The sequence below is a fragment of the Sphingomonas hankookensis genome (assembly GCF_028551275.1).
Classification (GTDB): domain Bacteria; phylum Pseudomonadota; class Alphaproteobacteria; order Sphingomonadales; family Sphingomonadaceae; genus Sphingomonas; species Sphingomonas hankookensis_A.
The window spans coordinates 1,870,730-1,924,593 of record NZ_CP117025.1; the positions used below are offsets into that span (position 1 = coordinate 1,870,730).

The following is a 53,864-nucleotide window of genomic DNA, read 5'->3' on the forward strand; positions in this document are numbered from 1 at the left end:
CACTGGGCGTCATGCTGGCGGAGGTCGGGGTGACGGTCGATGCGACGCCGCTGCTCGACGTGGCGCAGTCCGATATGACCGGCGCGATCGGCGACCGCAGCTTCGGTGCGGACCCGATGCAGGTCGCAGCACTTGGCCGCGCGACGCTCGACGGACTGGCCGCGGCCGGAGTGGTCGGCATCGTCAAGCACATGCCGGGCCATGGCCGCGCGACGGTCGACAGCCACCTCGAGCTGCCGCGCGTCTCCGCACCCGCCGATGCGCTCGAACAGGATATCTCGCCGTTTGCGACGCTGTCTTCCGCGCCGATGGCGATGACCGCGCATGTCGTGTTCGAGGCATGGGACGCGGCGCTGCCCGCCACCCTGTCGCCAACGGTCATCCGCGATATCATCCGCGGGCGGATCGGCTTCGACGGGCTGTTGATGACCGACGACATCGACATGAAGGCGTTGAGCGGTGCGCCCGCCGACAAGGCGGCGGACGCCATCGCCGCGGGTTGCGATGTCGTGCTCGACTGCTGGGCGCGCATGGAGGAGATGGCAGCGATCGCGGATCGGCTGGACGATATCGCACCGGTGTCCCGCGCGCGCCTCGACCGTGCGATGGCGGGGATCGGCACTGCCAGCCCGGTTCCGCTCGCCGAACTGGTCGACACGCGCGACCGCCTGCTGGCGCTTGCCTAAGGCGCTTATCGGTTCTTAACCAGGCGGTATTATCCTGCCCGCGCCTGCCGCCTGGGAACCGGAAGATGCTGCCGACCGAGCCTCTGCCCCTGCATCATAGCTGGCCGATCTTCGAACGGGGACTGCGCCTGTCCGAAGGGCTGCTCGACATCGGCTACAGCCCCGGTCTGGCCGGCGACGGCCCATTCTCCTGCGATCTGACGACGAACCGACTGACCTGGTCCGAAGCGACCTTCCTCCTGTTCGGGCTGCCGATCGGCGTACCCCCGAAGCGCGAATGTGTCCTGCCGATGTATCGGCCCGAATCGCGCGCGGCCGTCGAACGGCTGCGCAGCCATGCCATTCGCCACCACCGCGGCTTCACCATCGATGCGGCGGTCGACGCGCCCGGTCAGCCGTTCCGCTGGCTCCGTATCGTTGCCGCCCCCGACATCGAGAACGGCCGAGCCGTCCGGCTGCGCGGCGTGCATCAGGACGTCACGCACGAATATCGGTGACGGATCGCGCGGCGAGCCGGTAGGATCGCGCCATGGACGCCGATGCGCCGGTACTGACGATCGAACTGGACGGGTGGGAAGGGCCGCTCGACCTGCTGCTGGCGCTCGCCCGGACGCAGAAGGTCGATCTGCGCCGGATATCGATCCTTGCGCTGGTCGAGCAATATCTGCGCTGGATCGATCGGGTCACTGCCCTGCGGCTCGAACTGGCGGCCGACTGGCTCGTGATGGCGGCGTGGCTTGCCTATCTGAAATCCGCGTTGCTGCTGCCGCGCGAACCGGAAATGGATCCCGACCCGGAGGAATTGGCGCTGCGCCTGCAACTGCGGCTCGAACGACTCGATGCGATGCGGGAGGCCGGCGCGCGATTGATGGCGCGCGACCGCATCGGCCGCGACGTGTTCCTGCGTGGCGATCCCGAAGGGCTGAACGTCGTGCGCAAGGCGCGGTGGGACGCCGGCCTGTACGATCTGATCGAAGCCTATGGCCGGATCAGCGCCCGGACCCGCCCGGTGCTGCATGTCGTCGCGACGCGACCGGTGATGACGCTGGAGGTTGCGATCGAACGGGTCGAGGCGATGCTCGGCACGCGGATCGACTGGACCTCGATCGCCGCCTTCCTGCCGATCGATGCCGAGGAGCGCTATCGGCGTTCGGCGCTCGCATCGACCTTTTTGGCGACGCTCGAACTTGCGCGGCAGGGGCGGGTGGCGATCCGGCAGGATGCGCCGTTCGGGCCGATCGATATCCGGCGCATCGCATGACCGATCCGTTCGTCCGTGCGGTAGAGGCGGTGCTGTTCGCCAGCGAAGCACCGATGACGGTCGCGATGATCGCCGCCTATGTCGGGGACGGGGATGTCCGTGCCGCGCTCACCACGATCGAGGCGGATCATGCCGGGCGCGGCTTCGGCCTGGTCCGGCGGGGAGAGCATTGGCATTTCGAAACTGCGCCCGACCTAGCCCATTTCCTGCGCCGCGACCGCGACGAGTCGCGCCGCCTGTCGCGCGCCGCGATCGAGACACTGGCGATCATCGCCTATCATGAGCCGGCGACCCGTGCGGACATCGAATCGATCCGCGGCGTGCAGATTTCCAAGGGCACGATCGATGTGTTGCTGGCGGCGGGTTGGGTCCGACCGGCGGGCAGGCGCGAGGTGCCGGGCCGTCCGCTGGCGTACGCAACGACGCAGGCGTTTCTCGACCATTTCGGGCTGAACAGTCGCCGCGACCTGCCGGGGATCGACGATTTGCGCGCGGCGAGTCTGCTCGAACCAATCGACGATGCCTTTGCAAGCGTGCTGGAAAGCGGCGGCGATAGCGACTAAGTGGACGGCAACGATCCGTTTCGCTTGGAGTGTAGACGATGGGTGGTCTTAGCATTTGGCACTGGCTTATCGTCGGCGTCGCGATCCTGCTGCTGTTCGGCAAGGGTCGGTTTTCCGACATGATGGGCGACGTGGCCAAGGGGCTGAAGAGCTTCAAGAAGGGCATGGCCGAGGATGACGATGTGCCGCCGCCCGCGCGTCCGCGCGAACGGCTGGAACAGCGTCCGCTCGATACTGGCTATGATCGTGATCCGGCGCCGCGAGACCCGCTGCACCGCGACCCCGTTCGCGACGACCGCCCACACGGCGACCGCTGACTTCCATTCCCCGGCGGGCCGTGGCGCCCGCCCGACCTTGAGCGCCGATGTTCGATATCGCTCCCACCGAATTGATGGTCGTCGCGCTGGTCGCGCTGGTCGTCATCGGTCCCAAGGATTTGCCGAAGGCCATGCGTATCGTCGGCCTGTGGGTCGGCAAGGCGCGTGGCGTCGCGCGCCAGTTCCGCTCAGGTTTCGACACGATGGTGCGCGAAGCCGAACTGGCGGAAATGGAAAAGAAATGGGCGGAGGAAAACGCCCGGATCATGCGCGAGCATCCCGCCGATCCGCCGGCGGCCGTGCACCCGATCGACGCGCCTTCGCCGCCGCCGCCGGTCCATGATCCCGCTCCGGCATCGCCCGAGGACGATCCGGCTCCGGTGATGGTCGAACGGCCCGAACTGCGTGAAGCACCCGGCGACCATCCGCCCGCCGCTGATGGCAAGGCCCCGTCATGAACGATATCGACGACAGCCAGGCACCCTTGCTCGATCACCTGATCGAATTGCGCCGTCGCCTGCTTTATTCGGTGGTCGCGGTAGCCGCGTGCTTTGCGCTCTGCTTCTATTTTTCGCACCAGATCCTGACGTTCCTGCTCAAGCCCTTGCTGGCGGCGGGGCAGAAGCGCGTGATCTTCACCCAGATTTTCGAGGCGTTCTTCGTCCAGATCAAGGTGGCGTTCTTCGCCGCGATGATGCTGTCCTTTCCGGTGATCGCGAACCAGCTCTGGCAGTTCGTGGCACCGGGCCTGTACCGCAACGAAAAGAAGGCGCTGTTCCCGTTCCTGCTGGCGACGCCGGTGCTGTTCATCGCCGGTGCTGCGCTGGCCTATTACGTCACCATCCCGGTCGCGCTGCATTTCCTGCTCGGATATCAGGGCAATCTGGGCGGCGTCGAGCAGGAGGCGATGCCCTCGATCGAGAATTACCTCTCGTTCGTGATGCAGTTTCTGTTCGCGTTCGGCCTTGCCTTCCTGTTGCCGGTGCTGTTGATGCTGCTGGAGTTGGCCGGCATCGTTACGCGCAAGCAGCTGGTCGGGGCGCGGCGGTACGCGATCGTCGCCGCCTTCGCGATCGCTGCGGTCGCGACGCCGCCGGACATCGGGTCACAGTTCCTGCTCGCTGTACCGCTGATCCTGCTCTACGAACTGGCGCTGATCGCGATCTGGTTCACCGAGAAGCGTCGGGCGAAGCGCGATCCCGCTACGGACGAAGTCAGCGAGGTCGACGACCAGACCATCTGACGCCGGCGTGGCTCTCTGGCGTCCGACACGAAAAAGGGCGGCTCGGACATGGTCCGGGCCGCCCTTGTCGTTCCGGCGTCTCTAGCGCCGGATGCGACTTACTTGCTGTCCTTGGCGGCGCCCGCGACGGCGTTGCCGGCCGACGACACGTCCCTACCGACACCTTCGACGGTGTTGCAGGCGCTGACGGCCAGGGCGCCGGCCACTACGGCAAGGCTCAGAATCTTACGCATATCGATCTCCCGGTTTCGCGAGACTCGCTCGCTCCGGCGAAAGAATGTTTGGCGAAAATATTCGTTCCGGCATGGAAATGGGATGGCCAGCAAAAAGCGACCCGCCGGTTTTGAGGCCGACGGGTCGCTTAGGTGAAACCAGTATATGGACCCGGTGGCACTACCGGGGGGGGGGGGGAGGGTTTGCGCCTACCGGGTCCTTTTAGCGGATAGCGAGAGCGGGGGGCATAAGATCGCTATCCGAGGGTGATAACGGCAGGCCTTATCCTTGGTTCCGGTATTCCGCGTTTTTTTTTGGAAAGCGGCGTCAGCTGGGGAACGCGCCGCACTTCTTGGTCTGCCAGATGCCCTTGCGCCAGCATTTCGGGTTTTCGAACTGGTACAGGCGCACCGGGCGCATATACGGAATCTGCCGCGTGAACTGCTGTTCGCCGTAGGGAACCAGCGAATTGCGCAGCTTGCGCATCCGCAGCTGGGCGAATTCGCCCAGATAGCCGCGCGGCACGAACAGCGCTTCCTGCCCGATCTCGTTCGCGGCCTGGCAGAAGCCGAGCTGCGCCGACACGGTCGAGAAGCTGGAATACACCCGCGTACCGAACTGGTCGAGCGCGGTCTGGCCGGCCTTCAGCGAACCGGTGGTCCGATCGAAATACTTGTCCAGCGCGGCATAGCTGTCCTTCAGCTCGTCGGCATGGTCGAACAGCATCGCGTTGTAGTTGTTCAGCGTCTGCATCGTCGGTTCGAACTGGCATTGCAGCGCCGCGACGTTCAGCGCCGAGCGCATGTTCCACAGCACCGCCGCGCGCAGCTCGGCCGGGGTCGCGCCGGGCAGCACCTGCGTCGTGACGCCCGGTTCCTCCCCGGTGACGCGCGGGCCCTCCAGATCATAGGGCTTGAAAAAAAATTGGGCCGACGCGGGGGATGCCGCGACGGTCAGGGCGGCGGCAGCGGCCAGGACCAGGGTACGCACTACGCTCATCTCTTCCTTTCACGGCGCGGGCTTGGCGCCAGGGCAAGCAGCGATGGTTAAGGCGTTTTTCGTGGCGACCCAAGCCCCAACTTGCATCGGATCGCCACGTTTCGCCGCACAGGGGCGTAACGATCCGGCCGGCCGGGGACGGATAACGAAAAGGGCCGCCCGGTCGCCCGGACGGCCCCTCGCCAGAATAGCCGAAATCGGCTGATTACATGGCGTTGGTCATGCCGGCTTCGTTCGACATCATGGTGTCGTTCGACATCATCATGCTGTCGTTCGACATCATCATGGTGTCGTTGCCCATGGCGCCGTCAACGGCGGTCATGTTGTCCGACATCGTGCCGTCCATCATGTCGGTCGAGTTCAGGTCGGTGATGGTCGCGTTGTCGGCGGTGGTTTCGGTGTTGCCGCCGCAAGCCGACAGCGCCAGCGCCGCGCCGGCGATGATCGAACCGGTCAGGATCTTCGAGAATGCACGCATGGTAAGCTCCCTAAGCTATGGATAGGCGGCGTTTCTTTTGCCGTTAATACCCAATCCGTGCTGGACATTAGTCGAAGGGGTGCTTGCCCTCAAGCCTCTTTCGCAGGGGGGTACAGCCCGTCCAGAAAAGCCGGCAACCCGGCGGCGAGCGCTGCATCGAACATTCCCGGGTCGACCGTCTTTCCAAGCGCCGCTGCGCTGGTCACGGGAAATTCGGCGATCCCACACGGGACGATGCCCCCGAAATGTGACAAATCTGGGGCCAGATTGACCGAAAATCCGTGCAGCGTCGCCCAGCGGCGCACCCGTACGCCGATCGCGCCGATCTTCGCTTCGGTGCCGCCATCGGACGTCCAGATGCCGATGCGATCGGGCACGGCATAGGCATGGATGTCGAAGGTCGCCAGCGCACCGATCACCCACGACTCCACCGCATGGACGAAGCGGCGCACGTCGCGTCCGCGCCGCGTCAGGTCGAGCATCAGGTAACCGATCCGCTGGCCAGGACCGTGATAGGTGTAGCGCCCGCCGCGCCCCGCGGCATGAACGGGAAAGCGCGGGTCGAGCAACTCGGCGGGGTCGGCGCTGGTGCCGGCGGTGTAGAGCGGCGGATGTTCAAGCAGCCAGATCATTTCGGCCGCCATGCCATCGGCGATCGCGGTCGCGCGGGTCTCCATGGTCGCCAGCGCCACGGGGTAGTCGATCTGTCCGGTTTCGGGGCGCCATTCGATCTGCTGCGCGGTCGCGACGGGCGGGACGTGGGGGTCAGGGGCCATTTTCATTCAGGATCAGGATGGGTAGAGCTTCCATCGGATAAAAGGGGAGCAAGTGCAACGATGGCAAAGATCGGGACGATCTGGGACCGCGCCGTGGATTTCGTGCGCGACCATGCCGGCGAACTGATGCCGGTGCTGCTGGTCACGCAATTCGCGGTGCCGGCGCTCAGCGGCAGCCTGAACGGCGTCCGCGCCGATGCGACTGGCGGCATGGCGGCGCTACTGGGAGTTTTGTCGCTGGTGACCGCCGTCGTGTCGCTATGGGGCGCGCTCTATCTGGTCGCGTTCTCGGCGCAGCCCAACGGACAGGAACAGCATCGCGTCGCGCTGTCGCTGGCCCGCACGCGCTTCCTGCCGATGATCGGGGTCAGCATCGTGCTGATGGCGATCCTGGCGGTGCTGGCGATCCCCGGAGTCGTCCTGGCCGTTGCGAGCGGATTCGACTTCACATCGGTGATGAACGGCGTGCCGCCCCAGCCCTCGGAAATCGGCAAGCTCGGCTTCGCGCTGCTGTATTTCTTTGTGCTCGCGTTGTTCCTGCTGTGGGTGTCGGCCCGGTTGCTGCCGATCAACGCCGTGGTCGCGCATGAGCGGCGGGGCGTCGGCGCGATCGGCCGCGCCTTCGCCGTGACGCGCGGCATGACGTTCAAGCTGATCGGCGTGCTGATCCTCTACGGCATCGTCGCCGGCGTCGCGGTGTCGGCGGCGCAGTTCGTGGTCGGCGGCCTGATCGGGCTGTTCACCGCCAACGACGGTGGCCTGTCGCCGGCCATCATCGCCGGGGCGTTTGCCGTGGCAGCGGTCAGCGCGGCGCTGGCGCTGTACCAGAGCGCGTTCGTCGGCAAGCTGTACCGCGAAGTCGTCGGCCAGCAGGACGACGCGGCCGTCTTCGCATGAGGTTGAACGTCGCGGCCGCCTGTCACGACGCGGTACAGATCTGGAAGCGGGACCGCGACGTGATCGCCGCGGTCGGGGGCGTGTTCTTCTTCCTGCCTAATCTGGCGTTGGCGCTGTTCATGCGCGAGTCGAGCGTTACGGTACCGGTCGAGCCGAAGGACGATCAGGCACTGATGGCGTCGATGCAGTCCTTCCTGGTCGACAATGCCCCGTTACTGGCGTTTCAGATGGTTGCGGAACTGGTCGGCGTCGCCGTGCTGCTCGCGCTGCTGCTCGATCCGGCGCGGCCCACCGTCGGCGACGCGCTGCGGATCGTCGCGCGGCGGTTGCCGGTACTGATCGCCGCGACGATGCTACTCAACATCGCGTTGGTGTGCGGCGTGGCGCTGTTCATCGTGCCCGGGCTCTATGTCATCGGTCGCGCGGCGATGGTGATGCCGGTGCTGCTGGCCGAGCCGGAGCGGCGGTTCGGCGATGCGGTCGGGCGGGCGCTCGATCTGACGCGCGGTCGGGTCCTGCAACTGCTGTCGCTCTGGGCGCTGATCCACCTTGGCGCCTATTTCATCCAGTCGGCGCTGCAGAGCATCGCCCGCGCGGCGTCGGCGGGCGGGACCAATCCGTTTACCGCCGGCATCATCGCGATCGCGATCTCGGCAATGTCGATGGCGGCGGCTATCGCCTATACGCTGGTCCGCGCGACGATCTACCGCCGGCTAGCCAGCAAGGGGTAATGCGCGCCGCAATCGTCGGGCAACGCCCCGGCGATTCGCGGGTCGGCGAAGGTTTCGATGGTGCGCTGGTACGGCACGAAGCCCGACCGGCGATAGAAGCCAAGCGCGCCGGGATGGTCGAGCGTGCAGGTATGCACCCATACCCGCCGCACGTCCTTCGCCCACGCCATCGCCAGCGCATGCGCCATCAGCCAGCGGCCATGGCCCTTGCCGGCCAGTTCGGGGATCAGGCCGACATAGGACAGCTCGCATTCGCCCGCCGTGCGAAAGTCGAGTTCGAGCATCCCGATCTCGATCCCCGCGCGGTCGACCACGGCCCAGATGCGGACGGCATCGTCGTGGATGATCGCGGTCAGCCGGTCGTCGTCCATCACCAGCCGCGAAAACCACAGCCACGGCCCGCCGACCCGCCGGAACAGCGCGCGATACCGATCGACGCCCGGCCTTTCCCAGCGCACCAGCCGCAGCGGAGAGGGCGGCAGCGGGGCGGGGCGCGGCCGCTCCAGCATCTCCAGCGAGGTGACGATGGTCGCGACCTCGCCCGGCTTGACCGGTATCAACCCCATGGCGTCAGCTCCAGGTCGCGAGCGGCGGCAGGCTCATCAGGATCGCATCGATATTGCCGCCAGTCTTCAGGCCGAACAGCGTGCCGCGATCATAGACCAGGTTGAACTCGGCATAGCGGCCGCGCCATTCGAGCTGTCGCGCCCGGTCGGCATCGTCATAGGGCATCGCCCTGCGCCGCCGCACCAGCTGCGGATAGATCGACAGGAACGCCTCTCCAACATCCCGGGTGAAGGCGAAATCACCGTCCCAATCATTGCCCAGATGGTCGTAGAAAATGCCACCGACGCCGCGATGGACGCCGCGATGCGGGATGTAGAAATAGTCGTCGGCCCATTGTTTGAATTTGGGGTAATGCGCCGGATCGTGCGCGTCGCACGCCGCCTGCATCGCGGCATGGAAATCCGCGGTGTCCTCCGCATAGGGGATGGGCGGGTTGAGATCGGCTCCGCCGCCGAACCAGCGCTTCGTCGTCACGAGGAAGCGGGTGTTCATGTGCACCGCGGGGACATGCGGATTGGTCATGTGCGCGACGAGGCTGATGCCGGTCGCGAAGAAGCGCGGGTCGTCCGCCGCGCCGTGGATCGACTTGGCGAATTCGCCCTCGAAGGTGCCGCCGACGGTCGAGACGTTCACACCGACCTTTTCGAAGACCTTTCCCTTCATCACGCCCCGCACGCCGCCGCCGCCCGGCGCACCCGACGGATCGACCCGGTCCCATGGGGTATAGGCGAAGGCGGCGTCCGATCCCGCCTCGCGTTCGATCGCTTCGAACGCGGAGCAGATGCGGTCGCGCAGCGATTCGAACCAGGTACGGGCGGATTGTTGCTGGAGATCGAGCGGTTGCATGGCACGCGACTTAGGCCGGAACGCACGCGCTCGCAAAGCCTCTCGTTATGAGCACAGGAAACCGGTGTCAAAAACGGGGTCGACGTCAGCAGGGTTCGCCGGTAGAAGAGGCGCCAATCAGAGCGAGGAATGCCGGTTCGGCCGCCAAAGGCCGCTGATACCGGTTACCATCAGGAGAGAGTGATGTTCGACCGTACCTATTATGCCACCCACCCGGACATGATGGAATGCGTGTCGAACGAGGAGCTGCGCGACCGCTACCTGATCGACGGGCTGTTCCGCGAGGGCGAGTGCGTGCTGAACTACACCCATGCCGACCGGTTCGTGATCGGCGGTGTGGCGGTCGGCGATGCGCCGGTGAAGCTGCCAGCGCAGACCGAGCCGAAATCGGCGGAGGGCCATCCGTTCCTCGAACGCCGTGAGATGGCGGTGGTCAATGTCGGTTCGGCCGAGGGCAGCGTGACCGTCGACGGTGAGGTGTTCATCCTTGGCAACAAGGACTGCGTCTACGTCACCATGGGTGCGGTCGACGTCGAGTTTGCAGGCAAGGGTGCGCGCTTCTACATCGCGTCGTGCCCCGCGCATAAGGGCTTCACCACCCGCAAGCTGGGCATCGCCGATGCCAACGCGCTCGATCGCGGCAGCCTCGAGGAATCGAACGAGCGGACGATCTACCAGCTGGTCATTCCCGGCGTGTGCGATTCGGCGCAGCTGGTGATGGGCCTGACCGTGCTGAAGCCCGGCAGCGTGTGGAACACCATGCCGCCGCACATCCACGAACGCCGCAGCGAGATTTATTTCTACTTCGAACTGCCCACCGACAATGACAAGGTGTTCCATTACATGGGCGAGGGCGAAGCAATGCGCCACATCGTCATGGGGAACGAAGAGGCCGTCATCAGCCCGCCCTGGTCGGTGCATATGGGGTCGGGCACCCGCGCCTATGCCTTCATCTGGGCGATGGCTGGGGAGAACCAGGACTATACCGACATGAAGGTGCTCGACATCTGCCAGTTGGCGTGAGTTGACCCCTGGGGATCCCCGCCTGCGCGGGTATACGCGATGCGAATGAACGGGCGCCGCGCGATAGCCTGCATCCCGCCCGAGCGGGAAACCAAGGAGTTGCCATGAATCCCTTCGATCTTTCGGGCCGGGTCGCGGCCGTCACCGGGGCCAATACCGGTATCGGTCAGGCGATCGCCGTCGCCCTGGCCACCGCCGGTGCCGATGTCGCCCTGATTGGCCGCACGCCCGCCACCGACACAGCCGAACAGGTCCGCGCGCTCGGCCGCCGGGCGGAAATCGTCTCCGCCGACCTGTCGACCATCGCGCCGGTCGATCGGGTCGTGGCGGAGACGCTGGAAAGGCTCGGGCGGCTCGACATCCTGGTCAACAATGCCGGGATCATCCGCCGCGCCGATGCGGTCGACTTTACCGAGGAGGACTGGGACGCCGTGGTCGACACCAACCTCAAATCGGTGTTCTTCCTGTGTCAGGCCGCCGGGCGCCACATGATCGCGCAAGGGCAGGGGCGCATCATCAATATCGCGTCGATGCTGACCTTTCAGGGCGGGGTGCGCGTACCGAGCTATACCGCGTCCAAATCGGGTATCGGTGGCCTCACCAAACTGCTGGCGAACGAATGGGCGAAGCACGGCGTCACGGTGAACGCTATCGCGCCGGGCTATATCGCGACCAACAACACCGCTGCGTTGCAGGCGGACCCTGCGCGCAATGCCGCGATCCTTGACCGTATTCCGGCGGGACGCTGGGGGAACCCAGGCGATCTGGGCGGGGCGGCGGTGTTCCTGGCGTCCGATGCCGCGGCCTATGTGCAGGGGCATATCCTTGCGGTCGATGGCGGGTGGCTGGCGCGATGATCCTGTGTTTCGGCGAATTGCTGCTGCGGCTGACCGCGCCGGGCCGCGAATTGTTGATGCAGACCGGGCGGTTCGACGTCCATGTCGGCGGGGCGGAGGCCAATGTCGCGGTCGGGCTCGCCAGTTTGGGCCATGCGAGCGCGATGGTCAGCGCGGTGCCCGACAATCCGTTGGGGCGCGGTGCCATTGCCGCCGTCCGCGCGCAGGGCGTCGATTGTTCGCGCGTCGTAACCCGCGAGGGGCGGATGGGGCTGTATTTCCTCAGCCCCGGCGCGGGCCTCAGGGCGTCCGACATCGTCTATGACCGTGCCGGATCGAGCTTTGCCACGACCCCGGCGGCGGCCTGGGACTGGGACGCACTGCTGGCGGGCTGCACGCGGCTGCACTTGTCGGGCATCACGCCGGCGCTGGGTCACGAAACCGCGCACGCCGCCATCGCCGCCGCCGAAGCGGCCCGGGCGCGCGGGCTGACCGTCTCGTTCGACGGCAATTACCGCGCCCGGCTGTGGGAGGCGTGGGACAGCGACCCGCGCGCTGTGCTGACCCGGTTGGTGTCGATGGCGGACCTGCTGTTCGGAAACCATCGCGACGTCTCGCTGCTGCTGGGTAAGCAATTTTCGGGCGATGGTGAGGACCGGCGGCGCGAAGCGGCCGAGGCGGCGTTCGCGGCCTTTCCGAACCTCCGCCACATCGCCTCGACCGCGCGGCATGTCGACGATGCCGACCGGCACCGGCTGTCGGCGCGGATCGATATGCCGACGGGCGCGGTACAGATCGGGGAGGTCGCGATCTCCGGCATCGTCGACCGGATCGGCGGCGGCGACGCCTTTGCCAGCGGCGTGCTGCACGCCCTGATGTCGGGCCGGGACGAAGCGACCGCCGCCGAATGGGGGCTGGCGGTCGCCGCGCTCAAACATTCGCTGCCGGGCGATTTCAACCTGTTCCGTCAGGCAGATATCGATGATTTCCTGTCCGGCGGACTGGACGTTCGACGCTGATCCGAGCATAGCGGGCCGGGGGAACGGCCGGTGGGGCGCCACGTTCTGCCATGGATGCGAGGCGACGTGGAACAGGGGCGTGACACGAGCGGGCAGGCGGCGAGCGACGACCGCCGTATCGCGCTGGAAATCGCCGGCGCGGATGGCGGGACCGATCCGTTCGTCGCGGCGGTGCGGGCGACCCGCATGCCGATGCTCATCACCGATCCGCGGCTGCCCGACAATCCGGTGGTTTTCGTCAACGACGCCTTCTGCCGCCTGACGGGTTATGCTCGCGCGGAGATTATCGGGCGGAATTGTCGTTTCCTGCAGGGTGACGACAGCGACCCCGCGACGGTCGCGCAGATCCGCGCGGCGGTGGCGGCGGTGCGGTCGATCGAGATCGACATCCGCAACTATCGCAAGGACGGCACGCCGTTCTGGAACCGCCTGTTGCTGGCTCCGGTGCACGATGCCGATGGCCGCCTCGCCTATTTCTTTGCCAGCCAGCTCGACGTTACGCTCGAACGCGAACGGATGGAGGGGCTCGAATCGAGCAACGCCGCGCTGCTGGCCGAACTCGCCGGCCGCTTTCGCGAGCAGGAGGAGCGCGAGCGCGAGATGCTGTTCGCGCTGGAGGCCGGGCGCTTCGGCACCTGGTCGTTCGACCGCGCGACGCGCCAGCTGACGATGTCGGCAATCTGCCGGACCAATTTCGGCTTCGACGCCGATTATCCGCCCTCGACGGCGGAGGTGTCGGCGATCCTACATCCCGATGATCGGGCGGCGGCGGTAGCGGCGATCGAGGCGAGCTTTGCCGGCGAACCGCTGGAGATCGAGGTCCGCATCCGTCCCGGCGATGGCGAGGTGCGCTGGATCGCCAGCCGGGGGCAGCCGACGCTGGATGCCGATGGCGAGGTCGTGCGGCTGACCGGCGTGTCGATCGACGTCACCGTTTACAAGCGGCTGGAGCGGATGCGCGCGGCGATGGCCGAACTGAATGACGCGCTGCGCCTGCTCGACGATCCGGTCGACATGGGCGTCACCGCGGCGCGGATCATCGGCGAGGCGCTGGGCGTCGACCGGGTCGGCTATGGGCTGGTCGATCGGGCGGCGGAGACGATCACGATCGAGCGCGACTGGAACGCGCCGGGCGTGCGCAGCTTGGCGGGGGTGCTGAACTTCCGCGATTATGGCAGTTACATCGACGATCTGAAGCGCGGCGAGACGGCGATCGTCGAGGATGCCCGGCTGGACCCGCGCACGGCCGACACGGCGGCGCAGCTGGAGTCGATCAACGCCCGCGCCTTCATCAACATGCCCCTGACCGAACTGGGCGGGCTGGTCGCGCTGATCTACACCAACCATGGCGAACCGCGGACGTGGCGCGATGACGAGATCGCCTTCGTCCGCGAGGTCGCCGAACGCACCCGCGCGGCCACGGAACGCCGCCGCGCCGAGCGCGAGCTGGCGGCGCTGGCCGAATCGCTGGAGGAACAGGTCGTCGACCGGACCAAGGCACTGGTCACCGCGCAGGACGCGCTGCGCCAGAGCCAGAAGATGGAGGCGATCGGCCAGTTGACCGGCGGCGTGGCGCACGATTTCAACAACCTGCTGACCATCGTCCGTTCGTCCGTCGACCTGCTGCGCCAGCCCACGCTCACCGACGAACGGCGGGAGCGCTATCTGGCGGCGATCAGCGATACGGTGGACCGCGCAGCGAAGCTGACCGGGCAGTTGCTGGCCTTTGCCCGCCGCTCGGCGCTGCAACCGGCGGTCTTCGACGTCAACGAAGCGGTCGCCAATCTGGGCGATATCGTCCGGACCCTTGCCGGCTCACGGATCGAGGTGACGATCCGGCCGTGTGATGCGGACGTGTTCGTCGATGCCGATCCGAACCAGTTCGACACCGCCATCGTCAATTTCGCCGCCAATGCCCGCGACGCGATGCAGGGGGAGGGGTGCCTGACCCTGTCCGTCGACCGGGTGGATGGTATTCCGGCCGGGCCGGGCGCGCCGGCGCTGCCCGGCCAGTTCGTCGTGATCACGGTCGGCGATACCGGCAGCGGCATCGACGACGAAACGCTGACCCGCATCTTCGAACCCTTCTTCACGACGAAGGAACTGGGGAAGGGGACGGGACTGGGGCTGAGCCAGGTGTTCGGCTTTGCCAAGCAGTCGGGCGGCGAGGTTCGTGCCCGCAGCGTGCCCGGACATACCGAATTCGCGCTCTATCTCCCGCAGGTCCTCTCGCCCGAGCGAAGCGATGCGCCGGCGCGCGAGGTGCCGGTGTCGCTGGCAGGCAACGGCCTGCGCGTGCTGGTGGTCGAGGATAATGTCGCGGTCGGCACCACCACGACCCAGGCACTGGAAGCGCAGGGGTTCGTGCCGGAGCATGTCGTCGACGGACAGGCGGCGCTGGCGGTGCTCGGCGAGCGGCCGGACGGGTTCGATATCGTGTTTTCCGACGTGATGATGCCGGGCATCGACGGCGTCGAACTGGCTGCGCGGCTGCGCGAACGCCATCCCGGCCTGCCGGTGCTGCTGACCAGCGGCTATAGCGACGTCATCGTCCGGCACGGCACGATGGGGTTCGACCTGCTGCACAAGCCCTATACGATCGGCCAGTTGATCGCCGCGCTGCGCCGGGTCGCGGGGCGTTGACCCCCTCCGCCGCCGCGCCCGCGCGCGGCTTCGTCCCGCTCTACACGCTGGCCTATTGCGGGCTGTTCGTCGCGTTCATGCCGTTCGTGTCGATCCTGTTGCAGGTGAAGGTCGTCGCGATCGATCCAGCGAACCGCGTCGCGCTGCTGGGCTGGGCGGTACTGGGCGGGGCGGTCGTCGCCAGTGTCGCGAACATTGCCGCCGGCTGGTTGAGCGACTGGCATTGGCGTCGAACCCGTAGCCGCCGCCTGCCGATCGCTGCCGGTTTGTTGCTGCTGGCGCTGGCGTTCGCGGCGATCCACCGGGCCGTCGACCGGACAACGTTGCTGGTCGCCATCGGCTTCTGGCAGGTTGCGCTGAACCTCATGTTCGCGCCGATGGTCGCGGTGATGGCCGACGAAGTGCCCGATGCGCAGAAGGGGCGGGTATCGGGCCTGCTCGGCATATCGCACCCGATCGGCGTATTGTCCGCCGCCGCCGTCACCGTGCCGCTATTCCCGACCGAAGGCACCCGCTTCGCCGCCAATGTCGCGCTGGCCGCGCTGCTGATCGTGCCGTTCCTGCTATTCGCGCGCGAACGCGGGGCGGGGGGCGGCGGCGCGCCGATCGGGGCCGAGACGGCGGCGGTCGTGCGCGGTGACCTGATCCGGGCGTGGATCGCGCGGCTGGCGATGCAGGTCGCGGGCAACGGCCTGACCGCCTATGCCTTTTTCCACTTCGCCGACCGGTGGCGCGGCAGCGGCGACGCGGCGGGGCCGGTAGCGCAGGCGATGGCGATCGTCACCGCCGTGGTCGTGGTCGCGACGATCGTCGCCGGGCGCTGGTCGGATCGGATCGGTGGCCGCAAGCCGTTCCTGGGCGGCGCGACGCTGCTGGTGATCGCGGGACTGGTCGGCATGGCGGTGGCGCCCGGCTTTATCGGCGCGGTCGTCGGCTATGGCATTGCGCAGACCGGACTGTCGGTGTTCCTGGCACTGCATTCGGCACTGGCGATGCAGATGCTGCCGTCGCCCGAGACACGCGGGCGCGACCTGGCGGTGCTCAACCTCACCAATACCTTGCCCGCCTGCGTCCCGCCGCTGCTGGCCGCGCTGGTGCCTGCCGGGGCGGGGCTGGGCGCGGTATTCGTGGTGCTGACGTTGGTGGCCGGGCTGGGTGGTGGTACGGCGCTGGCGATCCGTTCGGAGCGCTGACCGCCTTCGTGCGTTGCCCGGTTAGTCGATAGCCGGGAGTGCCGCATGATCCGCCTGTTTCACGTCAGCGACGTTCATTTCGGGGCGGAGGACAAGGCGGCGATCGCGTGGTTCGGCGACGCGGTGCGGCGCGAACAGCCCGATGCGGTCATCATGACCGGCGACCTGACCATGCGCGCGCGCACCGCCGAGTTCGAAGCGGCGGCCGAGTGGCTGGAGAGCCTGGGCCGGCCGGTCACTGTGGAGGTCGGCAACCACGACCTGCCGCTCTACAATCTGTTCGCGCGGTTCGTGAAACCCTACAAGCGCTATCGCCGGCTGGAGCGGATGATCGAGCGTCCGCTGGAGATCGACGGCGTTGCGATCGTGCCGCTCAAGACGACCGCCCGGTTCCAGTTTCGCTGGGACTGGTCGAAGGGTTATGTCGGCGACAAGGCGCTGGCGCGGACGCTGGAACTGATGCGCAAGGTGCCGAAGGGCGACCTGATCTTCATCGCGGCGCATCATCCGCTGATCGATGTCGGTACCAAATCGAGCGGCGAAACGCAGGGCGGCATGGTCGCGCTGGATGCCGTGGTCGCGGCGGGCGCGCATGCCGTGCTGTCGGGCCATGTCCACGACCCGTTCGACATTCCCTATCGCACCGCCGCCGGACGATTGCGGATGATCGGCGCCGGCACCCTGTCGACCCGCACCCGCGCCGATCCGCCGTCGTTCAACGAAATCCGGATCGAAAACGGGCAGTTCGAAACGATCGCGCGCAAGATGGGCGTTTCCGACGAACCGGTGACCGCGCAGGCCGACTGATCCGCTTCGACGCCAGCCCGGACTTGATCCGGGGTGACGGCGGGCGTTGCCTTACGAAAGGCGCTGCCCGATCAACGTGCCCTTGGTCCCCTGATTGACCAGTTCGAACCGGAAGTTCGGCCAGCGGCGGCGCCAGCGCTGGGCGACGACCCGCTCGCCCGGACGTGCGCCGTCATCCAGCATCACGACCCCGCCGACCGGCAGCCGATCGAACAGCGTTTCCGCCGCGCCGCGCACATAAGGGTGGATCGTCCATGGGGGGCCGTCGATCAGCAGCAGGTCGACCTGATCGGGCAGCGCGTCGATGTCGTACCACACGCCCGGCCAGTCGCCCGGCGCCGCAACCAGCGGCGCGGCGCGCAGATCGGCATTGATGCCATGTTCGCTCAGCCATTCGCGCGTCGCATCGACGAAGCCGGCATGCTGGTCGAAGCTGATGAGCTGACCACCGCCATGCTTGGCCAGCGCCGCGCCGGTGACGAGGCTCGATGCGCCGGTGCCCAGCTCGACCACGGTGCGCGGACGGCTGGCGGCGATGCGCTCGACGATCAGCGAGAGATAGCCGGTATCGGCCTTCCAGCTGCCAAGGTTCGGAAGGGCATCGGGCGCGAGGCCCAGATCGGCCATCAACCGCGCCTTGTCGGCCTTCTTCCCGCCCGACAGGCTGCGAAGGAGCCAAGGCCACTGGATCGCACCGAACGCGATGGTGAACAATTTGTCCGACAGGCTGCGGCGCAGTTCGTCGGGCCAAAGGTCCGAATCGGCAAGCGGCAGCAGCGAAGTCTTGGCACGCGAGGTCATGGCGTCTCTTGGGTTGTTCCGCCAGCGCGCGGACGGGCTCTCGCTATACCGTTACGTCCCCAACGAAAAGGGCGGCCCGATACCGGACCGCCCCAAATCGACCGCGACTGGCCGCAAACGGGAACTTTTTGTGCTCCCGTTCGTGCCAAATGCGATTAGCGCTTCGAGAACTGGAAGCTGCGGCGGGCCTTCGCCTTGCCGTACTTCTTACGCTCGACCGCGCGGCTGTCGCGGGTCAGGAACCCGGCGGCCTTGACGGGCGCGCGCAGGATCGGCTCGTAGCGGGTCAGCGCCTGGCTGATGCCATGCTTGACCGCGCCGGCCTGACCCGACAGGCCGCCGCCCTTGACGGTGCAGATCACGTCATACTGACCATTGCGGTTGGCGACGCCGAACGGCTGGTTGATGACGAGACGCAGCGTCGGACGCGCGAAATAGACTTCCTGGTCACGACCGTTGATCGTGATCTTGCCCGAACCCGGCTTCAGCCAGACGCGCGCAACGGCGTCCTTGCGGCGGCCGGTGGCATAGGCGCGACCGTACTGGTCGATTTCCTGTGCACGCAGCGGGGTGGTCGGCGCGGCGGGAGCGGCAGGCGCTTCACCGGCGGTGTCGCCCTGCGGAGCCGAAGCCTGCGGCGCGGCAGCGGCCGGTGCCTGCTGACCGGTCAGGTTCGCGAGGTCGGAAAGGGACTGGCGGTTGTCGGACATTATGCGCCCACCTTGTTCTTGCGGTTCATGCCCGCGATGTCGAGAACCTCGGGGTTCTGCGCTTCATGCGGATGCTCGGCACCCTTGAAGATGCGCAGGTTGCGCATCTGCTGACGACCCAGCGGGCCACGCGGGATCATCCGCTCGACGGCCTTTTCCAGGACGCGCTCGGGGAAACGACCTTCGAGGACCTTTTCGGCGGTGACCGCCTTGATGCCGCCGGCATAGCCGGTGTGCTTGTAGTAGGTCTTCGTCTTCGCCTTGTTCGAGGTGAAGCGGATCTTGTCGGCATTGATGACGACGACATTGTCACCGCAATCGACGTGCGGGGTGAACGACGTCTTGTGCTTGCCGCGCAGCACGTTGGCGATGATCGTCGCCGCGCGACCGACCACCAGGCCGTCGGCATCGACGATATGCCACTTCTTTTCCACCTCGTGCGGCTTGGCCGACTTGGTGGTCTTCATGAGCGCCTTCATGGGCGTTGGACCTTTCGGATATATGACGCGCCCGCCCCGAACCGGAGTGGTGCGAACGCCGGGCAATTGCCGAACGGCAGGTGAAAAGTCAAGCAAAGTGCGGCTTTGCTGACGGGTATCTAAATACCCTATAACGGTCGCTGGGTGATCCGGGTGGTGGCGATCGACGTCGCGTTGTCGCTGTCGATGCGGACGGTCGTCTGTTGGGTGAGGATCATGCCGGTGGTCGCGTCGACCCGCCGGGTGATCGTGCTGATCCGCCGGCCGCTGGCCTTGCCGCCGCTAGCCACCACATCGCCCGACAGCCGCTGTTCCTCGACCAGCGCGTTGCCCTGCGCATGGATTCGTTCGGTGCCGGTCACCTCCGATCCGCCATCGAACGGCGGCGTCGCCCGTTGGCGGATGTCATGCTGGGCCACGACGCCGCGACGCACCACGTCCGGTGCCAGCAGGGTCGTCAGCATCGAACCCAGCATCGCCACCTGCTGCCGTTCCGGCATCGTGCGCAGCGGCGCGGTCAGCCGCTGCAGCATCGCCTTCTTCGCCGGATCGCCGCCGTCCTGCGCGGCAACCGCGTCGATCAGGGCGGTCCACACCGTCTCGCGGTCGACGACCCCCGTCACCTCCCCGCGATCGGACAGACGATAGACGATCGGCCGCCCCTTCAGCGTGGCGAAGGCACGCTCGAACATCGCGCCCGGCCCATCCGACAACCCACCCGCGACCGAATCGATGGTAAGTTGCGCGACGAGACCATCGGGCGTCCGGCGGAACCGGACCGTCCGGTCGGTGGCATAGCGGCGGATCGTGCCTGCCTCGTCACGCTCCTGTTCGATATGGTAGCGATACTCGGTGTCGAGCGCCGGGACGAAGCCGGTCGCGACCGCCGCTTCGACCGCCGGCGCCGGAGGGGGGAGCAGCATCAGCGGCGTCCGGTGGCGTGCGCACCCCAGGTCGTCGCGATCACCAGCAGGGCACCGACCAGCTGGTGCAGCGCCGCGACCTCGATCCGCACGCCGGTCATCACCGTGCTGATCCCCAGCAGGATCTGGATGCCGAAGGTGGTGTGGATCGCGCGGGCGACCTTGGGATGGCCGGCACGCTTGGCGGCGCGGGCGAGCAGGATCAGCGCAGCGACCGCGACCCATGCCCACCAGCGATGGATGAAGTGGACGACATACGGATCGTTGACGATCGCATCGAGCGCACCCCGCGACCGCCATTCGTCGAGCGGAAAGAAACGCCCGTTCATCAGCGGCCATTGATCGGTCACCAGCCCGGCGTTCAGCCCGGCGACCCACGCGCCGAACAACAGCTGCACGAACAGCACCAAAAGGGTGACGATGCCGATCGTCGTCAGCCGCGCCGGCCGTGCATACCGATCCGCGGCCAGCTCACGCAGGTCTAGCGCGGTCCACACTGTCCCAGCCAGGATCAGCAGCGCGTTCAGCAGATGCACCGACAGGCGGATATGCGACACGTCGGTCCGTACCGACAGGCCGGAGGCCACCATCCACCAGCCGATCGCCCCCTGCAATCCGCCCAGCGCCAGCAGTGCCAGCAGCCGCCCCTTGTAGCCGGTCGGCAGCGCGCCGCGAATCCAGAACCACGCCAGCGGGACGGCAAAGGCGACCCCGACCAGCCGCGCCAGCAGGCGATGGACATATTCCCAGAAGAAGATGCCCTTGAACTGGGCCAGCGTCATGCCCTGGTTCAGCAGCTGATATTCCGGGATTTTCCGGTAATTGGCGAACTCCGCTTCCCATTGTTCGGCATTCAGCGGCGGCAGCGTGCCCGACAGCGGCTTCCATTCGGTGATCGACAGGCCGGATTCGGTCAGCCGCGTGATCCCGCCGACGACGACCATCGCCACCACCAGTGCGGCGACCCACCACAGCCAGCGGGCGACAGCGCCGGGGCGGGCGCGCGAGGGAAGGGGAGGAGCGAGCATCGTAGGTGTCTAGCCGCTGCCGCAGGGCCAAGAAAGAGGGGCGTGGCGCTTTACCCCCGGTCGCGGGCCTGTACGATGGTGCGATGCGGGAGCAAGGTTCGTGACGATCGAGGCATTGATCGCCCGCTACGGGCTGGGCGCGCTGCTGCTCGGCGCCGGGATGGAGGGCGAGACCGTCGTGATCCTCGGCGGGATCATGGTGCAGCGGGGCACGCTGCCCTTTGCCGGCGCGATCCTCGCCGCCGCGATCGGATCGTTCATCGCCGATCAGCTGTTCTTCGCGGCGGGGCGTCGGTTCCGCGACCATCCCCGCGTGCGGCGATGGAGCGCCAAGCCCGCCTTTGCCCGCGCGCTGACAGCGTTCGAACGGCATCCGACGTTGTTCGTGTTCGCCTTTCGCTTTCTCTACGGACTGCGCACGGTCAGCCCGGTCGCGATCGGAACCACGCGCCTGCCGCTGGCGCGCTTCATGCTGCTCAACGGCTCGGCGGCGCTGCTATGGGCGACGATCTTCGTGTCGATCGGCTATTGGTTCGGGCACGGACTGAGCGAACTGATCGGCCGCTGGCTGCCATCGTGGCAGGTGCTGGCGGGCGGAGGTGTCGCCATCCCGCTGCTCGGCGGTCTGACCTGGTGGTGGCGACGGCGGGGTTAATCGCCCTTGCGGCCCAGCTTCTCCACCCGCGCGATCACTTCCTCGCATACCGCCGGGGACACGAACCTGGCGATCGACCCGCCATACATCGCGATTTCCTTGACCAGCCGCGACGCGATGGGTTGCAGCGAGACGTCGGCCATCAGGAAGACCGTTTCGATCCGGTCGTTCAGCTGCTGGTTCATGCCCGCCATCTGATATTCATATTCGAAGTCGGCGACGGCGCGCAGGCCCCGCACGATCACGCTCGCTCCCTGCCGTTCGGCAAAGGTCATGAGCAGCGCGTCGAACGCGACGACCCGGATATCGCCACTGACCCCGGCCACTTCGCGTTCGACCATCGCCAGCCGTTCGTCGAGCGTGAACATCGGTGACTTGGACGGATTGGTCGTGACGCCGATCACCAGCCGGTCGACCAGCTTCGCGCCCCGCCGGATGATGTCCATGTGCCCACGGGTGATCGGATCGAACGTGCCGGGATAGACGCCGATCCTCACCGGTCGCGCTCCAGAACATAGCGGGCGATGGCGCGCAGCAGATCGGCTTCGGGGCCGAAGTCGCGCAGATGCTCGATCGACTGGTCGACCAGCCGCCGCGCCTGTTCGCGCGCGCGGTCGAGTCCGAGCAGCGAGAGGAAGGTTTCCTTGCCCGCCTCGCCATCCTTGCGCAGCGCCTTGCCGACCGCCGCCTCGTCGCCTTCGACGTCGAGAATGTCGTCGGCGATCTGGAAGGCGAGGCCGATGTCGCGGGCATAGCCGCGCAGCGAGGTGCGCTGCGCATCGGTCACCCGCCCCAGGATCGCGCCAGCCTCGACCGAACAGGCGATCAATGCACCGGTCTTCATCGCCTGCAACCGGGTGACGGTGTTCAGGTCGAAGCTGGTGTCCTCCGCCTCCAGGTCCATGGCCTGTCCGCCTGCCATGCCCGACGGGCCGGAGGCGTGCGCCAGGTCGGCGATCAGTTCGATGCGGACATGCGGATCCGGATGGGTCAGCTCGTGTGACAGGATTTCGAAGGCGAGCGCGTGCAGACAATCGCCCGCCAGGATCGCGGTCGCTTCGTCATAGGCCTTGTGCACCGTCGGCTTGCCGCGGCGCATATCGTCATCGTCCATGGCGGGCAGGTCGTCATGGATCAGGCTGTAGACATGGATGCATTCGATCGCGAGCGAGGCGCGGGCGGCGCGGATACGCTCGACATTGAACAGGCGCGCGGTGGCGAACACCAGGAGCGGCCGCAGCCTTTTGCCTCCGCCGATCGCGGCATGGCGCATCGCGCGGTACAGGTTCGCGCGGGGATCGTCGGGAACGGGCAGCAGCGCATCGAACTGGCGATCCATCTCTGCCGAGATTTCGCGGAGGGCGGCGTTCAGCGACACCGGCGGCGCGACGGTCGCCATTATTGCGCGTCGAACGGCTGGGTGGAGGCACGCCCTTCGGCATCGACCCGGATCGCCTCGATCCGCGCCTGCGCCGCATCGAGCCGCGCGGCGCATTGTGCGCGCAGCAGGTCACCACGGGCATAGAGGTCGATCGCAGTCTGCAAATCTTCTTGCCCCGTTTCCAACCGGCTGACGATGGTTTCGAGCTCGCGCAGCGCGTCTTCGAAGGACAGGGTGGAAACATCGCGTTCGTCGGACATGGCGATGCTATGCGGCAGGGGGTGACAGGATTGCAACCGGGCATCGCGGACCGGTAATGAATTAGTCCGCTGTCGCTTCGTCCGCGACGCAACCCACTCGAATCTGCTCAGAGCATGCCGTTCAGCGACATTCGGGCGGCAGACAGAGCATCCTCGATCGTGCCGAACAACCTTGTCCTCGGCCGGGTGTCGATCGTCCAGTAGGGCTGCCATTCCGCGCCAGTCGGAAAGGGGATCACGTCCGGGTTTTCGCTATTGCCCCGATCGTGGGACAGGATGCGCTCTTCCACGATGACGAACGATGGTCCGGTCGATAGAAGATAGCCAGACGGCAGTGCCGTTCGTCGGACAGCATCTCACCGATACGATGGTGCATGGTCACCGTCAGCAGGTCGCCGTGGGACGAGCGGGTCGATCCGACAGATAGGCGCCGATTGCATCCCACGCCGGCTTTTTCGCGGCCACGCCGACCGTATGCAATGGGCTGCTCGACGGCAGCGCCAGTGTCTCGACCCCGCGCACCAGCGCCCGCCCGGCCTTGGCTGCCGTTCCGCCGTTGAACGCCACCAGACGCAGTTCCGGCAAGGTCGCGATAAGCGCCGCCACGTCGTTGGCGGTGGCGTCGCGAATCGCGGCGTCGCTGCTGCCCGGCCGGGTTGCACTCGCCACTACGTCCCACAGGCCGATGCCGGCCGCCCTGAGAGTTGCCAGCCGTTCGTCATAGGCGAGTGCGGGGAGGTCGACCCCGATCGCCGGCGACAACAACCGCCAGAACTGGTTCTGCGGATGCGCATAATAGTGCCCGGCGGCCAGCGACGCGTCGCCCGGCAGGCTGCCGAGGATCAGTACCCGTGTCGACATGTCGACGATAGGTGGAAATGACGCCTTGCGAATCACACCGCCTGCCCCGCCGCCCAGCCGCTCGACCACGCCCATTGGAAATTATAGCCGCCGAGCCAGCCGGTCACGTCGACCGCTTCACCGATGACGTGCAGCCCGGGCAGATGCTTCGCCGCCATCGTCTTCTGGTTGAGCCCGTCCGTCGCCACTCCGCCGACCGTGACCTCCGCCTTGGCGAAGCCCTCGGTGCCGTTCGGATGGAACTGCCACCCGGCGAGCCTCTGCTCGATCCGGGTCAGCGTCGCGTCGCGCTGGTTGCCGAGTTCGCCGGGACAGTCGAGCTTCGCCGCCAGCGCTTCGGCAAGCCGGTCGGGCAGCGCCGAGCCGAGCGCCGAGCGCAGGCCGATGCGGGGCCGCGCGCGCTTCAGTTCGGTCAGCCAGCCGCTCGACCGGTCGGGTACGAAGTCGATCGTCACCGGCTCGCGGTGCCGCCAATAGGACGATGCCTGCAGGATCGCCGGCCCTGACAGCCCGCGATGGGTGAACAGCGCCGCCTCGCGGAACTTCGCCTTGCCGGCGCTCGCGACGACCTCGGTCGCGACGCCCGACAATTCGCGGAACAGCGCGTCGTCGGGCGGCAGGGTCAGCGGCACCAATGCCGGGCGCGGCTCGACCAGCTTCAACCCGAACCGCTTGGCCAGGTCATAGGCGAAGCCGGTCGCGCCGAGCTTGGGGATCGACGGACCGCCGGTCGCGATCACCAGCGAGGGGGCGGTCAGGGTCCGTTCGCCATGGACGACGGTGAACATCCCATCGGCATGTCCCACATCGCGGATCGGCTGGCCCAGCGCGATCTCCGCGCCATCGGCCTCGGCCAGCAGCATCGCCACGATCTGCCGCGCAGATCCGTCGCAGAACAGCTGCCCCAGCGTCTTTTCATGCCACGCAATGCCATGGCGCTCGACCAGCGCGACAAAGTCCTGCGCGGCGTAGCGACCCAGCGCCGAGCGCGCGAATTTCGGGTTGGCCGAGACATAGCGGTCCCAGCTCGCGCCGACATTGGTGAAGTTGCACCGCCCACCGCCCGAAATGACGATCTTGCGCCCTGGCTCCGGGGCATGGTCGAGCACGGCCACGCGTCGCCCACGCTGCGCGGCGATGCCGGCGCAGAACAGCCCCGCGCCGCCGGCGCCCAATATGATGACGTCATGATGGGTCATGCGCCGCCCTTCGCATGGCGAACGGGCGGCGCAAAGGGGTTAGCCGCGCACGACCAGCTTCACCAGTTGTCCCGGTACCAGCTGGGCGTCGTCCTCCAGCCCGTTGAGCGTCAGGAACCGATTCCGCTGGAAATCGGGATAGGCCATCTGCCGGCTGAGCGAATCGATCGTGTCGCCCGCCCGGACCGTGGCGATGCGGATGCGCTTGCCGACGATCGCGTTCGCTTCGGCCTGGGTCAGCGTGCCGAAGCTGTCGAGCAGCGATTCGAACGGACCGATTCCGCGGCCGGCGGGGGTGACGATCTGGAAATAATAGGTGGCCGAAGGGTAGCGATAGGCGACGATAGTCAGGTCGACCGCCTGGTTGTTGGCATTGGCGCGCACCGTCGCGATCGCCGCATCGGTGCCGTTGATCCGCGTGGTCTGCGGCTCGGCCGCGGTCCGCGCGCCGAGCGACGCCAGCCGCTGCCGCACGAAGCTGGCCGGGTCATCCGCCGGCCCCATCCGGAATTCGGCCTGGCCGCCCTGTCCGGCGATCGTCACCGCATCGGTCCCGTTCTGCAGCGCATAGCCGCTGGGCGCGGTGAAGCGGATGCGCAGGGCCGGGTGGCGGAAGGTCGTGCCGTCGATCACCCCCTGCGCCGGATCGTCGTCATAGCGCAGGCCGTCGAGCATCCGCAGATAGGTGGTGTCCTGCCCCGGCTGGGTCGCGGCGCCACCTGCCTGCTGCGCCAGCGCGCGGGCGCGGCGGACGCGCTCGGCTCCGTTGGGATGGGTGCTCATCCACGTCGGCACGGCATTGCCGCCGCGTCCGCTGGTCTGCGCCGCCAGTGCCTGCGCTTCGTTCAGCTGGACCAGCGCATCGGCCATGCCCGAGGGTGCATAGCCGGCGGCGGTGGCATAGCGCACGCCGAACTGGTCCGCCTGATACTCTTGGTTGCGACTGTACGACAGGGTGTAGAGCTGCGATCCGACCCCGGCGATCCGGCTGACCAGATCGCTGCCGGTCACCGCGCCCAGCAACGTCGCGCCCAGATTGCCTAGCGTCGAGCGCGTGTTGCGCGAATTGCTGTGCCGCGCGGCGACATGGCCGACTTCATGGCCCATCACCGCCGCCAGCTCCGCCTCGCTGTTCATCAGCGCCAGCAGCTGCCGCGTGATGTAGACATAGCCGCCGGGGATGGCGAAGGCGTTTTCGACCGGCGAATTGAGCAGGGTGACGGTGAAGTCGCCGCTGGCATTGGACAGGCCGGACTGCACCGCCACCTTCTTACCGACCCGCTCGACATAGGCGGCCTGCGGCCCCGAATATCTGCCGCCATATTGCGCCAGCAGCTGCGGATTGGCCTGCGCGCCCTGCGCCCGGTCGCTCTGCGAGATCGAGCGCGTCTGCGCCATCACCGGAGCGGAAACGGTCGCGGCGGTCAGCATCGCGGCGGTCAGGAAACGTATCGTCATCATCTGGTCCCCGTTTGTCGTCGTCTCGAATACGTTGCGATACGACAACGGTTCCGTCGCTCAGCTGAACAACTCGCCCTGCGCGCCGGCGGGCGGGCGGAACAGGTCGCAGCGCAGTCGGGGATGACCGCCGGTCAGCCCGTGGCGGCGGCACGCGATGGCGAAGCGGGTGGCGAGCAGCTGCCCCCAAACGCCTTGCCCGCGCATCCGCGAATGGAACGCCGGATCATTGTCGCGCCCGCCGCGCAGCGACTGGACGATCGCCATCACCTTGCCCGCCCGGTCGGGAAAATGCGTTTCCAGCCATGCTCGGAACAGCGGCGCGACTTCGTGCGGCAGGCGGACCGGCAGGAAATAGGCGCCCTTTGCCCCTGCTTGCGCGGCACGCTCGATCAGATGCTCGACCTCATGATCGGTGATCGCGGGAATGACCGGAGAGATCGACACGAACACCGGCACTCCCGCCGCCGCCAGAGCAGCGACCGCCGACAACCGCTTCTCGGGATGCGGCGCGCGCGGTTCCAGCGTGCGGGCAATCTTCGGGTCGAGCGACGTCACCGACAGGGTGACGCTCACCAGCCCCTTGGCCGCCATCGGCACCAGCAGGTCGATATCGCGTACCACCCGGTCGGATTTGGTCGTGATGGTCAGCGGATGGTTCGTTTCCGCCAGCACGGCAATGCACGCGCGGGTAATTCCCCAGTCGCGCTCGATCGGTTGATAAGGGTCGGTATTGGTGCCCATCGCGATCGGCTTCACGACATAGCCGCGCTTGGCCAGCGCGGCCCGGAGCAGCGTCGCCCCATCGGGCTTGGCGAACAGCTTCGTTTCGAAATCCAGCCCCGGCGACAGGTCGTGATAGGCATGGGTCGGCCGCGCGAAACAATAGATGCAGCCATGTTCGCAGCCACGATAGGGGTTGATGCTCCGGTCGAATGGAATGTCGGGCGATGCGTTGCGCGACAGGATCGTACGCGGCCGTTCGATCGCCACGCTGGTGCGCAGCGTCGGCTCCGCGCCGTCGACCGTCTCCCGCCAGTCCAGCCAGTCGCCGTCGGCCTCCTGCGCGGGCAGGGCGATGCGGCTGCTCGTGACGTTGGTCGTCGCTCCTCTGGCCGGACGATTCCGCATTGCCCGACGCTATCGAATCGTTCAGAACGAAGCAAGAACATGCAGGAGGTTCTCATGGCGCGGTTGAACTATCTGGAACTGCCGGTCGCGGCGACGGAACCGGCGAAGACGTTCTACGCCACGGTGATGGGGTGGACGTTCACCGACTATGGTCCGGACTATGCCGCAACGACCAGCGGCGATACCGACATGGGACTGGACGCCGACACGATGTTGACCACGCTGCTGCCGGTGATTCAGGTCGACGATCTCGAAGCGACGCTGTCGGCGGTCGAGGCGGGCGGCGGGGTGATCGTCCAGCCGATCTTCGCCTTTCCCGGCGGGCGCCGGTTCCATTTCCGTGATCCGGACGGCCATGTGCTGGCGGCGATGGTCGCCGAATAGGCTTGTCGGTCACACGCGCCGGGCGATAGGCTCCCGCTGGAAATCCGGGGGGTTTGTCGATGATCGGAATGATGATGGGGGTGGCGGCGGCGATCGCCGCGCCCGATGCGGCGCTGCTCGACCTGCGGCAACCGGGCAATGTCGTCACCGCGTTGCAGGCGGCGGGCTACAAGGCCGAAATGAAGATCAACAAGGACGGCGAACCCTATGTCCTGAGCGCGACCAACGGGGAATCCTTCTCCGTCGAATTCTATGGATGTGACGGGTTGAAGGACTGCAAATCGTTCCAGCTCACCTCATGGTACAAGAAGGAACCGCTCTACACGCCCGCGTTGACCAACGAATGGAATGCCCGGAATCGCTTCCTCAAGATCGCGGTCGATTCGGACGGCGACCTGCGCGAATTTCTGGATGCGACGGCGGTGGGCGGGATGACCCAGGCGCAGTTCACCGATCTGGTCGAATGGTATTCCGCCATGGACGGGCAATTGGCGCAGTTCCTGAGCACGAAGCGCGACGCGGCCGGAGCGAAACCGGCGAAGTGACCGGCGGCGTCACCGCTCCAGCAGGCGCGGCATCAGCTCGACGAAGTTGCAGGGGCGGTGGCGAATATCGAGCTGTTCCTTGAGGATGCCGTCCCACCCGTCCTTCACCGCGCCGGTCGATCCGGGCAGCGCGAAGATGTAGGTGCCGCGCGCGACGCAGGCGGTGGCGCGCGACTGGATGGTGGAGGTGCCGATCTTGGCATAGCTTTGCCAGCGGAACAGTTCACCGAAGCCGGGGATCAGCTTGGTCGCCACCCGCTCGACCGCTTCGGGCGTCACATCGCGGCCGGTTACGCCGGTGCCGCCGGTCGTGATGACGCAATCGATGCTGTCGTCATCGATCCAGCCGTGCAGCCGGGCGACGATCGTGTCGATGTCGTCGCGTACGATCGCCCGGTCGGCGAGGATATGGCCGGCGTCTTCAAGTCGGCCGACCAGCGTGTCGCCGGAGCGATCCTCGGCCAACCCGCGCGTGTCCGATACCGTCAGTACCGCGATCCGCACCGGCACGAACGGCCCGCTCTCGTCAATTGGCATCGGCCACCCGCGTCCGCCCATTGGCGCTGACCCGCACCGCCGCAGCGCCGGGCAGTCCGGGGAATTTCGGCCACATGCCCTGCGCCAGCGCGGCCCGGCTGGCCGACGCCTTGCCCGCCTGTTTTTCGTACATCCAGTAATTACGCAGCACGGTCATCACATAGCCACGCGTTTCCCAATACGGGATCGATTCGATGTAGAGCAGCGGATCGCCGCCGTCCTTCAGCTGCACGTTCCATGCCTCGACCGGGGTTGGCCCCGCATTATACGCGGCGATGACCTTGGGCAGCAGCCCGCCGGTGAACGGCCGGTCGCGCAGCTGTTCCAGATAGCTTTGTCCGACCGCCATATTGACCTGCGGCTTCGACAGCGCCGATTTTTCGAGGTTCAGGCCGTGCGCGCGGGCATAATCGGTGAGCGCACCTGGCCGGATCTGCATCAGGCCGGTCGCCCCCGCCGGACTGACGACTGCAGCATCGAAGCGCGATTCCTGCAGCGTGTGGGCGAACACCAACGCCTTGTCGACGCGCCAGCCACCCTCGGGCGTCCAGTCGGGGGCAGGATAGCGTGCCTCGGCCAGCGGACGCGCGCCCTGCGGCCCGTTGTGCGACAACCACAGCTGGGTCGCGGGCAGGTTCAGCGATCCGCACAGCCGGGTCAGCGCGGCATAGTCCCCGGCGCCGCCGATCCGCGCCTGATGGCGCAGCAGCTTGTCGGCCAACGCCCCTTCGCCGATTTCGGTAAGCGCGGCGGCGACCTTCACGTTCGATCGCCGCTCCAACGCGCGCCAGTCCTCGGTCGCCGGCGCCCGGCCAGTGCCGTCGGCACCCTCGATTAGTCCCAGCGCCTGCCGGGCGAGCAGCCCATAATAGGTTTCGCCATATTGCGCGGCGGTCTGGAGCCGCGCCTGTACGAGGTCGGGCCGCCCACAGGCGATGTCGGCGCGCGTCGCCCAGTACAGCCCGGCCGAGCGCAATTCGGTATCACCGGCCCGCTGCGCGACGCTGGCGAACGCCGCCTGCGCCGCGGCGCAATCCTGCTGCCGCCACGCCGCCAGCCCCTGCGTCCAGTCGGCCTGCGCGGTCCATTCGCCTTCGCCCTGCTGCGCGACCGCGGCGAGGCGGCGGGCATTGGCGTCGTCGCCGGCCACGAAATAGATCCATGCGACCCGGCCACGCATCTCGGTCAGCGCCTCGGGCGTCAGGTCGCCGGCGCGGGTCGTGATCAGCGCTTCGGCCGCGGCGCCGTCATCGGCCTTCACATAGGGCTTCATCGCGTCGAGCAGCTGCGCGGCGGCGGCATCGCTGCGCGCGGCCTTGGCACGGACGCGGACCGGGGCGGCATCGAACCACACCAGCCGCTGCGGTGTCGGCAGTTCGGGCAGCGCGGACGCCCCGCGCAGTTTGGCGAGGCGGGCGAGGTCGGGCGCCTGTGGCAGATCGGGCGCTTCGTTCAGCACCGCCAGCAACTGCGGCAGTTCGACCTTGGGCGATCCCTTGGCGGTATAGAGTTCGGCGCGGGCGACGGCATGGAGCGGTCCCGGCTTCATCGCGTCGAGCCTGAGCTGCGCATCGGCCCAGCGGCCGCCACGGATCGCGGCGAAGACCTGGGTATAGGCGTCGCGATCCTCGGGCGACAATTGCGGGGGCACGCGGGCTTCGGCGACGGAAACGGCGGTACTGCGGCTGGGCGATTCGTCGGCAAGCGCGGCGGTGGGAAGGGCGGGCAGCATCAGCGCCGCGAACACGAGTGGGTTGAGCTTCACGCGGTCGGTTCCCTGATAAGCAACTGCAGGTGCCGCCATGTTTCCGCCTTGGCCAGCGGCCGCTCCAACAGGAAGCGTGGGTGGAACGTGGCGATCGTGGGACAGGCTAGGCCGTCATGGTTAAGGGTGCGTAAACCACCGCGCTGGCCATCGGGGCCGAGCAGCGCGCGGCACGGTTCGGCGCCGAACAGCAGCAAGCGCTGCGGCGCGACGAGGGTGACGAGGCGGCGGGCAAGCTCTTCCAGCGTGCCCAGCGCATCCGCGGGCATCCGTCCGGTCAGCGGCCGGGCATGGGCGATGCCGGCGATGACGACCTGCTCGCGCACCTCGCCGATCGCGGCCAGCATCCGGTCGAGCAGGACGCCGACCGGACCGGTCATCCATCCGGCTTCGTCCGAATCATCCGGCTCGGGCAGGTCGGTCAGGATCATCAGCGACGGATTTTTTTGTGCCTGCACCGGCACCGGCTGGGCATTCCACGACGCCTCCGGCACCGCATCGCCCATCCGCCACGCCATGAACGCGTCGAGCGTATCGGGCGGCAGGTCCGCGGCGGGCGCAGACGTTACGGCAAGCGGGCGAGCCGGCGGGGCAGGGGTGGCGAACCAGTCGCGCAGCTCGTCCTCAACCAGCGTGTCGACACCGGCGTCGGCCCACCATTCGAGCGCGCTCGCCGCCGCGTCTTGCCACTGAATATGCTGTTCCGCCCCCATGGCGCCTTTAAGGCACTGGGTTGACCTCCCCGTCAATCTGCCCAAATCGTTGGCAAGGACAGGGCGTTGCCCTCACGCGACGACATGGGGGGCGGCTGGCCCCAAGAGGATGATGCAATGAGCGAACGGGAATCGATGCCCTATGACGTCGTGATCGTCGGCGCGGGGCCTGCCGGCCTGTCCGCGGCGATCCGGCTGAAGCAGATGGCGGCCGACAGCGGCGAGGAACTGGCCGTGTGCGTGCTGGAAAAGGGGTCGGAGGTCGGCGCCCATATCCTGTCGGGCGCGGTGTTCGATCCGCGCGCGATGGACGAATTGCTGCCCGAATGGCGGACGATGGGCTGTCCGATGGCCGAAGTGCCGGTGACCGAAAACCACCACTGGCTGCTGTCGGAGACCGGCAGCAGCGAGGTATCGCACCGCATCCTGCCGCCCTTCATGCAGAACAAGGGCACCTATACCGGGTCGCTGGGCAATATGTGCCGCTGGCTGGCCGAACAGGCCGAAGGGCTGGGCGTCGAAATCTTCCCCGGTTTCGCGGCGGCGGAAATCCTCTACCATGACGACGGTTCGGTGAAGGGCGTCGCGACCGGTGACATGGGTGTCGCCCGCGACGGTACGCGTAAGCCCGACTGGCAGCCCGGCCTCGAACTCCACGCCAAATACACCTTCTTCGCAGAGGGCGTGCGGGGCCATCTGTCGAAGCAGATCATCCGCACCTTCGACCTCACCCGCGACAGCCAGCCGCAGGTCTATGGCCTCGGCATCAAGGAATTGTGGGACATTCCCGCCGAGAACCACGTTCCCGGTCGCGTGATCCATACCCAGGGCTGGCCGCTCAGCGAGACGCGCGGGTCGAACGGCGGCGGGTTCCTGTATCATCAGGCGAACGGGCAGGTGGCGCTGGGCTTCGTCACCTGGCTCAACTATTCGAACCCCTATCTCTCGCCCTTCCACGAGATGCAGCGGTGGAAGACGCATCCGGCGATCGCCGCGATCCTGAAGGGCGGCAAGCGCGTGTCGTACGGCGCACGCGCGATCAACGATGGCGGATGGCAGTCGGTGCCCAAGCTGACCTTCCCCGGCGGGGTGCTGGTCGGCTGTTCGGCAGGGTTCCTGAACGTGCCGCGGATCAAGGGCATCCATACCGCGATGAAGTCGGGCATGATGGCCGCCGAAGCTGCCTTCGCGGCGGTGCGCGACGGGCGGGCCGGTGACGAACTCACCGCCTACACCGCTGCCTATGAATCGAGCTGGGTGTATGAGGAGCTGCGTACCGTCCGCAACGTCGTGCCGCTGGTCAAGAAATATGGCGATTTCGTCGGGTCGGGCATCGCCAACGCGACGATGTGGGCCGAACATTGGGGGCTGCGCATGCCCTTCACGCTCGGCCATCATCCCGATCACGAAAGCCTGTGGCGCAAGGATCAGGTGAAGCCGATCGCCTATCCCAAGCCCGATGGCGTGTTGAGCTTCGACCGGCTGTCGTCGGTGTTCCTGTCGAACACCAATCATGAAGAGGATCAGCCGGTCCATCTGACGCTCAAGGACCCCGATATCCCGGTCACCTACGACCTGCCGCTCTATGACGAACCCGCGCAACGTTATTGCCCGGCGGGCGTATATGAGATTGTGGGGGCGGAAACGGACAATCCGAAGTTCGTGATCAACGCGCAGAACTGCGTCCACTGCAAGACGTGCGACATCAAGGACCCGACGCAGAACATCAACTGGGTCGTGCCGGAAGGCGGCGGAGGACCGAATTATCCGAACATGTAGTCTGGGGATGATCGTGGCGGCGCTCGTGGTGACACCGGCGTCGGCGGTGCCCACCGTGCCTGTCACCTCGCTGACTGCTTATGTGAAGGCCCGAGCCGCCGATGCGGAGGGCCATGTTACCGTTGCCGCACAGGGCTATGCGATGGCGCTCGCCGCGCAGCCCTCCGATCCGGTCATCGCGGTGCGGGCGTTGGGACAGGCGCTGGCGGCGGGCGACCTGCCGCTGGCCCGGCGGGCGGGGGCCGTGCTGCGTGATGCCGACGTCGCGCCGCCCGACCTCGATATCCTTGCCTTCAGCGACGCGGTCGTCGCTCGCGATGCGAAGGGCCAGCGTGCCGCGCTCGACCGGCTGGCCGAATCGCCGCTCGGCTTTCTGGCTCCGCTGCTCGCCAGCTGGGTCGATCTGCCCCCGCCGGTCGTCACCACCGATCTCGGCGCGATCCCGCGCCGCTACGCCGCCGAAAACGCCGCGCTGCGCCTGCTGGCGACTGGGCAGACGGTGCAGGGGATCGCCGCCACCCGCGCCCTGTTGTCGACGACCGGTGGCGACGCCGATTTTCGCCTGAACGCCGCGCAACTCCTTGCCCGCAGCGACCGCGAGGCGGCACGTGCCCTGCTGGCGGGCAATGACCCGGTGCTTGCCCGCGCTGCCGAGACGCTGGGGCGCGGGAGCAAGGGCGACGCCCGTTTCGGCGTATCGCGCCTGTTCGCCCGCATGGCCGGCGACCTGTCGGCGGAAGGGACCGAGGCGCTGGCAATCATGCTCAGCCGCTCGGCGCTGCTGCTCGACCCCGATTATTCCCGCGCCCGCATCGCGCTCGCCGACGCACTCGCCCGCGACGATGCCGTGGCGGAGGCACGCACGACCCTGGCGTCGATCCCGGCGGGCGATCCCTTTGCCAGCACCGCCAATGCGCTGGGTATCGTGATCCTCCAGCGGGCGGGCGACCTGTCCGGTGCGCTGGCGCTGGCGCGGGAACAGGCGGTGCGACGGGATGCCTCGACTGCCAGCCTGCGCCGCTACGGCGACCTGCTGCTCGAATCGAACCAGCCGGCGGAAGCGGCGCGGATCTATGCCCGCGTGCTGGCACAGGCCGGACCGGACGCGGACTGGACGCTGTACCTGCAACGGGGCGCCGCGCTCGACCGATCGGGCGACTGGGCTGGCGCGCTGCCCATGCTCCGCCGCGCGGTGGACCTCGCGCCGCAGGAGCCGGCCGCGCTCAACTATCTCGGCTATGCGCAGGTCGATCGCGGCGAGAATGTCGCGGAGGCGACGCGGATGCTGGAGCGTGCCCATGCCCTTGCGCCCAAGGACCCGGCTATCGCCGATTCGCTCGGCTGGGCGCGGTTTCGCGCCGGCAATCTTGCCGCCGCGCTGCCGCTGATCGAGGGTGCGGTGCGGCAGGCGCCCGACGATGTCGAGATCAACGAACATCTCGGCGACCTCTACTGGGCCGCCGGCCGCCGGGTCGAGGCCCGCTATGCGTGGCGGGCTGCGGCGGTGTCCGCCAGCGGTGCCGACGCAGCCCGGCTGGCGACGAAGCTTGCGAACGGGCCGGCTTCGTCGCATCGCTGAATGCGATGATCGTCGAACCCGCACCCGCCAAGCTGAACCTCGCCCTGCACGTCCGCGCCCGGCGGGACGATGGCTATCACGAACTGGAGACGCTGTTCGTGTTCGTCCGCGACGGCGACAGCGTCCGCCTGACCCCGGCGGAGCGTGACGGTTTCGCGATCATCGGCCCGTTCGCCAGCGGGTTGAGCGGGGAGGGCGATAATCTCGTCACCCGCACCCGCGATGCCTTTCGCGGCACGTTCGGCGCGGGCGACCCGCTGTCGATCGTCCTCGACAAGCATCTGCCGGTGGCATCGGGCATCGGTGGCGGATCGGCCGACGCCGCCGCGACGCTGCGCGGCATGGCCCAGCTTGCCGGCGTGTCCCCGGACGATCCGGCGCTGATGGCCATCGCCGCCGACCTCGGATCGGACGTTCCCGCCTGTCTCGCCGGACGGACCATGATCGGGCGCGGGCGTGGCGAACAGCTGACGCCGATCAAGGTGCCGCCGCTGCCGGTATTGCTCGTCAATCCGGGCGTAGCGGTATCGACCGCAGCCGTTTTTGCAGGCTGGGATCGGATCGATCGCGGCGCCCTGCCGAACGGAGACGCACTGACCATCGCGCTGGCCGGACGCAACGATCTCGAACCGCCCGCCCGCGCGCTGGCCCCGGCGATCGACACGGTGCTCGATATGCTGGGCGCCGCGCCGGGCGTTCGGCTGGTGCGCATGTCGGGATCGGGGGCGACCTGCTTCGCACTGTTCGACCGGGAGGAGGATTGCGCGACCGCCGCCACCACCATCCGCGCCGCGCAGCCCGGCTGGTGGTGTCTCGAAACGGCACTCACGTGACAGGCGATCGTCCCGGTGCGGCACAGTCGGCGAGGCGTGCCGGAGGAGCGGCCGACTGGCGCGATGCTTGCGATGCCTCGCCTGCGGATCAATCGCCAGGAGCGGATCGTCCGTGGGCGGTCTCTTCGGGCGCCGCCCACTTTCCCCCGATGATCGACTGCACATCCGTCGGTGCGGTCGCGACGCTGTGGATCGCGCGGGGCAGCGCGCGCAACGCCTTGCCGATCGCAGCATGGCAGGCGCTAGCCGAACGCGTAGCCGATCTGGCGGACAGCGATGCGCGGGTCGTCCTGATCGCCTCGCGCGAACCGGGCATCTTCTCCGCCGGTGCCGACATCGCCGAATTCGCCGAACTGCGCGCGAACCCCGCGCGCCGCAAAGTCTTTCGCGAAAGCCTGACAGCGGCGGTCGAAGGCGTCGCGCGCCTGCCGATGCCGGTCATCGCAGCGGTCGACGGCGGTTGCTTCGGTGCAGCGGTCGCGCTGGCGCTGGCATGCGACCTGCTCGTAGCGGGAGATGGCGCGCGCTTCGCCGTACCACCGGCGCGGCTGGGCATCCTCTACCCGCCAGCCGATGTGGCGCGCCTCGTCGCAGCGGTCGGGCGGGGGCAGGCGGCGCGCCTGCTCTACACCGGCGACGCGATCGACGCCGACGAAGCCCGTGCCCTCGGTCTGGCGCATCACCGCGCCGTCGACGCCCTGTCCGCCGCACAGGCGCTCGCCGCCCGCATCGCCGCCAACGCCCCGGCTGCCAACCGCGGCCTCAAGCTCGCGCTTGACGGCGCTCCCGGCGGAGAAACCCGGTTCGATGCGGCGTTCGACAGCGTCGAACTGGGCGAAGGGCTGGCCGCCTTTTGCGATCGCCGACCGCCGGAGTTCTGAATGACCGCTGCCGACATCCTGCCCGGAACCGGTACCGACCTGCTGTTGCTATGCGACCACGCCTCGGCCTGGGTGCCCGACGACATCGCCATTCCGCCGCACCTGCTGTCGCTCCATGTCGGCGTCGATATCGGCGCCGGACCGCTCACCCGGGCCCTGTCCGCCCGCCTTGATGCCCCGGCGATCCTCGGCACCGTCTCGCGGCTGGTGATCGACCTGCATCGGCAGAGCGATCATCCCGGCCTGATCCCCGAGGTCTCCGACGGCCACGCGATCCGCGCGAATGTCGGGGCGGACCGCGCCGATCGCATCGCCCGCTTCCACGCCCCCTATCACCGCGCGATCCGTGACCAGGTTCGCCGCGACCGCCCGCGCCTGATCGTCGCGATCCACAGCTTCACGCCGCAACTGGAAACCGGTGGCGGTCCGCGTCCATGGGAAGCCGGCATCCTCTACGGCCGCGACGACCGCGCCGCGCGCATCGCCATCGACTATCTCCGCGCCCAGGGCATCCCGACCGGCGATCAGGAACCCTATTCGGGCCGCATCCTGAACGCCACGCTCGACCGCCATGCCGAAGGGCAGGGCATCCCGTCGCTGTCGGTCGAGGTCCGCAACGACCTGATCGCCGATCCCGCCGGTGTAGCGCGGTGGTGCGCCATCCTGGCCGACATGATCGCTGCGGTGCGCAACGGACTTGCGCTGGAGCGCGCCTCCGCGCAATAGGCTGTCGCCATGACCCAGCCTTTCGACAAATCGCGGCTGCCCAGCCGCCACGTCTCCGTCGGCCCCGAACGCGCGCCGCATCGCAGCTATTATTACGCGATGGGGATCGCCGAAGAGGATATCGCCAAGCCGTTCGTCGCGCTCGCCTCGGCCGGCAACGACAGCGCGCCGTGCAACACGACGCTCGATTTTCAGGCCGACGCCGCACGCGAAGGCGTGGTGGCAGGCGGCGGCATGCCGCGCCGCTTCAACACCATTACCGTGACCGACGGCATCGCCATGGGCCATCAGGGGATGAAATCCTCGCTGGTCAGCCGCGAAGTCATCGCCGATTCGGTCGAACTGTCCGTGCGCGGCCATTGCTACGACGCGCTGGTCGGCTTTGCCGGCTGCGACAAATCGCTGCCCGGCATGATGATGGCGATGCTGCGCCTGAACGTGCCGTCGATCTTCGTCTATGGCGGATCGATCCTGCCCGGCCGGTTCGAGGATCGCGACGTCACCGTCGTCGACGTGTTCGAAGCGGTCGGCCGCTACGCCGCCGGCACCTGCCCGCTGCACGACCTGACCGCCTTGGAAAAGGTCGCCTGTCCGGGCCATGGCGCCTGCGGGGGCCAGTTCACCGCCAACACCATGGCGTGCGTCGGCGAAGCCATCGGCCTGTCGCTGCCCAATTCGAACATGGTGCCCGCTCCTTATCGCAGCCGGGAGGAGATCGCGATCGCGGCCGGCAAGGAGGTGATGGAGCTGGTCCGCCTTAACCTGCGTCCGCGCGATATTGCGACGCGTGCCGCCTTCATCAATGCCGCGCGCGTCGTGGCGGCGACCGGCGGCTCGACCAACGCCGCACTCCACCTGCCGGCGATGGCGTCGGAAGCCGGGATCGACTTCGACCTGTTCGACGTCGCGGAGGCTTTCAAATCAACGCCTTACGTCGCAGACCTCAAGCCCGGCGGTAAGTATGTCGCCAAGGACATGTACGAAGCCGGCGGCGTCTACATGCTGATGAAGACGATGCTGGCGAACGATCTGCTCGACGGCAGCTGCATGACCGTCACCGGCAAGACGCTGGGCGAGAATATCGACGAAGTGACGTGGAACCCCGACCAGAAGGTCATCTACGACGTCAAGACGCCGATCACCCCGACCGGCGGCGTCGTCGGCCTACGCGGGACGCTCGCCCCCGATGGCGCGATCGTCAAAGTTGCCGGCATGAAGCGCCTGCAGTTCACCGGCACCGCCCGCGTGTTCGATTGCGAGGAGGACGCCTTCGCCGCGGTCGAGGCACGGAACATCACCGAAGGTTCGGTCGTCGTCATCCGCTATGAAGGGCCGAAGGGCGGCCCAGGCATGCGCGAGATGCTGTCGACCACCGCCGCGCTCTACGGCCTCGGCATGGGCGAAAGCGTCGCGCTGATCACCGATGGGCGCTTCTCGGGCGCTACGCGCGGCTTCTGCATCGGCCATGTCGGTCCCGAAGCGGCCGAAGGCGGCCCGATCGCGCTGGTCGAGGATGGCGACATCATCACCATCGACGCCGATGCCGGCACCATCGATCTCGACGTCGCGCCCGATGTGCTGGCCGATCGTCGCGCCCGGTGGCAGCCGCGCGTCAACGACTATCAGTCGGGCGCGCTGTGGCGCTACTCGACCACGGTCGGCCCAGCCTATCAGGGCGCGGTGACCCATCCGGGTGCCAAGGCCGAGCGGCACGTCTACGCCGATATCTGAGGGTTGAGCGTATCCCCGCCTATGCGGGGATACGGTTTGCAGTTGCCTGTGGTATCGCTCCGGGATGACCGGATTCGACCGCCGCCCCGTCCTTCTTGCCCTCCTGATTTTGGCCGGATGCGATCCGAAGCCCGACCCGGCGGTCCTCGCCAATATCGAGGCGGAGCAGCGCGCCGCTGCCGATGACGCCGGCCGGATCGAATGTGCCGCCGACCCTGCGGCACCGCTGGCGGCGGACTGCACCATCGAACGGACCGCCGATCGGGACGGCACGCTGCTGACCCTGCGCCAGCCCGACGGCGGCTTCCACCGGCTGCGCATTGCCGGTGACGGACGCGGCGTGGTCGCGGCGGACGGGTCCGAGGCGGCGAAGGTCACGGTCGTCGGTGACAACCGGATCGAAGTTGCCATCGGCAGCGCCCGCTATCGCCTGCCCGCGACGGTCGGGCCGGTCGCCCGATGAGCCTGTTTCCGACGGACGCGCCGATCCTGCGAAGCGCCGACATGCGCGCGGCGGAGGATGCCGCCTTCGCGTCCGGCATCGCCCAGGACGCCTTGATGGACCGCGCAGGGCTGGCCGTGGCGCGCGAAGTACGCCGACTGGCGCTGGGACGTTCTGTTCTGGTGCTCGCGGGCGGCGGTAACAATGGCGGTGATGCCTTTGTTTGTGCACGCTATTTGCGGCAATGGGGTATCGATGTCGCGGTCGCTGCCTTGCCCGGTCACACGGAAGGCGCCGCGGCCCGGATGCGTGCCGCATGGGGTGATGCCATCACGGATTTGACCGAGGCAACGCCGCGTCCGGTTGTCGTGGACGGGCTGTTCGGCATCGGTCTGTCGCGCCCCCTGGCTCCCGACCTCGCCGGACAGCTGGCACGGCTGACTCGCGACACCTTCGTCATCGCGATCGATCTGCCGAGCGGGATCGATGCCGATGCGGGCCAGTCGTTCGACGGCGCGGCTCATGCCGATTGCACCATCGCGTTGGGCGCACTGAAGCCGGCGCACGTCACTGGCCCGGATGCCGCACGCATGGGCCACGTCCTGCTCGCCGATCTCGGTATCACGCTTCCCGACGCAGCGCGCACCATCGCCCGACCGGTCATCGCTCCGCCGGCGCGGGATGCCCATAAATACAGTCGGGGACTGGTGACGGTGCTGGCCGGGGCCATGCCGGGCGCGGCGCGGCTGGCGGCCCATGCCGCGCTGACGGCGGGGGCGGGTTATGTCATCCTTGCCGGCGACGATGCAGGGATCGGCGGGCCGGATGCACTGGTCCGCCGGCCGCTGGACGATCCGCACAGCCTGCTGGCCGACGAACGACTGGCCGCGGTGCTGGTCGGCCCCGGGCTGGGGCGGGGCGATGCTGCCGGTCGGCTGATCGACGCAGCGCTCGCCTGCGTCGCGCCGCTGGTCATCGATGGCGATGCCATCTCGCTGCTGGGCGAAGCAGGCGTCGAGCGCATCGCCACCCGATCCGCACCGACCTTCCTGACCCCGCATGGCGGCGAGTTCGACCGCATGTTCGGCAACGGTAACGGCAACAAGATCGACCGGACGGCCCAAGCTGCGCTACAGGCGCGCGCCACCATCGTCCACAAAGGCCCCGATACCGTGATCGCTTCCCCCGACGGCACCGTCACCGTCTCTCCGCATGCGCTGTCCTGGCTGTCGACTGCCGGCACAGGCGACGTGCTTGCCGGCATCCTCGCCGCGCGGCTGCGGTCCGGCGGCGATCGGGCGGCGGCGGAGGCGGTGTGGCTGCACAGTCGCGCCGCGCGGCTCGCCGGTCCGGCGTTCGTAGCGGACACGCTGGTCGACCATCTCGGACAGGCGATCGCCGAATGTCGCTGATCGATGACGATGTGATCGTCCGCGTCGCCGCGCGGGGCGAAGGCGTGACCGGCGACGGCGTTCACGTCCCGCTCGCCGCGCCGGGCGACCGGCTGTTGCCCGACGGCTCGCTGCAATTCGGCCCGCATCATGCCGAACCGCCCTGCCGCCACTTTCCGGCGTGCGGCGGGTGCCAGCTTCAGCACCTCGACCTGGCGAGCGAGGCCGATTTCGTCGCCGACCGCGTGCGCGGGGCGCTGGCATCGCAATCGCTCGACGCCCCCGTCCGGCCGGCGATCCTGTCGGCACCGCAAACCCGCCGCCGCGCGACGCTCCATGCCGACCGGCGCGGCAAGCAGGTGACGCTCGGCTTCACCGAAAGTGGCAGTCACCGCATCGTTGATCTGCGCGAATGCCATGTCCTGCTGCCCGAACTCTTCGCCGCCGTAGCCCCGCTGCGCTGGCTGCTGGCGACCGCGCTCAAGGACCGGTCGCGCGCCGATGTTCATCTCGCGCGGGTGGATCAGGGCGTCGACGTCCTCATCATCGGCCAGATTGCCGAAGGGCTGGCCGCCGCCGAAGCGCTGACCGCCTTTGCACAGGACCAGCGGCTCGCCCGGCTGTCGATCGACGACGGCATGGGTGCGGAGGCGCGGTGGGAGCCGGAACCGGTCACGGTGACGCTGGGCGGCGTGCCGGTGCCGTTCCCGCCGGGCAGTTTCCTGCAGGCGACCGGCGATGGCGAGGCCGCGCTGATCGCGGCGGTCGACGAAGCGGTTGCCGGCGCGGCCATCGTCGCCGACCTGTTCGCCGGGCTAGGCACCTTCACCCTGTCGCGTGGTGTCAACATCCGCACCTATGCGGGGGAGGCGGGAAGGGAGGCTATCATGGCGCTGAAGCTCGCCGCCGCCCGCGCGGGCCGCCCGGTCGTCGCCGACCATCGCGACCTGTTCCGCCGCCCGCTGACCGCCACCGAACTCGACCGGTTCGACGCGGTGATCCTCGACCCGCCGCGCGCCGGCGCCCGCGAACAGGCGGCGGCACTGGCCGATAGCAAGGCGCCGGTCATCGCCTATGTTTCGTGCAATCCCAGCAGCTTCGCGCGTGATGCTAAGACGTTGGTACAAGCCGGCTACCGCATCGACTGGGTCCAGCCGGTCGGGCAGTTCCGCTGGTCGACCCATGTCGAACTGGTCGCGCGACTGGTCCGCTGACTTTCCTACACGCCACCGATCTGCCATTCAGGGTCGGCGGCGGGGCAGGGCAAGACCGGGCATGGCACGAAAAGCGCACGAGTGTGAACTTAGTGAACTTTGACGCTCAGCCGGGGTACTCAGCCCCCACGAAATACAGCCCGTCCGGCGGCGCGTTCAGCCACAGCGCCGACCGGTCGCGCGCCGCGAGGATATCGGCCAGATCGTCCGGCGTCCGCTTGCCTTGACCCACCATGGCAAGGCAGCCGACCATCGAGCGGACCTGATGATGCAGGAATGACCGCGCGGCGGCATGGATGCGCATCCGGTCGCCATCGCGCTCCACCGCCAACCGGTCGAGCGTCCGCAGCGGACTGTCCGCCTGGCAATGTGCCGAGCGAAAGGTGGTGAAGTCGTGCCGCCCGACCAACCGTGCCGCGCCTTCCGCCATCGCCTCGGCATCCAGCGGCTGCGGCACCCGCCATGCCAGCCCCAGCTCATGGGTCAGCGGCGCGCGACGGCACGTGATGCGATAGACATAGGCTCGCCGCATGCAGGAAAAGCGTGCATGCCAGTCGTCGGGCACGACTTCGCAGTCGAGGATCGCGACCGGATCTGGCCGCAGCCGGGCGTTCAGCGCCTCCATCAACCGGAACGGGTCGATCGCCTTCGCAACGTCGACATGCGCCCGCATCCCCGTCGCATGGACCCCGGCATCGGTACGCCCGGCGGCATGGACCGCCGCCTGCTCGCCGGTCACCTCGAACAGCGCGCGCTCGATCGATCCTTGCACGCTCGCCCCTTCGGACTGGCGCTGCCAGCCGACGAACGGCCGTCCGTCATATTCGACCGTCAGGGCGAACCGGGTCATGCGACACGCGTGCCCTTCGGGATCGCAAAGCCGCGCAGCATTTCGTCCGCCGACGTCACGCCACGCCCGGCGCGCTGCACCAGTACCGGCACCAACACGCCGTCCGCACAGGCGATCTCCAGTCGGTCGCCGATCACGGTTCCCGGTTCGCCGCCGCCATCCGGCACGACCCGCGCCGACAGTATCTTGATCCGCTCGCCCTGCACTTCGAGGAACGCGCCGGGCGCCGGGTTGAACGCGCGCACCTGCCGCTCGGCATCGACCGCGTTGCCGTCGAAGCGCAGCCGCGCCTCGGCCTTGTCGATCTTGGCGGCATGGGTCACGCCCTCGCTCGCCTGTTCGACCGGCGGATAGGCGTCGGGGTCGGCGAGCACTTCCAGCATCAGCCGTGCGCCCATCGCGCTCAGCTCGATCGCCAGTTCGCCCGCCGTCTTGCCCGCGACCGGCGTCCGCCCTTCCAGCCGCACCGGCCCGGTATCCATCCCCGCCGCCATCTGCATGATGCCGACGCCGGTTTCGGCATCGCCGGCGAGGATCGCCCGCTGGATCGGCGCCGCCCCCCGCCAGCGCGGCAGCAGCGATCCATGGACGTTCAGACACCCGAGACGCGGCGCATCCAGCACCGCACGCGGCAACAGCAACCCATAGGCAGCGACCACCGCGACATCGGCATTCAGCGCGGCGAACTCGGCCTGCACCGCCGGATCGCGCAACGACTCCGGCACCCGCACCGCGATCCCCAGCGATTCGGCCAGTTTGTGAACCGGGGAGGGGGTCAGCGCCTTGCCCCGCCCCGCACGACGCGGCGGCTGGCTGTACGAAGCGACGACGTCATGCCCCGCATCGACCAGCGCCTGAAGGATTGGCACCGCAAATTCGGGCGTGCCCATGAAGATGATCCGCATGACGCCTCTCGACACCGTGGCGTCCGTCCGCGCAACCCCCTATCTTGGGCCCGATGGCCTCTCCCGAAATCGACGCGCTGACGCAGGCGCTCTCCCGCCTCCCCGGTCTAGGGCCCCGTTCGGCGCGCCGCGCGGTGCTGCATCTGGTCAAAAAGCGGGAGACGGCGCTCGACCCGCTGCTGACCGCGCTCGACCGGGTGGCGCGCAATCTGGCGACCTGTTCGACCTGCGGCAATGTCGACACGACCGACCCGTGCGGCATCTGCACCGACCCGCGCCGCGATGACCGGTCGCTGTGCGTGGTGGAGGAGGTCGCCGACCTTTGGGCGCTCGACCGCGCGCGACTGTTCCCCGGCCGCTTTCATGTGCTGGGCGGTCGGCTGTCGGCACTGGAAGGCGTCCGTCCCGACGATCTCGCCATCGATTCGCTGGTCGGCCGCGTCGCGGCGGGCGGGATCGACGAAGTCGTCCTCGCGATGAACGCCACGCTGGAGGGGCAGACCACGGCCCATTACATCGCCGAGCGGATCGAGAAATATCCGGTCCGCCTGACCCAGCTCGCCCATGGCCTGCCGGTCGGCGGCGAACTCGACTATCTCGACGAAGGCACGCTGGCACAGGCGCTCCGCGCACGACGCCCGGTCGCTTGACGCCCCGGACTATGCTACATAGCTAGCCGCTATGGCCATTCTTCCGATCATCGAAATCCCCGACCCGCGCCTCCGCCTCGTCTCCGAACCCGTGGAGGGCGTGACGGACGAGGTAAAGACCCTCATCGCCGACATGTTCGACACGATGTACGACGCGCCGGGCATCGGTCTTGCCGCGATCCAGGTCGCCGTGCCGAAGCGCGTGCTGGTCATCGACCTGCAGGACGAGGAGGATGACGAGGGCAAGCCGGTCAAGGCGCCGCATGCCTTCGTCAATCCGGTGATCGAGGAAGTGTCGGAAGAGCTGTCGACCTATCAGGAAGGCTGCCTGTCGATCCCCGAACAATATGCCGATGTCGTCCGTCCCGCGCGCTGCCGCGTGACGTGGCTGGACGAAAAGGGCGACGCCCATGACCAATGGCTCGACGGGTTGATGGCGACCTGTCTCCAGCATGAAATGGACCATTTGAACGGGGTACTGTTCATCGACCATCTCTCGCGGCTGAAGCGCGACATGGTCATCAAGAAGCTGAACAAGGCGCGCAAGGCGGCGTAAGCGACGAACCGAACCCCGTTCGCCTTGTCGGGCGGGCGGGGCGGGGGTAGGTTCCGGGTCCGTTCCTCCCGGAGTATCGCATGGACCCGCTTGTCATCGTCATCGTCGCTGCCGTCCTGCTCGCGGGGCTGGCGATCGGCTGGCTGATGGGCAGCCGGCAGGTGCAGTCGCTGCGCGAGGAGCGCGACAAGCGCGAGGACGATTTCAAGCAGGCGATCGCCGACCTCGCTTTGGCCTCCGAACGCGCGAAGGAAGTACCGGCGCTGCGCGAGGAGCTGGCGGAAATCCGTGCCGACCGCGATGCGCTATTGCTCGACCATGCTGCGCTCAAGGCGAATGCCGCAGCGTTCGAGGAACGGCTGACCGAGTTCAAGGACGCGCGCGAGGCGATGGCCGCGCAGTTCCGCGAAACCGCGCATGTCATGCTGGAAGGCGCGCAGAAGCAGTTCCTGCAACGCGCCAACGAACGCTTCGCCCAGGCGGGCGACACCAACGAGATGAAGCTGAAGGCGTTGTTGGCCCCGGTCGAGGCGACGCTGAAGCGCTACGAAGCCAGCATGACCAAGGTCGAGGGCGAGCGGCAGGAAGCCTATGGCACGCTGAAGGGCCTGATGGACGCGATGCGCATCGGCCAGGAATCGGTCAAGAGCGAGGCGGCCAAGCTGGTCAACGCACTCCGTTCGGCGCCCAAGGCGCGGGGCCGCTGGGGCGAGCAGCAGTTGCGCAACGTGCTCGAAACCTGCGGCCTTGCCGAGCATACCGACTTCCAGATGGAGGTCTCGGTCGACCATGGCGACGGCCGCCTGCGTCCCGATGCCATCGTCAAGGTGCCTGGCGGCAAGAGCCTCGTGATCGATGCCAAGGTGTCGCTCAACGCCTATCAGGACGCGCATGGCGCGGTGGACGAGGTCGAGCGCGCCGGCTTCATGACCGCACACGTCGCGTCGATGAAAAATCACGTCAACGCGCTGGGTGCCAAGAGCTACCAGTCGCAGTTCGAGGATACGCCCGATTATGTCGTCATGTTCGTGCCGGGCGAACATTTCCTTGCCGCCGCGCTCGAACATGATCCGGCGCTGTGGGACTATGCGTTCGACCGCCGGGTGCTGATCGCGACCCCGACCAACCTGATCGCCATCGCCCGTACCGTCGCGGCAGTGTGGCGGCAGGAAAAGCTCGCCGGCGAAGCGCGGCAGATCGGCCAGCTCGGCCGCGAACTCCACGCCCGCCTCGCCAAGATGGGCGAGCATGTCGCCAAGCTCGGCAAGAATCTGGAAGGCGCGAACACCGCCTATAACGCATTCGTCGGCAGCCTCGAATCGCAGGTGATGACGTCGGCCAAGCGGTTCGAGACGCTGAATATCGACACCGGCGGCAAGAGTATCGAGCCGCTGCCGGTCGTAGAGCAATCGCCGCGTCCGCTGACCAAGCTGGCGGTGGCTATCGCAGCGGCGGAGGAGAGTGCCGAGCTGGCTGTAGAGGAATGAGATTTCTTCCTGCCGTTACCCCGGCTCAAGGCCGGGGAGACGATGACGCTGCGGGCAGCGGGTCATCTCGACCGTCTTACGCCCCCAAAACCAGTCCCATCGTCACCGCCACGATCCGCGCGGCCATCGCCGCACACAATCGATGCGGATCGTCGCGCGCCGGCACATATTCCGCCAGGACCAGCCCCGCGATCTCGCCCCTCTCGGCAAGTGCCGTCAGCAGCAGCACGACCTCCTCGTAGCGTAACCCGCCCGGCGTCGGCATCGCCACCGCCGGGAACACCGCCGGATCGATCCCGTCGCAGTCGATCGACACCAGATACCGCCCGCCCGCCGGCACCTGATCGATCGCGGCGTCGATCCCGCCCCGGATCAGGTCATAGGCGGTAACGATCCGGCTGCCCCAGCCACGTGCATCCTCGATCTGCCACGCGCCACCGCTGCCCAGCCCGCGCACCCCGACCTGCACCATGCCCGTGACATGCGGCATCTCCGCCAGCCGCCGCATCGGCGAGCCATAGCCGAGCGGCTCGCCCCGGATATCGTCGCCCCAATCGACATGCGCGTCGATCTGCACAACGGTCAGCGGCCCATGATCGGCGAAGGCGCTAGCGAACGGGATCGGCACCGAATCATCGCCGCCCAGCAGGATCGGCACCGCACCGGCGTTCAGCACAGTCCGCGTCGTCGCCTCGATCCGCTCGCGATTGCCGGCCGCATCCTGCGGCCGCGTATCGACATCGCCGACATCCACCACCCCCCGCGCGTCATTCGGATCGGGGAAAGGCGTGAAGCCGAGGTCGAAATCGATCTGCGACAATTGCCGCGCGAACCCCAGCGACGCCGCACGGACCGCCGCCGGTGCCTCGGCCGAATGGCTCGGTTCGCCATCATCATAGGGCGTCGCCTCGCTCGCGCCGAACAGCACGATGCTGGGCTGGTCCAGCGCATCGATATCGGCGGCGGGCAGGGCGGCGAAGGTCGGGCGGGTCATCCCCTCTCAATCCCTCGCGACGCGGAAGGTTCAGGGCCGATGCTGCCCCAGCACCGTGTAGGCCATCACCGCCGTCGCCACCGCGGCGTTCAGGCTGTCGGCCTTGCCCAGCATCGGGATCTTCACCAGCAGGTCGCATTCGGCAGCCATATGGTCCGGCATCCCCTGCGCCTCGTTGCCGGTCAGCAGGAAGGTCGGATCGGGATAGGTCGGCGCGCGATAGTCATGCTCGGTATCGAGGCTAAGACCGACCAACGTCCCCGGCCCACTGCGCAGCCAGTCCCTGAACGTCGCCCAATCGGCCCGCGCGACCGCGACGGTGAAGATCGCCCCCATGCTCGCGCGCACCGCCTCGACCGAAAACGGGTCGACGCACTCGTCGATCAGGATCAGTCCGCCCGCGCCCGTCGCATCGGCGGTGCGCAGGATCGTCCCCAGATTGCCCGGATCACGCAGGCGTTCGGCGACCAGCCATAGCGACGCATTGCGCCGGTCGATCTGCGCCAACTCGGTGGAGAATTCGTCATAGACGCCGACGACCGACCCCGGATTGTCCTTGCCCGACAGTTTCGACAGGATGTCGACCGTGGTCGAAATCGCGATGCCGCCCGCCGCCTCGGTCTCCTCGATCAGCGTCTCCAGCAGCGGATGCTGCTCGCCGCTCGCGAAATACAGCTCGGCCGGCAGCCACCCCGCCTCGCGCGCTTCGGTCAGGATGCGCAGGCCCTCGGCCAGGAAGCGGCGCTGGTCGCGGCGATGGCGCTTCTCCCGCAGGTTGCGGGCGGCCTTCACCATCGGGTTCGAATAGGCGGTAATTTCGCGTGGCATGGCCTCCGCCTAGCGCTCCTCGCGCTCCGCGTCGATGGAGTCGAGGATGCGCGTGCCCGCCATAAATACCGCGATCGGGCAGACCGCGAACAACAGTTTCCCGCCGATCCCGGGATATTGCGCCATGTAATGAAAGCCGCGCTCAACCGCGCCAACGCCCAAGCCGTAGATGACGAGGAAGGCCTCGAACTTCGACTTGATCGTGAACAGGTTTTTCAGCCGGGTCAGCATGGTTCGAAAATACGCAAAATGCGTACCATTGGCGGTTTTCCGCCACTCCCGCCGCCCGACTGATGGTTAATTGTCAATTAACCCGACAAGGTCGAGCGATTCCAGTAGCGCGCGGTGCGCCGCCTCGATCGCTTCGATCAGCGCGGGATCGCCGATATCGGCAGGTGCGATCCGTTCCGGCCAATGCGCCTCGACCACCGCCGCGATCCGGTCGAGCTTCGCGTCATCCACCAGGAACCGGGGATCGACCGTCGCCGGATCGGCCACGACCCGCAGCCGCAGGCAGGCCGGGCCGCCGCCATTGGCCATCGATTCGCGGACATCGACAACCTCCAGCCGGCGGATCGGTCCGTTGCCGGCGACCATTTCCTGCAACCACGTCCACACCCGTTCATTGTCGCGCGCTTCGCTCGGCAGGATCAGCACCATGCCGCCGCCATCGGGCAGGGTCACCAACTGCGCATTGAACAGGTAGGAGGTGATCGCGTCGGCAAGGCTGACCCGGTCGGCCGGAACCTCGATGATCTCGACCGATGGCATTGCCGCACGCAGGTCGGCGAAGAAGCGATCGCGGTCCTCGAACGCCTGTTCATGCGCGAACAGCACCCGCTCGTTCGCCACCGCGACGACGTCGTTATGGAATGCGCCCGCCGCGATCGCCGCGTCGGACTGCCGCGCCAACAGCGTCCGTGCCGGATCGAGGCCGTGGGCGCGCGCAATCGCTTCCGACGCCTCGCGATGCTGACGCGCGGGAAAGGGGCCGCCGCTCACGCCATAGACGAACACCTCGACTCCCTGTGCACCATGGGTTTCGCACAACCGCATATGGTTCGCCGCGCCCTCGTCGCCGAACGGGGCGGGCACCGGACCGTGCACGGCAAAGGCCGGATCGGCAAAGGCGATCCGCAACTGGGCCAACGTCTGCGGCCATTCATGGCTGCGATGCGGCATCGTCACCAGATTGGCGACGGTCAGGTGGCAGCGCCCGTCACCGCAATCGTTGGCCGGCGAAACCGTCGCCGCATTGGCCGCCCACATTGCCGACGCCGACAGCGCCTGTGCCCGGAGATGCGGCGGGGCACCGGCATAGTCCGTCGCGAGTTTCGCCAGCCAGCCATGGTCCGGGCGCGGATGCGGTAACAAAATGCCCTGCGTCAGCCCGAGCGCAAGGTTCGCGCGCATCTTGGCGATCCCCTGCAACGCCGCCGCGCGCGGCCGCGACGTCTCGCCCGCATTGCGCGTCGCCGCCAGATTGCCATGGCTCAGCCCGGCATAATTGTGGCTGGGACCGATGATCCCGTCGAAATTGATCTCGCGCACGCTCATCGCGCCACCTGCGATACCGTGTCGCCGACCGCGACGTTCAGCGCGCGGGCGGCTTCGGCATCGATCACGATCCCGTCGTCGCGCACCGTCGCATCGCCCATGCACGCGCGGAAATCGGAAAGGCGCCCGGTCGACAGCAGCGACGGGGTGCCGCCTTCGCCGATCGCCACCACCTGCCGCTCGCGCCGGTCGCGGATCGTCGCGATCTGGTCGGTCCGCGCGGTCATGGTCGGCCCGCCATCGAAGATGTCGACATAATTCTCATAGGCAAAGCCTTCATTCTCCAGCATCCGCATCGCCGCGCGACCGGTCGGATGGGGCAGGCCGATGACCCCGCGCGCCGCTTCGGGCAGCATCGCGATATAGACCGGGTGGCGCGGCATCAGGTCGGCGATGAACTGGTTGCCATGGATCGCATTGAACTGGTCGGCGTCCTGGAACGTCATGCCGAAGAAGCGCCCGGCAACCCCGTCCCAGAAGGGCGATCCGCCCGCTTCGTCGATGATCCCGCGCAGCTCCGCCAGCACCCGGTCGGCAAAGCGCCCGCGATGCCGCGCGATGAACAGATAGCGCGACCGGGCGAGCAGCAGCCCCAGCCCGCCGGCCCGCTCGCCCGGATGCAGGAACAGCCCGCCGACCTCGCTCGACCCTTCCAGATCGTTGACGAGGTTCAGGATGTCCGCGCGGAAGGTGCGGCCCAGCGCCTCGCTATGCTTGGTCAGCGTCGCGACGCGGTACGAATAGAAGGGCCAGCGCTGCCCGACCTTGGTGAACACTTGGCAGGTGCCGCGCACCTCGCCGGTGTCGATATTCTCCAGCACCAGCACGAACACCTCGTCGCGCGGGGCGTCCTCTTCATGGCTGAACGCGACGGCGCTGCGTTCCAGTCGGGTCATCAGAGCATTGCGGTCGGGGGGCAGGTTGGTGAAGCCGCCGCCGGTCAGCTTCGCCATTTCGTAGAGATATTTCAGGTCGCTTTCGCGCGCCGCACGGATTCGAAACGTCACAATCCCCCCTGTGCCACTATTCGGGCTATCGCCAGCGCCGACAGGCGGGCGCGTTCGGCCAGGCTGTCGACGATCATAAATTCCTCTGCCGAATGGATCGCGCCGCCGCGCACGCCCATCGTGTCGATCACCGGCACCCCGGCGGCGGCAATGTTGTTGCCATCGCATACCCCGCCGGTGTCGCGCCACGCGATCGGGATCGACAGGTCGGCGCCGGCCGCCTGCACCAGCGCGAACAGCTTCGCCGCACCCGCATCGATCGGCTTGGGCGGGCGGTTGAAGCTGCCGTGCACCGCGATCGTCACGTCGTGCTGCGCGGCGACCATCGCCACCGCCGCGTCGATCTGCGACCGGGCGCGTTCGATCTCGTCCAACCCGTGCGGCCGGAAATTGACGCGGAGCACGGCATGGTCGGGAACGACATTGTTCGGCCCGCCGCCATCGATCTTTGCCGGATTGACGGCCAATCGCGGCCCACGCACCGCGTTCAACCGGAGCGCGATGTCGGCGGCGGCGACGATGGCGTTGCGCCCGTCCTCCGGATTGCGCCCGGCATGCGCGCTGCGCCCGGTGACGACAATCGAGAAATTGCCGGTTCCCCCGCGCGCGCCGGCCAGCGTGCCGTCGGGCAGGGCGGGTTCATAGGTGAAGGCCGCGACCTTGCCCTTCGCCACCCGCTCGATCAGCCGCGCGGAGGAAAACGACCCGGTTTCCTCGTCCGAATTGATCATCACGTCATAGCCGAACCGGTCGCCGATCCCGGCGGCTTCGACGGCCTTCAGCGCCGCCAGCATCACCGACAGCCCGCCCTTCATGTCCGCCGCGCCCGGCCCGTTCAGGGTGTTCGGGTCGGTATAGCGCATCGCCTGAAAGGCGTGGGTTTCACCGTACACCGTGTCCATGTGGCCGGTGAACAGCATCCGCACCGGCGCCTCGGGCCGCACGCTGACCAGAAGATGTCGGCCATGCTCGATTGCGCGGACGGTGCCATCGGCATCGACCGTCTCCACGGGATCGGGGTCGACCAGCGTGATTGCGCCGGGCAGCGCGGCAAAACCGTCCGCCAGCATCGCCCCGACGGTGTTCAACCCCGGAACGTTGCGCGTCCCGCTGTTCACGGCAACCCATCGTTCGACCTGGCGCAGCATCTCCGCCTGATCGATCGCCTCGATCGACCGGCGTTCGTCCATCGTCATCCTGTCCATCGGGACGTTGTAGAGTGATATCGTATCAAACGGAACCGCTTGTGGTGGTCCATCAGTCAAGCCGCACCACGTCACCCCGGGCTTGACCCGGGGGCCCGCTTCTTCTTCCTTCGTCCGCGAGGAAAAGCCGTCACTCGGATCAAGTCCGGGTGACGAAAACGGTAGATCCGAGCCAGACCCTAGAACGCGTACACCAGCGACGCCCGCCCGGTCGTATCCGTATTCACCCGCCCGACCGGTGGCCGGCTTTCGAACTGGATATTGTACGACAGCCGCGCCGACAGCGGTCCCAGCAGCTTGGCGTCGACCGCGGTCAGGCTGGTGACCGTGCTGTTGGCGTCCTGCAAATAGGCCGATGTATCCTGCCTGAGCGTCAGCGCTGGCGTCATCCGCCAGTCGAAATCGACCGACCCGCGCGCGGCAAGGTTCCGTTCGGCCAGGCCGGTGGTGAACGAAGTATAACGAAACGCCGGACCCAGTTCGAGGTCGAGCGTCACCGGCCCCTTGGCGACGACGGTATAGCCCGCCCCGCTCGATGCCGAATAACGGTCGTAATAGCCGAAGAACTTGTCCGATTCATATTGTGCGGCGCCATAGATATAGAGCCGGTCGTCGACCTTGTAGTTGGGTTCGAACGCCGCGAGATAATGTTCGCGCGTCGGGATGCTGTTGTTTTCCTGATAATCCGCCTGCAATTTCAGCTTGTGGCGCCAGCGATAGCCCTCGCGCGACAGGTCGAGCACGGCGGTGACGCCCAGGCTGTCCGAATTGCCGCTGTTGATCCACCCGCCGACCTCGGCCCGGCCCTTCACCAGCGCGCCGAACGACGCGGTGCGCAGTCGCTTTTCGGTCTTCTCGGTCCGCTCGAACGTGTAATGCGACGCCAGTTCGGCGATCTTCTGCGAATGTTTCGGCGCGGCCTTGCGGGCATAGCGCACGATCGTCGCGACGTCGTTGTCATTGCCCGACGCCATCGCCTCTTCCAGCATCGTGCGGATTTCGATCGGCAGGTCCGGCTCGGGCGGGGGTTCCGCGAAATACAGGCCCAGGGGCAGGAGGAGCGCGGGGTTCGGCATCACCGCCCGCTATAGCCGATCGAATGCATATCGCCTGAACGATTCATCGCGGTACCGGGTCGGTTCACCGATGCAGATGCTCCGCGAACCCCGCCAGTACCTGTTCGTACAGCGCCTTCTTGAACGGCACGATCATCGTCGGCAGATCGGCCGGATCGGCCCAGCGCCACGCGCGGAATTCCGGTTCAGGCGTGCGGATGTCGATATCGTCGTCCGCCCCCTCGAACGCGAACAGGAACCAGCGC

The 53,864-nt window shown here is 67.5% G+C and carries 62 protein-coding genes (2 of these 62 running past the window's edge); 30 read left to right on the forward strand and 32 right to left on the reverse strand.

The features are described from left to right. From nagZ to tatC, 7 genes are all read left to right on the forward strand, one after another. Positions 1-686, forward strand: partial view of a beta-N-acetylhexosaminidase gene (nagZ, locus tag PPZ50_RS08865; protein ID WP_066687023.1) — the 3' portion only. Its footprint begins 319 nt before the window's first position; 686 of the gene's 1,005 nt are visible here — the last part of the coding sequence; its start codon lies beyond the left edge, outside the window; the stop codon is at positions 684-686. 65 nt (positions 687-751) lie between these two features. After that, a complete protein-coding gene (locus tag PPZ50_RS08870; RefSeq protein WP_066687026.1) occupies positions 752-1,183 on the forward strand; it encodes a hypothetical protein in 432 nt (143 codons plus the stop codon). Between the two features lie 32 nt (positions 1,184-1,215). Beyond that, positions 1,216-1,947: a segregation and condensation protein A gene (locus PPZ50_RS08875; RefSeq protein WP_066687029.1), complete on the forward strand. Its 732-nt coding sequence runs from the start codon at positions 1,216-1,218 to the stop codon at positions 1,945-1,947. After that, the gene (gene scpB, locus PPZ50_RS08880; RefSeq protein WP_066687032.1) at positions 1,944-2,510 is read left to right on the forward strand and encodes an SMC-Scp complex subunit ScpB; all 567 of its coding nucleotides are present in this window, start codon (positions 1,944-1,946) and stop codon (positions 2,508-2,510) included. The genes PPZ50_RS08875 and scpB overlap by 4 nt, the downstream gene beginning before the upstream one ends. Positions 2,511-2,548: 38 nt before the next feature. Beyond that, entirely contained in the window at positions 2,549-2,827 is a 279-nt protein-coding gene (locus tag PPZ50_RS08885; RefSeq protein WP_066687035.1) for a twin-arginine translocase TatA/TatE family subunit, read from the forward strand. A gap of 47 nt (positions 2,828-2,874) precedes the next feature. Next, a complete protein-coding gene (gene tatB / locus PPZ50_RS08890; RefSeq protein WP_066687039.1) occupies positions 2,875-3,285 on the forward strand; it encodes a Sec-independent protein translocase protein TatB in 411 nt (136 codons plus the stop codon). Further along, complete coding sequence (tatC, locus tag PPZ50_RS08895; protein WP_066687042.1) at positions 3,282-4,070, forward strand: twin-arginine translocase subunit TatC; 789 nt, start codon at positions 3,282-3,284, stop codon at positions 4,068-4,070. The genes tatB and tatC overlap by 4 nt, the downstream gene beginning before the upstream one ends. A 98-nt stretch (positions 4,071-4,168) precedes the next feature. Here the strand turns inward: tatC and PPZ50_RS08900 are convergent, their stop codons facing one another. The 4 genes from PPZ50_RS08900 to lipB form a co-directional block, all read right to left on the reverse strand. Continuing rightward, complete coding sequence (locus PPZ50_RS08900) at positions 4,169-4,303, reverse strand: entericidin A/B family lipoprotein (protein WP_066687046.1); 135 nt, start codon at positions 4,301-4,303, stop codon at positions 4,169-4,171. Between the two features lie 307 nt (positions 4,304-4,610). After that, positions 4,611-5,282 carry a hypothetical protein gene (locus PPZ50_RS08905; RefSeq protein WP_066687050.1) on the reverse strand — a complete coding sequence of 224 codons (672 nt, stop codon included), beginning with the start codon at positions 5,280-5,282 and terminating at the stop codon, positions 4,611-4,613. A gap of 205 nt (positions 5,283-5,487) precedes the next feature. Further along, complete coding sequence (locus tag PPZ50_RS08910) at positions 5,488-5,760, reverse strand: hypothetical protein (RefSeq protein ID WP_066687061.1); 273 nt, start codon at positions 5,758-5,760, stop codon at positions 5,488-5,490. An 89-nt stretch (positions 5,761-5,849) separates the two neighbouring features. Further along, the gene (lipB, locus tag PPZ50_RS08915) at positions 5,850-6,536 is read right to left on the reverse strand and encodes a lipoyl(octanoyl) transferase LipB (protein WP_066687065.1); all 687 of its coding nucleotides are present in this window, start codon (positions 6,534-6,536) and stop codon (positions 5,850-5,852) included. A gap of 60 nt (positions 6,537-6,596) precedes the next feature. Here lipB and PPZ50_RS08920 point away from each other — a divergent pair, with 60 nt between their 5' ends. Both PPZ50_RS08920 and PPZ50_RS08925 read left to right on the forward strand, forming a co-directional pair. Beyond that, on the forward strand, positions 6,597-7,433 hold the full coding sequence (locus tag PPZ50_RS08920) for a hypothetical protein (protein WP_066687068.1): 837 nt from the start codon (positions 6,597-6,599) through the stop codon (positions 7,431-7,433). Continuing rightward, on the forward strand, positions 7,430-8,164 hold the full coding sequence (locus tag PPZ50_RS08925; protein ID WP_126012312.1) for a hypothetical protein: 735 nt from the start codon (positions 7,430-7,432) through the stop codon (positions 8,162-8,164). Before PPZ50_RS08920 ends, PPZ50_RS08925 begins: the two co-directional genes overlap by 4 nt. Here PPZ50_RS08925 and PPZ50_RS08930 read toward each other — a convergent pair. Then, positions 8,137-8,730, reverse strand: a complete 594-nt coding sequence (locus PPZ50_RS08930) for a GNAT family N-acetyltransferase (RefSeq protein WP_066687074.1) — start codon at positions 8,728-8,730, stop codon at positions 8,137-8,139. The two genes, PPZ50_RS08925 and PPZ50_RS08930, sit on opposite strands and share 28 nt — an antisense overlap. Positions 8,731-8,734: 4 nt before the next feature. Next, the gene (gene hemF / locus PPZ50_RS08935; RefSeq protein WP_066687077.1) at positions 8,735-9,577 is read right to left on the reverse strand and encodes an oxygen-dependent coproporphyrinogen oxidase; all 843 of its coding nucleotides are present in this window, start codon (positions 9,575-9,577) and stop codon (positions 8,735-8,737) included. 183 nt (positions 9,578-9,760) lie between these two features. Between hemF and kduI the strand changes: the two genes are divergently transcribed. The 6 genes from kduI to PPZ50_RS08965 all read left to right on the forward strand — a co-directional run bounded on the left by kduI (position 9,761) and on the right by PPZ50_RS08965 (position 17,098). Then, complete coding sequence (gene kduI / locus PPZ50_RS08940; protein ID WP_066687080.1) at positions 9,761-10,600, forward strand: 5-dehydro-4-deoxy-D-glucuronate isomerase; 840 nt, start codon at positions 9,761-9,763, stop codon at positions 10,598-10,600. Between the two features lie 104 nt (positions 10,601-10,704). Next, a complete protein-coding gene (kduD, locus tag PPZ50_RS08945) occupies positions 10,705-11,457 on the forward strand; it encodes a 2-dehydro-3-deoxy-D-gluconate 5-dehydrogenase KduD (protein WP_066687083.1) in 753 nt (250 codons plus the stop codon). Continuing rightward, on the forward strand, positions 11,454-12,455 hold the full coding sequence (locus PPZ50_RS08950; protein ID WP_066687087.1) for a sugar kinase: 1,002 nt from the start codon (positions 11,454-11,456) through the stop codon (positions 12,453-12,455). The genes kduD and PPZ50_RS08950 overlap by 4 nt, the downstream gene beginning before the upstream one ends. A 66-nt stretch (positions 12,456-12,521) precedes the next feature. Beyond that, entirely contained in the window at positions 12,522-15,098 is a 2,577-nt protein-coding gene (locus PPZ50_RS08955; RefSeq protein ID WP_241215397.1) for a PAS domain-containing protein, read from the forward strand. Continuing rightward, positions 15,095-16,291: an MFS transporter gene (locus PPZ50_RS08960; protein WP_126012308.1), complete on the forward strand. Its 1,197-nt coding sequence runs from the start codon at positions 15,095-15,097 to the stop codon at positions 16,289-16,291. The genes PPZ50_RS08955 and PPZ50_RS08960 overlap by 4 nt, the downstream gene beginning before the upstream one ends. Positions 16,292-16,336: 45 nt before the next feature. After that, positions 16,337-17,098 carry a metallophosphoesterase family protein gene (locus tag PPZ50_RS08965; RefSeq protein ID WP_066687093.1) on the forward strand — a complete coding sequence of 254 codons (762 nt, stop codon included), beginning with the start codon at positions 16,337-16,339 and terminating at the stop codon, positions 17,096-17,098. 51 nt (positions 17,099-17,149) lie between these two features. Here the strand turns inward: PPZ50_RS08965 and PPZ50_RS08970 are convergent, their stop codons facing one another. From PPZ50_RS08970 to PPZ50_RS08990, 5 genes are all read right to left on the reverse strand, one after another. Continuing rightward, on the reverse strand, positions 17,150-17,899 hold the full coding sequence (locus tag PPZ50_RS08970; protein WP_126012306.1) for a class I SAM-dependent methyltransferase: 750 nt from the start codon (positions 17,897-17,899) through the stop codon (positions 17,150-17,152). A gap of 155 nt (positions 17,900-18,054) precedes the next feature. Then, a complete protein-coding gene (rpsI, locus tag PPZ50_RS08975; protein WP_126012304.1) occupies positions 18,055-18,609 on the reverse strand; it encodes a 30S ribosomal protein S9 in 555 nt (184 codons plus the stop codon). Then, positions 18,609-19,088, reverse strand: a complete 480-nt coding sequence (gene rplM / locus PPZ50_RS08980) for a 50S ribosomal protein L13 (protein WP_084401188.1) — start codon at positions 19,086-19,088, stop codon at positions 18,609-18,611. Before rplM ends, rpsI begins: the two co-directional genes overlap by 1 nt. Positions 19,089-19,216: 128 nt before the next feature. Next, a complete protein-coding gene (locus PPZ50_RS08985; RefSeq protein WP_066687097.1) occupies positions 19,217-20,011 on the reverse strand; it encodes a hypothetical protein in 795 nt (264 codons plus the stop codon). Further along, complete coding sequence (locus PPZ50_RS08990) at positions 20,011-21,039, reverse strand: COX15/CtaA family protein (RefSeq protein ID WP_066687098.1); 1,029 nt, start codon at positions 21,037-21,039, stop codon at positions 20,011-20,013. The genes PPZ50_RS08985 and PPZ50_RS08990 overlap by 1 nt, the downstream gene beginning before the upstream one ends. Before the next feature lie 100 nt (positions 21,040-21,139). Here PPZ50_RS08990 and PPZ50_RS08995 point away from each other — a divergent pair, with 100 nt between their 5' ends. Then, complete coding sequence (locus PPZ50_RS08995) at positions 21,140-21,694, forward strand: DedA family protein (RefSeq protein WP_066687099.1); 555 nt, start codon at positions 21,140-21,142, stop codon at positions 21,692-21,694. Here the strand turns inward: PPZ50_RS08995 and coaD are convergent. The 8 genes from coaD to PPZ50_RS09035 all read right to left on the reverse strand — a co-directional run bounded on the left by coaD (position 21,691) and on the right by PPZ50_RS09035 (position 27,984). Continuing rightward, the gene (gene coaD, locus PPZ50_RS09000; RefSeq protein WP_066688041.1) at positions 21,691-22,140 is read right to left on the reverse strand and encodes a pantetheine-phosphate adenylyltransferase; all 450 of its coding nucleotides are present in this window, start codon (positions 22,138-22,140) and stop codon (positions 21,691-21,693) included. The genes PPZ50_RS08995 and coaD overlap by 4 nt on opposite strands. A 47-nt stretch (positions 22,141-22,187) precedes the next feature. After that, positions 22,188-23,093 (reverse strand): polyprenyl synthetase family protein, encoded by a 906-nt coding sequence (locus PPZ50_RS09005; RefSeq protein WP_066687100.1) that lies wholly within the window; start codon positions 23,091-23,093, stop codon positions 22,188-22,190. After that, a complete protein-coding gene (locus tag PPZ50_RS09010) occupies positions 23,093-23,335 on the reverse strand; it encodes an exodeoxyribonuclease VII small subunit (protein ID WP_055819867.1) in 243 nt (80 codons plus the stop codon). The genes PPZ50_RS09005 and PPZ50_RS09010 overlap by 1 nt, the downstream gene beginning before the upstream one ends. Positions 23,336-23,442: 107 nt before the next feature. Next, positions 23,443-23,625 (reverse strand): hypothetical protein, encoded by a 183-nt coding sequence (locus PPZ50_RS09015; protein WP_066687101.1) that lies wholly within the window; start codon positions 23,623-23,625, stop codon positions 23,443-23,445. A gap of 94 nt (positions 23,626-23,719) precedes the next feature. Further along, positions 23,720-24,196: a DNA-deoxyinosine glycosylase gene (locus PPZ50_RS09020; protein WP_232307820.1), complete on the reverse strand. Its 477-nt coding sequence runs from the start codon at positions 24,194-24,196 to the stop codon at positions 23,720-23,722. 32 nt (positions 24,197-24,228) lie between these two features. Continuing rightward, on the reverse strand, positions 24,229-25,395 hold the full coding sequence (locus tag PPZ50_RS09025; RefSeq protein ID WP_066687115.1) for an NAD(P)/FAD-dependent oxidoreductase: 1,167 nt from the start codon (positions 25,393-25,395) through the stop codon (positions 24,229-24,231). 39 nt (positions 25,396-25,434) lie between these two features. Next, positions 25,435-26,856: a M48 family metalloprotease gene (locus PPZ50_RS09030; protein WP_126012300.1), complete on the reverse strand. Its 1,422-nt coding sequence runs from the start codon at positions 26,854-26,856 to the stop codon at positions 25,435-25,437. A 57-nt stretch (positions 26,857-26,913) separates the two neighbouring features. Then, entirely contained in the window at positions 26,914-27,984 is a 1,071-nt protein-coding gene (locus tag PPZ50_RS09035; RefSeq protein ID WP_066687118.1) for a PA0069 family radical SAM protein, read from the reverse strand. A 54-nt stretch (positions 27,985-28,038) separates the two neighbouring features. Here PPZ50_RS09035 and PPZ50_RS09040 point away from each other — a divergent pair, with 54 nt between their 5' ends. Together PPZ50_RS09040 and PPZ50_RS09045 are read left to right on the forward strand one after the other, a co-directional pair. Beyond that, entirely contained in the window at positions 28,039-28,368 is a 330-nt protein-coding gene (locus PPZ50_RS09040; RefSeq protein ID WP_066687120.1) for a VOC family protein, read from the forward strand. 59 nt (positions 28,369-28,427) lie between these two features. After that, the gene (locus PPZ50_RS09045) at positions 28,428-28,913 is read left to right on the forward strand and encodes a YbjN domain-containing protein (protein ID WP_066687123.1); all 486 of its coding nucleotides are present in this window, start codon (positions 28,428-28,430) and stop codon (positions 28,911-28,913) included. A gap of 9 nt (positions 28,914-28,922) precedes the next feature. Here PPZ50_RS09045 and moaB read toward each other — a convergent pair whose 3' ends face one another. From moaB to PPZ50_RS09060, 3 genes are read right to left on the reverse strand one after another with little or no spacing between them, the layout of a single operon-like run. Next, positions 28,923-29,450 carry a molybdenum cofactor biosynthesis protein B gene (gene moaB, locus PPZ50_RS09050; protein WP_066687125.1) on the reverse strand — a complete coding sequence of 176 codons (528 nt, stop codon included), beginning with the start codon at positions 29,448-29,450 and terminating at the stop codon, positions 28,923-28,925. Beyond that, positions 29,440-31,182 (reverse strand): lytic transglycosylase domain-containing protein, encoded by a 1,743-nt coding sequence (locus PPZ50_RS09055; RefSeq protein ID WP_066688045.1) that lies wholly within the window; start codon positions 31,180-31,182, stop codon positions 29,440-29,442. The genes moaB and PPZ50_RS09055 overlap by 11 nt, the downstream gene beginning before the upstream one ends. 29 nt (positions 31,183-31,211) lie before the next feature. After that, positions 31,212-31,928, reverse strand: coding sequence for a uracil-DNA glycosylase family protein (locus PPZ50_RS09060; protein ID WP_066687128.1), 717 nt, complete (start codon positions 31,926-31,928; stop codon positions 31,212-31,214). Positions 31,929-32,045: 117 nt separating this feature from the next. On the opposite strand from PPZ50_RS09060, the gene PPZ50_RS09065 reads away from it, so the two are divergent. The 9 genes from PPZ50_RS09065 (at position 32,046) to PPZ50_RS09105 (ending at position 42,504) form a co-directional block, all read left to right on the forward strand. Beyond that, entirely contained in the window at positions 32,046-33,707 is a 1,662-nt protein-coding gene (locus PPZ50_RS09065) for an electron transfer flavoprotein-ubiquinone oxidoreductase (protein ID WP_066687131.1), read from the forward strand. Between the two features lie 13 nt (positions 33,708-33,720). Then, on the forward strand, positions 33,721-35,286 hold the full coding sequence (locus PPZ50_RS09070) for a tetratricopeptide repeat protein (RefSeq protein ID WP_232307821.1): 1,566 nt from the start codon (positions 33,721-33,723) through the stop codon (positions 35,284-35,286). Positions 35,287-35,291: 5 nt separating this feature from the next. Next, the gene (locus PPZ50_RS09075; RefSeq protein ID WP_066688047.1) at positions 35,292-36,119 is read left to right on the forward strand and encodes a 4-(cytidine 5'-diphospho)-2-C-methyl-D-erythritol kinase; all 828 of its coding nucleotides are present in this window, start codon (positions 35,292-35,294) and stop codon (positions 36,117-36,119) included. A gap of 149 nt (positions 36,120-36,268) precedes the next feature. Then, positions 36,269-37,000 (forward strand): enoyl-CoA hydratase/isomerase family protein, encoded by a 732-nt coding sequence (locus tag PPZ50_RS09080; protein ID WP_066687133.1) that lies wholly within the window; start codon positions 36,269-36,271, stop codon positions 36,998-37,000. Next, on the forward strand, positions 37,001-37,726 hold the full coding sequence (locus PPZ50_RS09085; protein ID WP_066687135.1) for an N-formylglutamate amidohydrolase: 726 nt from the start codon (positions 37,001-37,003) through the stop codon (positions 37,724-37,726). A 9-nt stretch (positions 37,727-37,735) separates the two neighbouring features. After that, a complete protein-coding gene (gene ilvD / locus PPZ50_RS09090) occupies positions 37,736-39,457 on the forward strand; it encodes a dihydroxy-acid dehydratase (RefSeq protein ID WP_066687137.1) in 1,722 nt (573 codons plus the stop codon). Between the two features lie 64 nt (positions 39,458-39,521). Then, complete coding sequence (locus PPZ50_RS09095) at positions 39,522-39,920, forward strand: hypothetical protein (RefSeq protein WP_066687139.1); 399 nt, start codon at positions 39,522-39,524, stop codon at positions 39,918-39,920. Beyond that, the gene (locus PPZ50_RS09100) at positions 39,917-41,311 is read left to right on the forward strand and encodes an NAD(P)H-hydrate dehydratase (RefSeq protein WP_084401195.1); all 1,395 of its coding nucleotides are present in this window, start codon (positions 39,917-39,919) and stop codon (positions 41,309-41,311) included. Before PPZ50_RS09095 ends, PPZ50_RS09100 begins: the two co-directional genes overlap by 4 nt. Beyond that, a complete protein-coding gene (locus PPZ50_RS09105; RefSeq protein ID WP_066687141.1) occupies positions 41,302-42,504 on the forward strand; it encodes a class I SAM-dependent RNA methyltransferase in 1,203 nt (400 codons plus the stop codon). The genes PPZ50_RS09100 and PPZ50_RS09105 overlap by 10 nt, the downstream gene beginning before the upstream one ends. Positions 42,505-42,610: 106 nt before the next feature. On the opposite strand, the gene truA is transcribed toward PPZ50_RS09105, so the two are convergent. Together truA and fmt are read right to left on the reverse strand one after the other, a co-directional pair. Further along, positions 42,611-43,354, reverse strand: coding sequence for a tRNA pseudouridine(38-40) synthase TruA (gene truA / locus PPZ50_RS09110; protein ID WP_066687143.1), 744 nt, complete (start codon positions 43,352-43,354; stop codon positions 42,611-42,613). Next, positions 43,351-44,259: a methionyl-tRNA formyltransferase gene (gene fmt / locus PPZ50_RS09115; RefSeq protein ID WP_066687144.1), complete on the reverse strand. Its 909-nt coding sequence runs from the start codon at positions 44,257-44,259 to the stop codon at positions 43,351-43,353. The genes truA and fmt overlap by 4 nt, the downstream gene beginning before the upstream one ends. Before the next feature lie 53 nt (positions 44,260-44,312). Between fmt and recR the strand changes: the two genes are divergently transcribed. The 3 genes from recR (at position 44,313) to rmuC (ending at position 46,952) form a co-directional block, all read left to right on the forward strand. Then, positions 44,313-44,909 (forward strand): recombination mediator RecR, encoded by a 597-nt coding sequence (gene recR, locus PPZ50_RS09120; protein ID WP_066687145.1) that lies wholly within the window; start codon positions 44,313-44,315, stop codon positions 44,907-44,909. A 31-nt stretch (positions 44,910-44,940) separates the two neighbouring features. Next, entirely contained in the window at positions 44,941-45,465 is a 525-nt protein-coding gene (def, locus tag PPZ50_RS09125; protein WP_066687146.1) for a peptide deformylase, read from the forward strand. An 80-nt stretch (positions 45,466-45,545) separates the two neighbouring features. Further along, positions 45,546-46,952: a DNA recombination protein RmuC gene (gene rmuC / locus PPZ50_RS09130; RefSeq protein WP_066687148.1), complete on the forward strand. Its 1,407-nt coding sequence runs from the start codon at positions 45,546-45,548 to the stop codon at positions 46,950-46,952. 76 nt (positions 46,953-47,028) lie between these two features. Here rmuC and PPZ50_RS09135 read toward each other — a convergent pair whose 3' ends face one another. From PPZ50_RS09135 to PPZ50_RS09170, 8 genes are all read right to left on the reverse strand, one after another. Further along, entirely contained in the window at positions 47,029-47,946 is a 918-nt protein-coding gene (locus tag PPZ50_RS09135; RefSeq protein WP_066687151.1) for an arginase family protein, read from the reverse strand. A gap of 30 nt (positions 47,947-47,976) precedes the next feature. Continuing rightward, positions 47,977-48,774, reverse strand: a complete 798-nt coding sequence (locus tag PPZ50_RS09140) for a TrmH family RNA methyltransferase (protein WP_066687154.1) — start codon at positions 48,772-48,774, stop codon at positions 47,977-47,979. Between the two features lie 9 nt (positions 48,775-48,783). Beyond that, entirely contained in the window at positions 48,784-49,005 is a 222-nt protein-coding gene (locus tag PPZ50_RS09145) for a hypothetical protein (protein WP_066687157.1), read from the reverse strand. 66 nt (positions 49,006-49,071) lie between these two features. Further along, entirely contained in the window at positions 49,072-50,331 is a 1,260-nt protein-coding gene (locus PPZ50_RS09150; protein ID WP_066687160.1) for an N-succinylarginine dihydrolase, read from the reverse strand. After that, positions 50,328-51,338, reverse strand: a complete 1,011-nt coding sequence (locus PPZ50_RS09155) for an arginine N-succinyltransferase (protein WP_066687163.1) — start codon at positions 51,336-51,338, stop codon at positions 50,328-50,330. Before PPZ50_RS09155 ends, PPZ50_RS09150 begins: the two co-directional genes overlap by 4 nt. Beyond that, on the reverse strand, positions 51,335-52,534 hold the full coding sequence (locus tag PPZ50_RS09160) for a hydrolase (protein WP_084401196.1): 1,200 nt from the start codon (positions 52,532-52,534) through the stop codon (positions 51,335-51,337). Before PPZ50_RS09160 ends, PPZ50_RS09155 begins: the two co-directional genes overlap by 4 nt. Before the next feature lie 188 nt (positions 52,535-52,722). Continuing rightward, positions 52,723-53,619, reverse strand: coding sequence for a DUF481 domain-containing protein (locus tag PPZ50_RS09165; RefSeq protein ID WP_066687176.1), 897 nt, complete (start codon positions 53,617-53,619; stop codon positions 52,723-52,725). Between the two features lie 64 nt (positions 53,620-53,683). After that, positions 53,684-53,864, reverse strand: the 3' end of a protein-coding gene (locus tag PPZ50_RS09170; protein ID WP_066687179.1) for an RNA pyrophosphohydrolase. It continues 299 nt past the right edge of the window; the window shows 181 of its 480 coding nt (coding positions 300-480); its start codon lies off the right edge, out of view — the gene reads right to left on this strand; the stop codon is at positions 53,684-53,686.

Bases quoted from the DNA above. Each gene is read 5' to 3' on its own strand.
- PPZ50_RS08870 (WP_066687026.1), top strand. From the start codon at position 752: ATGCTGCCGACCGAGCCTCTGCCCCTGCATCATAGCTGGCCGATCTTC.
- PPZ50_RS08875 (WP_066687029.1), top strand. From the start codon at position 1,216: ATGGACGCCGATGCGCCGGTACTGACGATCGAACTGGACGGGTGGGAA.
- scpB (WP_066687032.1), top strand. From the start codon at position 1,944: ATGACCGATCCGTTCGTCCGTGCGGTAGAGGCGGTGCTGTTCGCCAGC.
- PPZ50_RS08885 (WP_066687035.1), top strand. From the start codon at position 2,549: ATGGGTGGTCTTAGCATTTGGCACTGGCTTATCGTCGGCGTCGCGATC.
- tatB (WP_066687039.1), top strand. From the start codon at position 2,875: ATGTTCGATATCGCTCCCACCGAATTGATGGTCGTCGCGCTGGTCGCG.
- tatC (WP_066687042.1), top strand. From the start codon at position 3,282: ATGAACGATATCGACGACAGCCAGGCACCCTTGCTCGATCACCTGATC.
- PPZ50_RS08900 (WP_066687046.1), bottom strand. From the start codon at position 4,303: ATGCGTAAGATTCTGAGCCTTGCCGTAGTGGCCGGCGCCCTGGCCGTC.
- PPZ50_RS08905 (WP_066687050.1), bottom strand. From the start codon at position 5,282: ATGAGCGTAGTGCGTACCCTGGTCCTGGCCGCTGCCGCCGCCCTGACC.
- PPZ50_RS08910 (WP_066687061.1), bottom strand. From the start codon at position 5,760: ATGCGTGCATTCTCGAAGATCCTGACCGGTTCGATCATCGCCGGCGCG.
- lipB (WP_066687065.1), bottom strand. From the start codon at position 6,536: ATGGCCCCTGACCCCCACGTCCCGCCCGTCGCGACCGCGCAGCAGATC.
- PPZ50_RS08920 (WP_066687068.1), top strand. From the start codon at position 6,597: ATGGCAAAGATCGGGACGATCTGGGACCGCGCCGTGGATTTCGTGCGC.
- PPZ50_RS08925 (WP_126012312.1), top strand. From the start codon at position 7,430: ATGAGGTTGAACGTCGCGGCCGCCTGTCACGACGCGGTACAGATCTGG.
- PPZ50_RS08930 (WP_066687074.1), bottom strand. From the start codon at position 8,730: ATGGGGTTGATACCGGTCAAGCCGGGCGAGGTCGCGACCATCGTCACC.
- hemF (WP_066687077.1), bottom strand. From the start codon at position 9,577: ATGCAACCGCTCGATCTCCAGCAACAATCCGCCCGTACCTGGTTCGAA.
- kduI (WP_066687080.1), top strand. From the start codon at position 9,761: ATGTTCGACCGTACCTATTATGCCACCCACCCGGACATGATGGAATGC.
- kduD (WP_066687083.1), top strand. From the start codon at position 10,705: ATGAATCCCTTCGATCTTTCGGGCCGGGTCGCGGCCGTCACCGGGGCC.
- PPZ50_RS08950 (WP_066687087.1), top strand. From the start codon at position 11,454: ATGATCCTGTGTTTCGGCGAATTGCTGCTGCGGCTGACCGCGCCGGGC.
- PPZ50_RS08965 (WP_066687093.1), top strand. From the start codon at position 16,337: ATGATCCGCCTGTTTCACGTCAGCGACGTTCATTTCGGGGCGGAGGAC.
- PPZ50_RS08970 (WP_126012306.1), bottom strand. From the start codon at position 17,899: ATGACCTCGCGTGCCAAGACTTCGCTGCTGCCGCTTGCCGATTCGGAC.
- rpsI (WP_126012304.1), bottom strand. From the start codon at position 18,609: ATGTCCGACAACCGCCAGTCCCTTTCCGACCTCGCGAACCTGACCGGT.
- rplM (WP_084401188.1), bottom strand. From the start codon at position 19,088: ATGAAGGCGCTCATGAAGACCACCAAGTCGGCCAAGCCGCACGAGGTG.
- PPZ50_RS08985 (WP_066687097.1), bottom strand. From the start codon at position 20,011: ATGCTGCTCCCCCCTCCGGCGCCGGCGGTCGAAGCGGCGGTCGCGACC.
- PPZ50_RS08990 (WP_066687098.1), bottom strand. From the start codon at position 21,039: ATGCTCGCTCCTCCCCTTCCCTCGCGCGCCCGCCCCGGCGCTGTCGCC.
- coaD (WP_066688041.1), bottom strand. From the start codon at position 22,140: ATGGACATCATCCGGCGGGGCGCGAAGCTGGTCGACCGGCTGGTGATC.
- PPZ50_RS09005 (WP_066687100.1), bottom strand. From the start codon at position 23,093: ATGGCGACCGTCGCGCCGCCGGTGTCGCTGAACGCCGCCCTCCGCGAA.
- PPZ50_RS09010 (WP_055819867.1), bottom strand. From the start codon at position 23,335: ATGTCCGACGAACGCGATGTTTCCACCCTGTCCTTCGAAGACGCGCTG.
- PPZ50_RS09020 (WP_232307820.1), bottom strand. From the start codon at position 24,196: ATGTCGACACGGGTACTGATCCTCGGCAGCCTGCCGGGCGACGCGTCG.
- PPZ50_RS09025 (WP_066687115.1), bottom strand. From the start codon at position 25,395: ATGACCCATCATGACGTCATCATATTGGGCGCCGGCGGCGCGGGGCTG.
- PPZ50_RS09030 (WP_126012300.1), bottom strand. From the start codon at position 26,856: ATGATGACGATACGTTTCCTGACCGCCGCGATGCTGACCGCCGCGACC.
- PPZ50_RS09035 (WP_066687118.1), bottom strand. From the start codon at position 27,984: ATGCGGAATCGTCCGGCCAGAGGAGCGACGACCAACGTCACGAGCAGC.
- PPZ50_RS09040 (WP_066687120.1), top strand. From the start codon at position 28,039: ATGGCGCGGTTGAACTATCTGGAACTGCCGGTCGCGGCGACGGAACCG.
- PPZ50_RS09045 (WP_066687123.1), top strand. From the start codon at position 28,428: ATGATCGGAATGATGATGGGGGTGGCGGCGGCGATCGCCGCGCCCGAT.
- moaB (WP_066687125.1), bottom strand. From the start codon at position 29,450: ATGCCAATTGACGAGAGCGGGCCGTTCGTGCCGGTGCGGATCGCGGTA.
- PPZ50_RS09055 (WP_066688045.1), bottom strand. From the start codon at position 31,182: ATGCTGCCCGCCCTTCCCACCGCCGCGCTTGCCGACGAATCGCCCAGC.
- PPZ50_RS09060 (WP_066687128.1), bottom strand. From the start codon at position 31,928: ATGGGGGCGGAACAGCATATTCAGTGGCAAGACGCGGCGGCGAGCGCG.
- PPZ50_RS09065 (WP_066687131.1), top strand. From the start codon at position 32,046: ATGAGCGAACGGGAATCGATGCCCTATGACGTCGTGATCGTCGGCGCG.
- PPZ50_RS09075 (WP_066688047.1), top strand. From the start codon at position 35,292: ATGATCGTCGAACCCGCACCCGCCAAGCTGAACCTCGCCCTGCACGTC.
- PPZ50_RS09080 (WP_066687133.1), top strand. From the start codon at position 36,269: ATGATCGACTGCACATCCGTCGGTGCGGTCGCGACGCTGTGGATCGCG.
- PPZ50_RS09085 (WP_066687135.1), top strand. From the start codon at position 37,001: ATGACCGCTGCCGACATCCTGCCCGGAACCGGTACCGACCTGCTGTTG.
- ilvD (WP_066687137.1), top strand. From the start codon at position 37,736: ATGACCCAGCCTTTCGACAAATCGCGGCTGCCCAGCCGCCACGTCTCC.
- PPZ50_RS09095 (WP_066687139.1), top strand. From the start codon at position 39,522: ATGACCGGATTCGACCGCCGCCCCGTCCTTCTTGCCCTCCTGATTTTG.
- PPZ50_RS09100 (WP_084401195.1), top strand. From the start codon at position 39,917: ATGAGCCTGTTTCCGACGGACGCGCCGATCCTGCGAAGCGCCGACATG.
- PPZ50_RS09105 (WP_066687141.1), top strand. From the start codon at position 41,302: ATGTCGCTGATCGATGACGATGTGATCGTCCGCGTCGCCGCGCGGGGC.
- truA (WP_066687143.1), bottom strand. From the start codon at position 43,354: ATGACCCGGTTCGCCCTGACGGTCGAATATGACGGACGGCCGTTCGTC.
- fmt (WP_066687144.1), bottom strand. From the start codon at position 44,259: ATGCGGATCATCTTCATGGGCACGCCCGAATTTGCGGTGCCAATCCTT.
- recR (WP_066687145.1), top strand. From the start codon at position 44,313: ATGGCCTCTCCCGAAATCGACGCGCTGACGCAGGCGCTCTCCCGCCTC.
- def (WP_066687146.1), top strand. From the start codon at position 44,941: ATGGCCATTCTTCCGATCATCGAAATCCCCGACCCGCGCCTCCGCCTC.
- rmuC (WP_066687148.1), top strand. From the start codon at position 45,546: ATGGACCCGCTTGTCATCGTCATCGTCGCTGCCGTCCTGCTCGCGGGG.
- PPZ50_RS09135 (WP_066687151.1), bottom strand. From the start codon at position 47,946: ATGACCCGCCCGACCTTCGCCGCCCTGCCCGCCGCCGATATCGATGCG.
- PPZ50_RS09140 (WP_066687154.1), bottom strand. From the start codon at position 48,774: ATGCCACGCGAAATTACCGCCTATTCGAACCCGATGGTGAAGGCCGCC.
- PPZ50_RS09145 (WP_066687157.1), bottom strand. From the start codon at position 49,005: ATGCTGACCCGGCTGAAAAACCTGTTCACGATCAAGTCGAAGTTCGAG.
- PPZ50_RS09150 (WP_066687160.1), bottom strand. From the start codon at position 50,331: ATGAGCGTGCGCGAGATCAATTTCGACGGGATCATCGGTCCCAGCCAC.
- PPZ50_RS09160 (WP_084401196.1), bottom strand. From the start codon at position 52,534: ATGACGATGGACGAACGCCGGTCGATCGAGGCGATCGATCAGGCGGAG.
- PPZ50_RS09165 (WP_066687176.1), bottom strand. From the start codon at position 53,619: ATGCCGAACCCCGCGCTCCTCCTGCCCCTGGGCCTGTATTTCGCGGAA.